Origin of the sequence: Rhizobium sp. CG5 (assembly GCF_023701945.1) — a bacterium.
Lineage (GTDB): Bacteria > Pseudomonadota > Alphaproteobacteria > Rhizobiales > Rhizobiaceae > Allorhizobium.
Genome location: NZ_JABAEF010000020.1, coordinates 1 through 57,671, shown reverse-complemented (window position 1 = coordinate 57,671; position 57,671 = coordinate 1). Strand labels below are relative to the sequence as shown.

Annotated in this window: 40 protein-coding genes (1 of these 40 running past the window's edge); 28 read left to right on the top strand and 12 right to left on the bottom strand. The window is 58.5% G+C overall.

The genetic code is table 11. The features are described 5' to 3' along the window. Window positions 1-89, bottom strand: the start of a protein-coding gene (traI, locus tag HGO38_RS25275; protein ID WP_250958588.1) for an acyl-homoserine-lactone synthase. It extends 547 nt beyond the left edge of the window; the window shows 89 of its 636 coding nt (coding positions 1-89); the start codon lies at window positions 87-89; the stop codon falls past the left edge of the window. Window positions 90-455: 366 nt separating this feature from the next. On the opposite strand from traI, the gene repA reads away from it, so the two are divergent. The 5 genes from repA to HGO38_RS25250 all read left to right on the top strand — a co-directional run bounded on the left by repA (window position 456) and on the right by HGO38_RS25250 (window position 6,156). Next, a complete protein-coding gene (gene repA, locus HGO38_RS25270) occupies window positions 456-1,643 on the top strand; it encodes a plasmid partitioning protein RepA (protein ID WP_156538534.1) in 1,188 nt (395 codons plus the stop codon). A gap of 74 nt (window positions 1,644-1,717) precedes the next feature. Next, complete coding sequence (repB, locus tag HGO38_RS25265; RefSeq protein ID WP_250958587.1) at window positions 1,718-2,704, top strand: plasmid partitioning protein RepB; 987 nt, start codon at window positions 1,718-1,720, stop codon at window positions 2,702-2,704. 153 nt (window positions 2,705-2,857) lie between these two features. Beyond that, window positions 2,858-4,072, top strand: coding sequence for a plasmid replication protein RepC (gene repC / locus HGO38_RS25260; RefSeq protein ID WP_250958586.1), 1,215 nt, complete (start codon window positions 2,858-2,860; stop codon window positions 4,070-4,072). A gap of 325 nt (window positions 4,073-4,397) precedes the next feature. Beyond that, the gene (locus HGO38_RS25255; RefSeq protein ID WP_250958585.1) at window positions 4,398-5,363 is read left to right on the top strand and encodes a DUF4238 domain-containing protein; all 966 of its coding nucleotides are present in this window, start codon (window positions 4,398-4,400) and stop codon (window positions 5,361-5,363) included. A 121-nt stretch (window positions 5,364-5,484) separates the two neighbouring features. Next, a complete protein-coding gene (locus tag HGO38_RS25250) occupies window positions 5,485-6,156 on the top strand; it encodes a hypothetical protein (protein ID WP_250958584.1) in 672 nt (223 codons plus the stop codon). A gap of 92 nt (window positions 6,157-6,248) precedes the next feature. On the opposite strand, the gene HGO38_RS25245 is transcribed toward HGO38_RS25250, so the two are convergent. Continuing rightward, complete coding sequence (locus HGO38_RS25245) at window positions 6,249-6,878, bottom strand: hypothetical protein (RefSeq protein WP_250958583.1); 630 nt, start codon at window positions 6,876-6,878, stop codon at window positions 6,249-6,251. A gap of 81 nt (window positions 6,879-6,959) precedes the next feature. Here HGO38_RS25245 and HGO38_RS25240 point away from each other — a divergent pair, with 81 nt between their 5' ends. Beyond that, a complete protein-coding gene (locus HGO38_RS25240; RefSeq protein ID WP_250958582.1) occupies window positions 6,960-7,835 on the top strand; it encodes a hypothetical protein in 876 nt (291 codons plus the stop codon). Between the two features lie 93 nt (window positions 7,836-7,928). Here the strand turns inward: HGO38_RS25240 and HGO38_RS25235 are convergent, their stop codons facing one another. Further along, window positions 7,929-9,077 (bottom strand): site-specific integrase, encoded by a 1,149-nt coding sequence (locus HGO38_RS25235; RefSeq protein ID WP_250958581.1) that lies wholly within the window; start codon window positions 9,075-9,077, stop codon window positions 7,929-7,931. Window positions 9,078-9,266: 189 nt separating this feature from the next. Between HGO38_RS25235 and HGO38_RS25230 the strand changes: the two genes are divergently transcribed. The 6 genes from HGO38_RS25230 to HGO38_RS25205 all read left to right on the top strand — a co-directional run bounded on the left by HGO38_RS25230 (window position 9,267) and on the right by HGO38_RS25205 (window position 25,728). Next, window positions 9,267-10,406 (top strand): RHE_PE00001 family protein, encoded by a 1,140-nt coding sequence (locus HGO38_RS25230; protein WP_250958580.1) that lies wholly within the window; start codon window positions 9,267-9,269, stop codon window positions 10,404-10,406. A 176-nt stretch (window positions 10,407-10,582) separates the two neighbouring features. Then, complete coding sequence (locus HGO38_RS25225) at window positions 10,583-15,763, top strand: DEAD/DEAH box helicase family protein (protein ID WP_250958579.1); 5,181 nt, start codon at window positions 10,583-10,585, stop codon at window positions 15,761-15,763. Next, window positions 15,760-18,525, top strand: a complete 2,766-nt coding sequence (locus HGO38_RS25220) for a DUF8741 domain-containing protein (RefSeq protein ID WP_250958578.1) — start codon at window positions 15,760-15,762, stop codon at window positions 18,523-18,525. Before HGO38_RS25225 ends, HGO38_RS25220 begins: the two co-directional genes overlap by 4 nt. 3 nt (window positions 18,526-18,528) lie before the next feature. Then, window positions 18,529-22,977, top strand: coding sequence for an Eco57I restriction-modification methylase domain-containing protein (locus tag HGO38_RS25215; RefSeq protein ID WP_250958577.1), 4,449 nt, complete (start codon window positions 18,529-18,531; stop codon window positions 22,975-22,977). Next, a complete protein-coding gene (locus HGO38_RS25210) occupies window positions 22,961-24,943 on the top strand; it encodes a chromosome segregation protein SMC (RefSeq protein ID WP_250958576.1) in 1,983 nt (660 codons plus the stop codon). The genes HGO38_RS25215 and HGO38_RS25210 overlap by 17 nt, the downstream gene beginning before the upstream one ends. Before the next feature lie 17 nt (window positions 24,944-24,960). Further along, window positions 24,961-25,728 carry an HNH endonuclease gene (locus HGO38_RS25205; protein WP_250958575.1) on the top strand — a complete coding sequence of 256 codons (768 nt, stop codon included), beginning with the start codon at window positions 24,961-24,963 and terminating at the stop codon, window positions 25,726-25,728. A 101-nt stretch (window positions 25,729-25,829) separates the two neighbouring features. Here the strand turns inward: HGO38_RS25205 and HGO38_RS25200 are convergent, their stop codons facing one another. The 4 genes from HGO38_RS25200 to HGO38_RS25185 form a co-directional block, all read right to left on the bottom strand. Then, window positions 25,830-26,444, bottom strand: coding sequence for a hypothetical protein (locus tag HGO38_RS25200; RefSeq protein ID WP_250958574.1), 615 nt, complete (start codon window positions 26,442-26,444; stop codon window positions 25,830-25,832). 11 nt (window positions 26,445-26,455) lie between these two features. Further along, window positions 26,456-27,271, bottom strand: a complete 816-nt coding sequence (locus HGO38_RS25195) for an AbiJ-NTD4 domain-containing protein (protein WP_250958573.1) — start codon at window positions 27,269-27,271, stop codon at window positions 26,456-26,458. Window positions 27,272-27,359: 88 nt separating this feature from the next. Then, window positions 27,360-28,418 (bottom strand): nucleotidyl transferase AbiEii/AbiGii toxin family protein, encoded by a 1,059-nt coding sequence (locus HGO38_RS25190; protein WP_250958572.1) that lies wholly within the window; start codon window positions 28,416-28,418, stop codon window positions 27,360-27,362. Further along, window positions 28,415-29,233 carry a DUF6088 family protein gene (locus HGO38_RS25185; protein WP_250958571.1) on the bottom strand — a complete coding sequence of 273 codons (819 nt, stop codon included), beginning with the start codon at window positions 29,231-29,233 and terminating at the stop codon, window positions 28,415-28,417. The genes HGO38_RS25190 and HGO38_RS25185 overlap by 4 nt, the downstream gene beginning before the upstream one ends. A 306-nt stretch (window positions 29,234-29,539) precedes the next feature. Here HGO38_RS25185 and HGO38_RS25180 point away from each other — a divergent pair, with 306 nt between their 5' ends. Together HGO38_RS25180 and HGO38_RS25175 are read left to right on the top strand one after the other, a co-directional pair. Continuing rightward, window positions 29,540-33,133, top strand: a complete 3,594-nt coding sequence (locus tag HGO38_RS25180; protein ID WP_250958570.1) for an SIR2 family NAD-dependent protein deacylase — start codon at window positions 29,540-29,542, stop codon at window positions 33,131-33,133. A gap of 254 nt (window positions 33,134-33,387) precedes the next feature. Further along, the gene (locus tag HGO38_RS25175; RefSeq protein ID WP_250958569.1) at window positions 33,388-34,317 is read left to right on the top strand and encodes a DUF6615 family protein; all 930 of its coding nucleotides are present in this window, start codon (window positions 33,388-33,390) and stop codon (window positions 34,315-34,317) included. 144 nt (window positions 34,318-34,461) lie between these two features. Here the strand turns inward: HGO38_RS25175 and HGO38_RS25170 are convergent, their stop codons facing one another. Together HGO38_RS25170 and HGO38_RS25165 are read right to left on the bottom strand one after the other, a co-directional pair. Further along, window positions 34,462-35,817: an anti-phage END nuclease gene (locus HGO38_RS25170; protein WP_250958568.1), complete on the bottom strand. Its 1,356-nt coding sequence runs from the start codon at window positions 35,815-35,817 to the stop codon at window positions 34,462-34,464. A gap of 204 nt (window positions 35,818-36,021) precedes the next feature. Then, window positions 36,022-36,843, bottom strand: a complete 822-nt coding sequence (locus tag HGO38_RS25165; protein ID WP_250958567.1) for a hypothetical protein — start codon at window positions 36,841-36,843, stop codon at window positions 36,022-36,024. 774 nt (window positions 36,844-37,617) lie between these two features. On the opposite strand from HGO38_RS25165, the gene HGO38_RS25160 reads away from it, so the two are divergent. Genes HGO38_RS25160 through HGO38_RS25140 form a run of 5 tightly spaced genes read left to right on the top strand, consistent with a single transcriptional unit; the run spans window position 37,618 to window position 44,412 of the window. Continuing rightward, window positions 37,618-38,376 carry an ImuA family protein gene (locus tag HGO38_RS25160; protein WP_250958566.1) on the top strand — a complete coding sequence of 253 codons (759 nt, stop codon included), beginning with the start codon at window positions 37,618-37,620 and terminating at the stop codon, window positions 38,374-38,376. Continuing rightward, window positions 38,294-39,808 (top strand): Y-family DNA polymerase, encoded by a 1,515-nt coding sequence (locus tag HGO38_RS25155; protein WP_250958565.1) that lies wholly within the window; start codon window positions 38,294-38,296, stop codon window positions 39,806-39,808. The genes HGO38_RS25160 and HGO38_RS25155 overlap by 83 nt, the downstream gene beginning before the upstream one ends. Next, on the top strand, window positions 39,805-43,062 hold the full coding sequence (locus tag HGO38_RS25150) for an error-prone DNA polymerase (protein WP_110807957.1): 3,258 nt from the start codon (window positions 39,805-39,807) through the stop codon (window positions 43,060-43,062). Before HGO38_RS25155 ends, HGO38_RS25150 begins: the two co-directional genes overlap by 4 nt. Before the next feature lie 10 nt (window positions 43,063-43,072). Then, window positions 43,073-43,738, top strand: coding sequence for an SOS response-associated peptidase family protein (locus HGO38_RS25145; protein ID WP_250958564.1), 666 nt, complete (start codon window positions 43,073-43,075; stop codon window positions 43,736-43,738). Window positions 43,739-43,767: 29 nt separating this feature from the next. Further along, the gene (locus tag HGO38_RS25140; RefSeq protein ID WP_110807959.1) at window positions 43,768-44,412 is read left to right on the top strand and encodes an SOS response-associated peptidase; all 645 of its coding nucleotides are present in this window, start codon (window positions 43,768-43,770) and stop codon (window positions 44,410-44,412) included. 13 nt (window positions 44,413-44,425) lie between these two features. Here the strand turns inward: HGO38_RS25140 and HGO38_RS31180 are convergent, their stop codons facing one another. Then, window positions 44,426-44,617 (bottom strand): hypothetical protein, encoded by a 192-nt coding sequence (locus HGO38_RS31180; RefSeq protein ID WP_352230510.1) that lies wholly within the window; start codon window positions 44,615-44,617, stop codon window positions 44,426-44,428. A 124-nt stretch (window positions 44,618-44,741) separates the two neighbouring features. After that, on the bottom strand, window positions 44,742-44,978 hold the full coding sequence (locus tag HGO38_RS25130) for a hypothetical protein (protein ID WP_110807961.1): 237 nt from the start codon (window positions 44,976-44,978) through the stop codon (window positions 44,742-44,744). A 107-nt stretch (window positions 44,979-45,085) separates the two neighbouring features. Here HGO38_RS25130 and HGO38_RS25125 point away from each other — a divergent pair, with 107 nt between their 5' ends. The 8 genes from HGO38_RS25125 to HGO38_RS25090 all read left to right on the top strand — a co-directional run bounded on the left by HGO38_RS25125 (window position 45,086) and on the right by HGO38_RS25090 (window position 54,663). Then, window positions 45,086-45,265 carry a hypothetical protein gene (locus HGO38_RS25125; RefSeq protein WP_006310245.1) on the top strand — a complete coding sequence of 60 codons (180 nt, stop codon included), beginning with the start codon at window positions 45,086-45,088 and terminating at the stop codon, window positions 45,263-45,265. Continuing rightward, window positions 45,262-46,068 (top strand): exodeoxyribonuclease III, encoded by an 807-nt coding sequence (xth, locus tag HGO38_RS25120; protein WP_250958563.1) that lies wholly within the window; start codon window positions 45,262-45,264, stop codon window positions 46,066-46,068. Before HGO38_RS25125 ends, xth begins: the two co-directional genes overlap by 4 nt. Continuing rightward, complete coding sequence (locus HGO38_RS25115) at window positions 46,058-46,276, top strand: hypothetical protein (protein WP_110807963.1); 219 nt, start codon at window positions 46,058-46,060, stop codon at window positions 46,274-46,276. The genes xth and HGO38_RS25115 overlap by 11 nt, the downstream gene beginning before the upstream one ends. A 238-nt stretch (window positions 46,277-46,514) precedes the next feature. Next, window positions 46,515-47,111 (top strand): YiiX/YebB-like N1pC/P60 family cysteine hydrolase, encoded by a 597-nt coding sequence (locus HGO38_RS25110; protein WP_110807964.1) that lies wholly within the window; start codon window positions 46,515-46,517, stop codon window positions 47,109-47,111. Between the two features lie 345 nt (window positions 47,112-47,456). Further along, window positions 47,457-47,636 carry a hypothetical protein gene (locus HGO38_RS25105; protein ID WP_020046815.1) on the top strand — a complete coding sequence of 60 codons (180 nt, stop codon included), beginning with the start codon at window positions 47,457-47,459 and terminating at the stop codon, window positions 47,634-47,636. 174 nt (window positions 47,637-47,810) lie between these two features. Continuing rightward, the gene (locus tag HGO38_RS25100) at window positions 47,811-48,776 is read left to right on the top strand and encodes a DUF3991 and toprim domain-containing protein (protein WP_250958562.1); all 966 of its coding nucleotides are present in this window, start codon (window positions 47,811-47,813) and stop codon (window positions 48,774-48,776) included. Between the two features lie 100 nt (window positions 48,777-48,876). Continuing rightward, a complete protein-coding gene (locus tag HGO38_RS25095) occupies window positions 48,877-49,482 on the top strand; it encodes a DUF1419 domain-containing protein (protein WP_250958561.1) in 606 nt (201 codons plus the stop codon). Window positions 49,483-49,581: 99 nt separating this feature from the next. Further along, complete coding sequence (locus HGO38_RS25090) at window positions 49,582-54,663, top strand: helicase-like domain-containing protein (RefSeq protein ID WP_250958560.1); 5,082 nt, start codon at window positions 49,582-49,584, stop codon at window positions 54,661-54,663. A gap of 174 nt (window positions 54,664-54,837) precedes the next feature. On the opposite strand, the gene ligD is transcribed toward HGO38_RS25090, so the two are convergent. After that, complete coding sequence (gene ligD, locus HGO38_RS25085; RefSeq protein ID WP_250958559.1) at window positions 54,838-55,884, bottom strand: non-homologous end-joining DNA ligase; 1,047 nt, start codon at window positions 55,882-55,884, stop codon at window positions 54,838-54,840. Window positions 55,885-56,206: 322 nt separating this feature from the next. On the opposite strand from ligD, the gene HGO38_RS25080 reads away from it, so the two are divergent. Next, the coding region (locus HGO38_RS25080; RefSeq protein ID WP_250958558.1) for a ParB/RepB/Spo0J family partition protein at window positions 56,207-57,671 on the top strand (1,465 nt) is incomplete at its 3' end.

Sequence of the window (57,671 nt, the reverse complement as noted above, 5' to 3'; positions counted from 1 at the left end):
CCGAATACCGCCGCGCGAAGACGGTGCATCTGTCTCAGGTCGTTGCGATGGCGCTCGTATTGGTCGGGTGCGACGGTCAATATTCGCATGATGATCTCCGCTTGAACAAGGTCATGCGGACAGAAATCATCTCATTCAGCGTGTGCCTATGTGCAGATCTGCACCTCAGGTGATTCTAGCGAGTCGCTGGTCCGGCTCTTGGAAAGTGAGCGTGTGGTGAGATAGGCGGAGGAGATTCATGTGCAAATCTGCATTTTGCGACGACTAGCCGAAAGAGAGAAAATCTGACTAACTCACAGTAATTGATCGCAGATTCGCCTTGGGCAATAGAATCTGGAAACATCCGTTAACTCCTTGTTAACCTTAAATCCCTTGCCCAGAGATGGGAATCGGGCGATTGTCACGATAATTGGATCAGTTCCTTAAAATTATCGTGACTAAAGGCGAATAGCTGAATGAACGTGAAAATGGCCGCTTCGGAGAAAGTGTCGAGTTTCGCAGATATTATCCTCGCGCAGGGCGGAGATATATCCTCGAAACTCGACATGCTGCGGCGCGAAAAATTTCCCCCAAACGCACAGAAGTCGCTTCGCCAATTCTCATTAGCGGAAGTCGCGGACTTTGTCGGCGTCTCGCAGAGCTATCTTAAGAAGCTGCACCTCCAAGGAAAGGGCGTAGAGCCAAGTACGACCTCGACCGGCCGACGCTATTATACCGCAGATCAGGTAAACGAACTTCGTCAACTTCTTGATCGGGTTCCACACCGGCAGGCTAACGAGAAACTGCAGGTTATTGCAGTCGTCAATTTCAAAGGCGGTTCGGGTAAGACCACGACCTCGGCTCACCTAGCGCAATTCCTGGCGCTGAAGGGCTACCGGGTTCTAGCTGTAGATCTCGATCCTCAGGCATCGTTGACTGCGCTTTATGGCATTCAGCCAGAGCTAGACGAAAAGAAATCCTTCTACGAAGCGTTGCGCTACGACGACGGACGCAAGTCGATCAAGGACGTCATCCAGCCTACCAATTTTCCAAACCTCGATGTAGTGCCAGCCAATCTTGAACTGCAAGAGTATGAGTACGACACACCAATTGCTATGCAGCGAAAAGATTCGACTGCTGGCAAGATGTTCTACACCCGTATCGGCGACGCGTTGGCGGAAGTCGATGATCGCTACGATGTTGTTGTTGTCGACTGCCCTCCCCAGCTTGGTTATCTGACGCTCACAGCGCTGACGGCAGCGACATCGGTCCTCATCACGGTGCACCCCCAGATGCTCGACATCATGTCGATGTCCCAGTTCCTGCTCATGCTGGGCGAGATCCTAAAAAGTGTCGAAGGCGTCGGCGTTGACGTATCTCTTGACTGGTTCCGCTATCTGGTCACGCGGTACGAGCCAACCGATATACCGCAGCAACAAATGGTCGGTTTCATGCAGTCGATGTTCGCTGAGCACATGATGAAAAATCATATGGTCAAGTCCACTGCCGTGTCCGACGCAGGTCTGACCAAGCAGAGCCTGTATGAGGTCGAGCGCGCTCAGTTCACGGCCGCGACATATGACCGAGCGCGTGAGTCGATGGACGCCGTCAACAATGAAGTCATCGAGCAACTTCAGAAGGCTTGGGGGCGTCGCAATGCATAACCCGTTGTCAGCCGTACAAACTGCGACTTTCCGCAGAGAAATCAGGAAGATGACCAAACCCGGAGTGTGGGTCTATGGCTCGTAAGGACATTTTCGCGAACATAACATCTCCTGGCAACGCGGGTATAGAGCGCAAGGCAACGCCTGGATACGCCACCCATGGTGCTTCGAGGTCGATGATCAGCTCCTTGAGCGAGCTTCGAGACAAGGTTGAACAGGCTGCGCAACAGGTTCCAGGCGATACTATCATCGAGCTCGATCCCGAGGTGTTGGATTCCTCTTTCGTCTCAGACCGGATGGGCATCGATGATGTCGCTTACGCCGAGCTCGTCGAAGCGATACGAGAGCGGGGGCAAGACACGCCGATACAGGTCCGCCCTCACCCGACGGCAGAAGGTCGCTACCAGATCGTCTTCGGGCATCGTCGCGCGCGCGCGGCCAAGGATCTCGGACGCCCTGTCCGCGCTGTCGTAAAAGCAATCTCAGACGCAGACCACGTCATCGCCCAGGGTCAGGAAAATTCGGCAAGAGAGAACCTGTCTTTCATAGAACGTGCAATGTTCGCGCAGCGATTGGTTGAATTGGCCTACGAACGGGCGACGATCCAGGCCGCCCTCTCCATTGATGCGCCGATGTTGACCCGGATGCTGTCGGTATCAGGTCGCGTACCAGCTGAAATCGCGAATGCGATTGGCGCGGCGAAGTCCATCGGCCGTGATCGGTGGACTGAGTTGGCGCAGCAGATAGAAAGACCGACAACGCTTGAACTGGCGCGGATCCTAGTCGCCGATCAAGCATTCCTTTCTCTCGAATCAGACGCTCGTTTCGAGTTTCTAGCTAGAGGCATCAAGAAGGCAACGAAGCCTTCGAAGCGGCCAAGCAATGCGAGCGAATGGCGCGCAGATGATTCAAGTGTACGGGCAGAGTTCAAGGGAAGCGGGAAAAGCTACTCTATCGCACTGAAGGCGAACGACGCAGCAAGGTTTGGTCGGTTCATTGCCGAAAACCTAGGTCGTTTTCATCAGGAGTTTCTGAAATCAACTGAAACAGAAGGAAAATAGCGGCAAAAGAAAAAGGCCCCCAAACGTCGCCGTCGTGGAAGCCTTCCTCATGTCTAAGCAGCCTGAGAATCGCATTTCCATGAATCACAGTCAAGAGTCTTTGGCGCCAGTTTGGTGAGCAGATTTTCTTTGCCTTTAGAAAGGTGAGAAAAAATGCAAATAGGAAATGTGACGACGCCATTCGGGCGGCGGCCGATGACGCTTGCCTTGGTGAAGGCTCAGCTTTCGACGGCAAACATCAAGGCGGGTAAGTCTGTCGACAAGTGGAAAGTTTATCGCAGCGCATGCGAGGCAAGAATCATACTCGGTCTGCGTGACCGTGCTCTTGCTGTCTTGAATGCCTTGCTCACATTCTACCCAGAACAGGAGCTGAGCGAAGAGAGCAATCTCGTCGTCTTTCCATCGAACGCGCAGCTGGCGATCCGAGCGAACGGGATCGCAGGAACGACGCTACGCGAAAACCTTGCTATTCTTGTCGAGGCTGGGCTGATCCAGCGGAATGACAGTCCGAACGGCAAACGTTACGCTCGGAAAGGGAACGACGGTGCGATCGAAACCGCCTACGGTTTCAGCCTCGCGCCGCTCCTTGCCCGCGCAGAAGAACTCGCAATCATGGCTCACCAGGTCGCCGAGGAGAGCAGACGGCTGCGCGTCATGAAAGAGCGCATCACGATTGCCCGCCGAGATATTCGTAAGCTCATTAGCGCTGCGGTGGAGGAAGGCGCGGCAGGAAACTGGCAAGCTGTCGAAGACGCTCTCGTGTCCGCGATTGCTCGTCTCAAGACGGCAAAAACAGCAGCTTCCCTCGAAGCCTGCCTCGACGAACTGACGTTGTTAAGCGAGGAAGCTATCAACATGTTGGAAATCCAGCTTGTTTCTACAGAATCCGACACCAATGATAGCGGAAACCGTCATCACATACAGAATTCAAATACCGAATCCTTAAATGAACTTGAACCTAGCTCTCGAAATGATCAGGGCGAGAGAACAGCGCCAAAACGGAGATCGGCTGCCGAACCGATGAAGGCTTTCCCGTTGGGTATGGTGCTGCGGGCTTGCCCGCAGATATCGGATTACGCAACAGGTGGTGCAATCTCGCATTGGCGGGAGCTGATGACCGCCGCAGTGGTGGTGCGAACCACACTCGGGGTCAGCCCGTCGGCCTACCAGGAGGCCTGTGAAGCGATGGGACCCGAGAATGCGGCGGTTGCGATGGCTTGCGTTCTGGAGCGGGCAGGGCACATCAGTTCACCCGGCGGATATCTTCGCGACCTGACGAGGCGCACGGAACGAGGTGAGTTCTCGCTTGGCCCGATGCTGATGGCGTTGCTTCGAACGCAAGAGCCAGAGGGGCGTAAGTCGGCATGAGGCATTCGCAGTAAGATCGACGTCAAAGGAGTTATGCGAGAGGTTTTACCCTGACATCCAGTTGTCAGCCGTACAGACAGCGTTTTTCACCAATAAATACAGGAGGATGACCTCGCGGAGGTAGAGCATGAGGCGAGGAGCGAGGTGCTGGATAGGGCTTTCGAAGAATCAAATTTGGAAGAGATTTTACAGGAAGATGTGAGCGGGCAAGGGTCTCTAGATCTGTTCGGATATATGTGATTTTCATAACGGAACAGGCTGAACGCGATATCGGTAAATATAGACCACGTCAGGCCACAAAGATCTGCAAGCACTGTGAGAAATAATGTCTGACACTGTAAACCATCACTTCATTCCGCAGTTCTACCTCAGAGGTTTTTGCGACACTGCCGATAAACGGAAGGCGCAGGTGTTCGTGTTCGACCAGTCGACAAAGAAGTCATTCCGCACGCTGGTCCGAAACATCGGGGCTCGCCGAAATTTCTTCCGCATCGAAGCAGAGGGGCTTGATCCGAACCACGTGGAAGACGGAATGGCAGAGATCGAGGGCGAGATCGCCCCGCGCCTGGCTGAAGCGATCGAAACAAAAAGCTTCCCATCCGACGATCACTTCTCGATGGTCATGCTCCTGATGGGAAATGTGGCCGTGAGAAATCCTCGTTTCCGGTCGATGATCGAAGATCTCCACCTGAAGATTGCCGGGGGAATGATGAGCGCTGCGCTCCAGGACAAGGACAGATACCAGGAATCGATTCGGCAGGCTCGAGAGGGCGGCGCCCCAATCCGGGACGACGTCGGCTACGACGAAATGAAGACGCTCATCGAACGCGGGGAATACAAGATCGCAATTGATCAGACTTACCTTGTCGGTTTGGAGCTCGACGCGGTTCCGACGGTCGTCGAGCAGCTGGCTCGAAGAAGCTGGGCGTTTGCCTCGGCTCCCGCGGGCTCGACTTTTACTACCTGCGATGATCCCGTCGTCCTATCATGGGCCGATGGAAAGGATCGCGGACCATATTCACCTGGATTCGGCGTGGCTGGCACGATCGTCATGTTCCCCATCTCTCCGGAGATGGCATTGATCGGGCTGTTCGTAAAGCAGCCGCCGAACCGTGCTTTCAGACGCGATCAGGTTGCCGACATGAATACAAGCATGGCGAAGAACGCCACAAAGCAGCTCTACGCCAGAGACGGAGAGTTTGAGCTTCATACCCGGAGTGAGCCCTACACACGCGGTAAGGATCTTCCTGCCGCTTTGGGGCAACAGAGGGCTAAGACAAGGGTCACGTAAGATGGAAATCAAGCGAGAGCTGAAATTTGGAGACGACATCGTCGGCGCCCTCGATAACTAGGGAGAGGAAGCGTTAGTTCCGGTCTCAATCATCGCCGGCAAACACCTCGAGGTTAGTCATTTGAACAGGAAGAAGTTCAAAGATAACGACATTCGGCTCACCGAGGCACACGCATTTGCCTGGAGCGCATTGGGAAACCTCATATCGAGAAGCGCTGGTGCGAAGATCAAGGAAAATCCGAACAACAGTCAGAAGCTCAATCTGATCTCTCACTTTCTGCAGAGCATCAATCTCTGCGAGGTGGCTGTAGTTGAAGGCCTCTACGTCCAGGCTGCTACCCTGCTGCGCCAGGAACATGAAATCATTTCTGCCGTCCAGGAGTTAGGAGTAGGCAGCCGGAAAGATGGTAAGACGCCTCATGCCACGATCGGTGTTCTCAAAAACATGGGCAAGGCGTATGGTGAGCTGAGCGGCGCGGCTCACGTTTCGCAGTCAGCCCTTCTGCACACCATCATCGAGATGGAGGTAGGCGAGCTAAAAGGACCATCTGCTTTTCCTATCTATCATCGCGAACTGGCTAGGAATCTCTATGCTCTGCACGTCTGTTACATCGTTCTAATGGCAAGGCTTGCCGGGGAGGTTAACGACGAGATTGGTCTCGGAGGACTTTCGGCAGACGAAGAAAAGATGGTGGTGCTGGCGATGGCTACGCTATACGAAGAAGGCCTCATTGAGATCGAAGAGGCACCCTTGAATAAACCTATTGCGGAGCCAGCCATGCCGGCTAACTAGGCTACGTCGGATCGATCTGTTCCTCTGCCACCGGTGTAATTTCCGCAAAACTTTCTGCATCTGCCATTCGCCACTGGGGCGCCGGTTTCCGTTTAGTAGCCCGCAGCGTTGTAAGCAGCCTCGAGTGTCCTCCGTCCTACTTCGCAAAATTCCTCGCGAGACGCATCGACTAGTCCCATTCTGTGAGCGACTTGAAGCTTTGTTTCAAATTCTGGATCATCCGGCCACCATTGCCGAAGCCGCCAAGCCTGGGCAATGCCATAAAACGTCTTCATCTCAGGTGAGAGATTTCCGAAAAGTGTCTTATAGCTGTGGATCGCGGTGTAGAGCCCCATCACCACGTAGTCGACCGAGAAGTCGTTCTCGACACTGAAGTCCGCCGATGAGTGCTTCAGGAAATTGTAGGGGTGCTGCAGGCTGGCAAATAACTCTTCCTGTAGATCGCCCTTCACCCCAGCTTCCTTCATGAAAGCTCGCACGTCATTGAGGCCGACACCGGCCTGTCCTTTCGATAAAGCGCCCATGATCTCGTTCGCGGCGCTGGCGAGCAGGTGCGCTGAGATTGGGTCCTCGTCGAGCAGAAAAAGCCGGACCGCCGAATTGATTTCGGTTTCGCGGACCTCCTGGCGGTTGAGCCGAAGATATTCGAGGCCTGGGTTGTCCTGTGCGACTGGTAAAGCAGCCCGCTCGTCCAAGGACAATTTGCTCTTTCGGCGCGTCATATATCGATTTACTCCAGATGGTGTGATTTTGTGAGTGGCAGCATTGCATCATCTGATTTCTTAAGCAATTTAGGTGGCTAAATGGCTATCAAAGCAGGCACGTTTTCGGAGATCGAGCAGGAGGCCATCGTCCTCAGTGCCGTGATCACTATGGTTGATGACCTCGTCAATCACGCGATCTTCTGCCCTCTCGGCGAAAAGCGCACTGACACGAACCTTCTTCCACAGACTGCCGGAACCCTGCGGCAGTTTGGAACCTTCCTGCGCGACTTCCTGTCGCCTGTGACGGGCAAGGGCGGATCGCCCCTTCCGTTCGGCCTGCCCAAGCCGCCGAGCGGTGATAGCAAGGTCGACCACACAACGCTCTATTATCTGAGGCGGATCTGTGAGAAGCCGCTGATCGGAACGAAAATCGATCACCTCAGCCGGATCGTTCAGGAGTTCAGCGACTGGCTCGAGGCCTATGCTCTCGTAGAAGAGGTCTGGTTCGGCAGTATCGATGTGAAGGTGGATCTTCGGATCAAACGGATCGACTTCATCCGTATGAGCGGTGACATCGGAAAGCACAACTTTCTCCGTTTGGGTGGGCAAGCAAATTCCCTTCGCAGGATATTGGCCGATAACCAGGTCGAGATTGATGAGAGCGACGCTTACCTGGCTTTGCCTGACTGTTGGGATTGGTTTCACACCCACTTGCTCGCCTACCACGCAAGCACGATCGCGGAGTTTTTGAACAACATCCGTTATGCGATCCGTCTCTACATCACGCCAGTGGCGGCGGAGCGATACAGAGTGACAGGAAATGTCGACGGATTGGAGATGTTCACATTCGAGCGGCCGGACGAGATCGTCAACAAGTTTGCCTGGAACCAGTTCTTTGAGCTGATGCAGGGATCGCTCAGGCAGCCAAACTTCCCGCCGTTCAGCGTGGCTCAGACAATGAAGATGCGGTTCTGATCGAGGAAAAATTTCAGTGTGGCAAATATCTTCGATCCGTCAGCCGTGATGCAGCAAGCTGCACATCAGGAGACGGTCCTCGCGCAAACTCGGTCAAAGTATGCGAGCAGCACGTCCGCTTCGTCTTGTGGCACTGTTATAATAGCTGGATGCCTGCTGGACCGAGCGATGCCGTGACTGCTCCATCGCCTCGGGGAGGGGGATGCCGCGATTGGCGGCCTCGGTCAAATATCCCGATCGCAGCCCATGCGCCGAAAACTCCCCAGGCTCCAACCCGGCCATTGCCGCCCGCTGCTTGAGGATCGCATTGACCGACTGCGGATCGATCGCCCGCCGCGACACCGTCCCCCAGCGCCCGATCGCTCGGAACACGCTACCGCTTTCGATCTTGGCGGCTGTGATCCAGGCGTTCAGCGCCTCCACCGGCCGACCGGTCAGATAGACAACATCATCCTGCTCACCATTGCTGGTCTTGGTGCGGCCAAGATGGATGGCGAGAGAGGGGAGGGGGGCGCCGTTTTCGACCGGGATCGGCGGCTCGACAGTCAGCTGTTCGCGGCGCAGCCCGGCGATCTCGCTGCGCCGGCGGCCACCGGAGGCAAAGGCGACCATCAGGATCGCGCGGTCACGGAGATCGCGCAGGCTGTCGGCCGCGCACGTCGCCAGCAGTTTTGCTAGGACGTCACCGGTGACCGCCTTGGCGCTCTTACGAAGACGTTGTCTTGGCGCGGCCCGGATCGCCAGCCGAATGGCCGATCTGAGGGCAGGGGATGCGAAGGCGCCATCCAGGCCGCGCCATTTGGTGAGCGTCGACCAATTAGCCAGCCGCCGGCGCACCGTCGCCGGCGCATGCGGTCCAACGGATTTCAGGAAGCCCTGGCTTCGTAGGTTTTCGTCGACAGTAGCCGGCATGCCGTGATCCGGATCGGTCTCGCGGTGCTGCGGGTCCCAGAGGTGATGGGCGACGAATTTTAAGAGAAGTGCCTCGGGAGCCGGCCAGGGCAGCGACTTTCCAGTCGCCGCCAGCCCCCAGGCTTCGAGATAGGCGAGATCCGAGGTCAGTGCGCGAAGTGTGTTGTCGCCCATGCCCTGGTTGACGAGATGGCGCAGCGTCTCGACATCATGGTCGGTGAGCAGTTCGGCCAGTTCGTCGCGGCGCTCCATTGGCAGCACGGCGGCAATGGTGTCGAGTTCTTCGGCGCGTCGCTCCACGGCGGTCAGTGATGTCTTGGGTTTGGCCACGGACGCTCCAAAATGGCGGGGTTCGCCGGCCGGGAGGACCGTGATTTGCTGCGATTCTTTCTGATTTGCGACTCCAGATCAACTACCATCGATAAACGCTCGTTATCGATGGTTAGGCGCACAACCGCCAATCATACTATGTGAGGAACCCTACTATTAAGATAGAGTTCCTTTAGCAAATCATTTACCATGATTTCAATGGCTTATGATCTCGCGAAAATCAGCATCACAGCCCTGATGGAGCCGGCTTTTCGCGCCGGTATCGAATTGGCGCGTCTCGACGAACGTATCGCCCGTTCGCCCGTCGGCGCGGGCTTCCTCGAACGCACCCAATTCACCGATGCATGCGCCTCTCTTTGGATCGACGGCGAACTCGTCCATCTCGAAGACCTTGTCCTCCATGATGCCACGCGGGATATTCGCACACCGACCCATGAGCTAACAATCGCCCGCGACGTTCTGCGCAGCCGCCGGCGCATTGCTGCCTATCTCCCCGCCTGGGCGTTATCGGCAGAGGGTATCCGAACTTTGCGACAGACGTCGGACATCAATCCGGTCGGCGCGGAGGTGGAGGAGCCGGCCGGCGTCGTTCGGCCAGCGGTCGCCATCGATCCGGAAGGGGAGGGGGACGATGGTGATGACGCGGAGAATTTACCCGGCGTCGACTATGCCGCCATTGATGCTGTCCTGGCCCGTTCCGAAGCTGCGATCGAGAACGCAACGCGGCTCGGCCGTGGCGGCGGCCAAGAGAAAGATCCGATGATCTACGATGTCGACTGGGATGAGGACGCGCGGCTTGAGGAATGGCGCGCTGTGTTGCGGCGGGCCGAAAACTTGCCGGCGGTGCTGCAGGCGATCGTGGCCCTTGATGCCTGGAACGAGCTCGCCGTCCTGCAGCATGCGCCTTGGCTCGGCCGGGTATTTGCCGCCTCCATCCTGCGCCAGGCCGGCGTCACTTCCGGCGCCCATCTCGCGGCGATCAATCTCGGACTGAAAACCATTCCCGTTGATCGGCGCCGGCATCGTGATCGGGAAACGCGGCTATTGGCGATCGCCCACGGGCTGATCGCGGCCGCCGAGATCGGGCTGAAGGAGCATGACCGGTTAGCGCTGGCGCGCACCATGATGGCGCGGAAGTTGGAGGGGCGGCGGACTTCTTCAAAGCTGCCGGAACTGGTCGAGCTGATCATGGCGCGGCCGCTGGTGTCGGCCGCGATGGTGGCGAAAGCGCTCGAGGTGACGCCGCAGGCAGCGCGGCGGATTGTTTTGGAACTGGGCCTCAGGGAGATGACGGGCAGGGGGAGGTTTCGCGCGTGGGGACTATTATAAATCGACGTTGAAGCAACCGATTGCCGGTTTGCGCTAATGGCTTGTGGTTGAAACGGCGCCTCTAGCGGCGAAAAAGTTCATAGCGCACATTTCAATCGTCACTTCTTGGAGATAATGCAATTAATTCGTGCAACAAGAAGAAAAGCTTAGTGGCGTATGGGGATGAGAGGCAAATAATGAAGGCATTTGAATTCGACCATCGCCTTATCGATTCCTACGCCCGCTTCTCGCGGTCGTTCAGCACTATTCGATCTGCGGACCTGAAATCGGAACTTGATCGCCAATACGATGCCGGACGCTTCTGGCCGGATGCTCTGCTGTCGCTCAATCCTAGATACCTTCAGGGGCGCACCGTCGACGATCTGGTCGCGTCGGGAGATCTCGACGACGCAACCGGGAAAATATTCCGTTTCGGGCAAACGCCGCTACGGTTACATCGCCACCAAGCGCAGTCCATCGCAAAGGCACAAGCCGGTAAGAGCTATGTGGTTACAACCGGAACCGGCTCGGGCAAATCGCTCTGCTTCTTCGTGCCCGTGGTCGATGCGATCGTCCGCGCGCGAAAAGCTGGCAAGCCACGTAGGACGAGCGCGATCATTATTTATCCGATGAACGCACTGGCCAATAGCCAGCTTAAGGAGATCGAGAAGTTTATCGCCCAGTCAGGTCTTCCAAGCGAACTGAAGCCGGTCGTGCGGCGCTACACCGGCCAGGAAAGTCAGGAACAGCGGCAACAGATTGCAGACAATCCGCCGGACATTCTGCTGACTAACTTTATGATGGCGGAGCTTCTCCTTACGCGGCAGGACGCGCTCGACACCAAGGTAATCGAGAACGCAAACGGGCTGAATTTCATCGTTCTCGACGAGTTGCACACGTATCGCGGCCGCCAAGGCGCCGACGTCGCTATTCTCGTCCGCCGGCTTCGCAACCGCTGCGCACCAGATAACACACCGATCTGTATTGGAACATCGGCCACCATGTCGAGCGAAGGTTCCGATATTAACCGCGCACAAGCCGTGGCGGATGTAGCATCGCGCCTTTTTGGAACCCCCATTGGGCCGGAATCCGTGATTGATGAGTCCCTTCAACGCGCGACGGATGATCTGTTGAAACTCGACCATGTGCGGCCGAAGCTCGCACATGCCCTGACATCTATGCTTCCCGATGTGCTGACAGATAAGGTTCTTCAAAGTCACCCGCTGGCAGTGTGGACCGAACTCGCGATCGGCCTGGAAGACGCGCACGAACTCAAGCGCAAAAAGCCCATCCCGTTCGAAGAGGCCGTTTCACTCTTATCAAGAGATAGTGGTTTAAATTTCGAGGTTTGTCGGAGCGGCCTTGAAACATTTCTGACGCGCATCAGCTTGCCGGAAACGGAGCGGGGTGGCTCATCCACCGGCGCATTCCTCGCGTTCAAGCTGCATCAGTTTTTCGCCGGCGCGGGAGAGATTTTCACCACACTGAACGAGCAACCCAGGAATGTTTTATTTGAAGGTCAGCTCGAAGACCCCAGTGCTCCGGGCCACCGCCTCTATCCCACTCGGTTCTGCCGCGACTGCGGCCATGAGTTCCACGTTGTCGCGAAGACAGAGGGCGTCGACGGCATCCGCTTCCTACCCAGGAATATCGATGATACGCCTCTCGACGAGCAGGAAGGGGATATCGCGGGCTACCTGACACCAACAGGCGATGGCGATCGCGACTATGCCTTCACGGGTGAGGTCGAAACTTATCCCGAGGAATGGCGTGAGGAGCGCAACGGCATCGAACGGCTTCGGGCCAACCGAAAGCGGCGAGCGCCGCAGACGGTCACGGTGGCGTCGGATGGGCGTTACAATTCATCGGGTAAGAGCTTCTGGTTCATACCGGGAAAGTTCGGCTTCTGCCCTTGCTGTCTTGACCAGCCGCATCCCAGCATGCGCGAGCGCAGCAAGCTTGCTGGCCTGTCGGGAGAAGGCCGAAGCTCAGCCACTACACTACTCGTCTCGACAGCGCTGGAATGGATGAACGGGCGTGACAGTGGCGTTCCCAAGGAAAAGCGCAAACTCCTGGGCTTTACGGACAATCGGCAGGACGCAGCGCTCCAGGCGGGCCACTTCAATGACTTCCTGTTCGTCAGCCTCCTGCGCGGCGCGATCCTGCGAGCCGTTTTGGATGCCGGCGAGGATGGCATGACTGAGGACGAATTCGGTCTGCGGGTGGTCAAGGCGCTTGGATTCACCGCCAGCAATAAAGACGCGCGGATTCACTGGATGTTAGATTCCGGGGCCGGCGCTGTTGTCCGCGAGGACGCGCAACGCTCACTCGCCAAGGTCCTGGCCCATCGGTTCTGGACAGACCTGCGACGGGGTTGGCGCTACACCAATCCCAGCCTTTCGGTCCTCAAACTCATCGACGTTGCTTTTATTGGACTTGATGAGATCGCGGAAGACACAGAGCGCCTTGCGGCTATCCTGCCTGATCTAGGGACGCTCGACGTGCCGGCACGCAAAACGATGCTGAAGGTGCTTCTCGGTGCCATGCTTGAAGGCCTGGCCGTCGGAACCGAAGCGCTCGATTTGACCGTGCTCGACACCGTCGCTCAAAAATCCCGAAATCTCCTGCGAACCCCTTGGGCCGTCGACGCAAAGGAGACGCCGAGAAGCCGCACGACCCTGTTTCTGCAGGCTCCAGGCAAGGATCGCGTGGGACTACGGGAAGAACAGACCATTATCCGCGCCGGACACAATTCCCGCATCGGTCGCCTCATCAATCGCAGGAGCGCGATAGGGACTAAGCTTGGAAAAGCGGACTACCTGACGGTGATGACTGGCCTTATGGAGCTTTTGGCTCGTGAAGGGCTGGTGTCACGCGTCGATATAGAGGCGGACCTGCAGGGTTGGCGTCTGTCCCCGTCAGCGGTTCGTGTGATTCCGGGCGAAGCGGTTCGGAAAGGGAAAGCGCAGGGGAACCACTACTTCCATGATCTTTACAATGTGATAGCCACCGACCTGAAAGCGGGCCACAGCAGTTACTGGGGCCTCGAAGGGCGGGAACATACGGCGCAAGTGTCCCAGAGACAGCGTGAGTGGCGGGAGTGGCGCTTCCGCTTCGAAGAGGATGACCAGGAGAACCTCGCGGAGTATGCTGCTGACCTTAGGGCGGCAGGAGAGTCAGAGCAGTTTTTGCCCGCCATGTTCTGCTCGCCCACAATGGAACTAGGCGTCGATATCTCGGCGCTGAATGCTGTATATCTGCGAAATGTTCCACCAACGCCTGCAAACTATGCCCAGCGCGCCGGCCGCGCCGGTCGTTCCGGGCAGGCCGCCGTCATCGTAACCTATTGCGCCGCTCAGTCGCCGCACGATCAGTATTTTTTCGAACGGCGCAATGAGATGGTGGCAGGCGTTGTTCGCCCACCGGCGCTCGACATTACCAACGAAGAGCTTGTGCGCTCACATCTGCACGCCGTCTGGCTTGCTGAAGCGAAGGTCGCCCTCTCGCCAGACATCCCTGAGATACTGGATCTGAAGCGGGCGGACTATCCGCTCAAGAAAGAGATCCACGATGTCATTAACCGGCCGATGTTGTTGAGTATAGCACGCCTCCCTATGAAGCGCGTTCTCGATCAGATTCTTGCTTCAACAGAGGGCCGAAAGCCGGTCTGGATGGGTGAGCCAGAAGACTTTGTTTCCGAGGTCGCCCAGCAAGCGCCTCAAGAGTTTCATCGCGCCTTCGATCGTTGGCGAGAACTCTACAACTCCGCTCGTACACAACTGACGGAGGCCAATGCTCGGTCTGAAATTACCGGCCTTTCAGGTGCCGACCGTCGACGCATCAAGGCTGCCCAGATGCAGGCGAGTGATCAGATCACCATTCTCGAACAGGGCAAGGCCTCGAACGGCTCGGACTTCTATTCCTACCGCTATCTCGCGACCGAGGGCTTCCTGCCAGGATACAATTTCCCACGCCTGCCGCTGTACGCCTTTATCCCCGGAGAGGGAAAAACTGGCTCGTTCCTCCAGCGCGCCCGCTTCCTCGCAATCTCTGAATTCGGGCCACGCAGCCTGATTTATCACGAAGGCCGCGCCTACAGGGTCATGAAGGCGAAGCTGCCGCCGGAAGTTCGTACGGGGGACGGATCGGAACTTGCCACGAGGGACATCTTCATCTGCTCGAACTGCGGCGCCTGCCATGATGGTGAGGTTGAGCGCTGTCACGCCTGCAATACCACCATGGCTGGCGAGGTCCCCGTGCAGAGGACGCTGAGGATCGATAACGTCGAAGCCGCACCCGTTGAACGGATCACAGCAAACGACGAAGAACGCGTTCGGCAGGGTTTTGATATTCAGACCGTCTTTTCTTGGCCGATGCGGGACGGCCGCATCCAGATAACCGAGGGCGACTTCCGCTGCGACGACGTCTCTGTCCTTACTCTGCAATATGCTAATAGCGCCGAGATCAGTCGGATCAACAAAGGATTGAAACGGCGAGCTAATCAGACCGTCTTTGGTTTCTACATCGACCCGCGCAGCGGCTACTGGACCAAATCGGAAGACGAAGATGGGGATGTCGAGATGCCGCCGGATGTTGTTAAGCCGGTTCGGATTGTCCCCATCGTCCGTGATCGGAAGAACGCACTTCTCATCCGTTTTAGTGAGCCCGCGGCTTATGCAGCCGAGACAATCGCAACGGTTCAGCATGCCCTAATGAGGGGCATTGAGGTAGTATTCCAACTGGAAGAAGGCGAGATCCTGGGTGAACCTTTGCCCGCCCGCGATAACCGTCGTGCCATTCTCACCTATGAGGCCACTGAGGGTGGCGCCGGGGTGCTTAGTCGGCTGGTCACGGAACCACAAGCCCTTGCCAAGATCGCCCGAGAAGCGCTGGCCCTCATGCATTTCGAGAAGGTCGATGATGCAATCGCAGCGGGCGATTCCAAGTTGCTTGTCAGTCGCGATGGGGAGGCCTGCGTCCGCGGGTGCTATCGCTGCCTTCTGTCCTATTTCAACCAGCCTGACCACGAACTTATCGACCGGACTAGCGATGAGGCCAAACAGATGCTGGTCGATTTGGCACGCGGGCAGATCGTGCTCGCCGACCACTCGAGCAGGCCAGTTGAAAGCGGAGGATGGGAGAGTGCATTTAAAGAGGCAGGGTTTCCGGCTCCCGATGCCTCTGCCGTCAGCTTTTCCGGCAAAGAGATGAGCTTCGCCTGGAGAAGTCACTTCGTCGCTGCTTGCATCGGTCCTCCGGACACGGCAACACGCGAGGCAGCAGAAGTCAAAGGCTGGACGCTTTTCGAGTTGCAAGGGACCGGCTCTGAGGGCGTCCCGGACGCTATGATCTCAATGCTAGGGGGGACTATCCGATGACATTGAATTTTGCCCCAGGAGATCTGGTCCGCGCCCGCGGGCGTGAGTGGGTAGCGCTGCCGTCGCCGCAAGATGGAATTCTGGCACTCCGCCCTCTCTCGGGGAGTGAGAACGATATGGTGGTACTAGACCCGGCGCTTGAAATTCTGCCGGTTGAACCCGCCCGTTTCGATCTGCCTGCCGATGCATCCGCAACCGTTCAGGCGAAGGCAGCCCTGCTCGCGGATGCGATGCGCCTGACATTGCGCCGTGGGGCGGGGCCGTTCCGGTCCGCAGCGCAGCTCGCCTTTGAACCGCGGACCTACCAGCTTGTCCCCTTGCTGATGGCCCTTCGCATGCAGGTGCCCCGTCTCCTGATCGCAGATGACGTTGGGATCGGGAAAACAATTGAGGCTGGTCTTATTCTGCGTGAACTAATGGACCGCGGCGAGGTCGATGCATTCTCCGTCCTGTGCCCTCCGCATCTCGTCGAGCAGTGGGTGGGCGAGCTGAATGTGCGCTTCGGAATAGAGGCTGTCGCCGTGACTTCGGGCAGTGCTGCCCGCCTTGAACGCGGCCTGCCTCTCGCGCAGACGCTGTTCCATGCTTACCCCTACACTGTCGTGAGCCTCGACTACATCAAGGCAGAAAAGCGTCGTGAGGGATTCGCCCGTGCATGCCCTGACTTTGTGATCGTCGATGAGGCCCATGCCTGCGTGGGCACTCACAAGGGTAAGCAGCAGCGGTTTGAGCTGCTGTCCGGGCTGGCTCGCGATCCGGAACGGCGGATCATACTTCTCACCGCAACGCCTCATTCGGGCGACGAAGAGGCGTTCGGACGCCTTCTAGCGCTCATCGAACCGTCCTTCGGTTCAATGAACTTCGATGATCCGCGGTATCGCGAGCGCCTTGCACGTCACTTCGTGCAACGCCAGCGCATTGATCTTTTGTCGAGGGACTGGGACGAAGACCGCGTCTTTCCGAAACACGAGACAACCGAGTTCCCCTACCGGCTGTCGCAAGCCCATCTCGATTTTCAGGAAGCGGCTCTGGACTACTGCTTCGGTGTCGTTGCTCGTGCAGGGCTTGGGCAACGCGACCGGCGTCTGGCTTTTTGGGGTACACTCGCCTTGATGCGCTGTGTGGGCTCCTCTCCCGCAGCAGCCTTGAGCGCGTTGCGGAATCGTATGTCCAATGAGAGGGACCGTCTTGAACCTCAGATCTACGACGAGGATTCAGATGACGAAGACGCGGTGGATATCGAACCCAGTACCGGCTTTGTGACTGATCCAGCGCTTCTGGCTCTGTTAAGGAAAGCTGAGGAGCTGGTGCGCAAAACCGACCCGAAGCTTATTGCACTCATCGATGCTCTGACGCCGCTGATCAAGCAAGGCGCGAATCCGGTCGTCTTCTGCCGCTACCTGGCTACGGCCGAACATGTCCGCGACGGCCTTCGCAAGGCATTTCCAAAGCTAGTCGTTGAAGCGGTGACTGGTGTTCTTACCCCGGACGAGCGCCGTGATCGTGTGGCTGATATGGCGTCTACCGATGATGCAAAGAACAATCAGCGCATCCTCGTTGCGACTGACTGCCTGTCGGAAGGCATCAACCTTCAGCAGCTTTTCGACACGGTCATTCACTACGATCTGTCGTGGAATCCCACCCGACACCAGCAGCGCGAGGGCCGGGTGGATCGCTTCGGCCAGCCGGCCGAACTCGTCCGGTCAATAATGATGTTCTCGCCTGACAGCGCCATCGACGGCGCCGTGCTTGAGGTCATCCTGAGGAAAGCTGAAGAGATCCGCAAGGCGACAGGTGTGACCGTACCGTTGCCAGACGAACGCGGCCCGGTCACCGATGCACTGATGGCATCAATGATGTTGCGCCGAGGTGGAAGCCGACAATTGGCCCTCGACCTGCGCCTTGATGATGGGACGAAGGCCATGGAAGCGCGTTGGCGGAATTCTTCAGAAAGCGAAAAAAAATCCCGCGCTCGATTTGCCCAGAACGCAATGAAGCCGGAGGAAGTGGCCCCCGAATGGGACAAAGTCCGAACCCTACTCGGATCGCCTGAAGATGCGAGAATGTTCATTGAAAGAGCGATGTCTCGCTTCGGGGTCCCGCTCGAACCCAGAAAGTCTGTCCTGATCGCCCATGTCCATGCGCTGGAAACAGGCCTCAGGGAACGCTTGGACCAACGCAACCTTAGCGGATCAGTTCGTCTCGCGGTAGTCGAGCCGGCGCCATCGGGAACGGCGCTGGTGACGAGGACGCATCCCTTGACGGCGACACTTGCGGAGGCGCTGGTGGAAGCCTCACTTGATCCAGAGGCGCTGTCAGGTCTGGGGATTGGCCGGGTTGGCGCCTGGCCGACGACAGCAGTCGAGCAGCTGACCCGGCTGGCTCTCCTTCGGATTCGTTACAAGCTGACGGTCCATGCTCGAAAGGAACGCCTGCTTCTCGCCGAGGAAGCCGCCATTGTCACGATGCAGGGCGGGAAGATCGTGGAGAGTGGCGACGCAGCCCGTGCGATCTTGAACATGCCCGCTGCTGCTGATCTCGCAACATCAGCCCGGGACAGATTCATTGCCAAGGCAAAGGAAGATCTACCCGGCCTTCTTGCCGGCCCCTTGGCTGAATTCGTCCAATCCCGTGCCGAAGAGCTCATGCAGGATCATGCTCGTTTGAGAGCGGCGGCCGGATTCTCGTCGCGCGTCACTGTTGAGGCCGTCTTGCCGCCCGACGTCATCGGCCTATTTGTTTTGATGCCGAGCGAGGCCTGACCCATGGCCCGTAAACTCGTCACAGACATGTCGACTTGGCCTTCGCTCAGCCTCGAAGGCAATCTTATCGCGCCCGCCATGGTCGCCACCATCGACCGCCGTGAGTCCGCAGAGCAAAAGGAACCCGACTACCGCATCCGCAAGGGCCTGACTATCCGCGAGGAGATCTCGACCGCTTTTCGCGTAGGGCAATCCCATTTCGACGCGTTCGCCAAGATCGCGCATCCGTCGGCTGAAGCGACCCGGCGGTTCGTCCGCGCGTTCCTGCAGGAGACGTTTGGATTTGACGATCTTGCCGCAGCGGATGGCGCAGTTTCCTTCATCGCTGGCCAACGGGTGCCGATCGTAATCGTGCCGCCGTCCGACGAAAAACTCGACCGGCGCAGCCCGACGCTCTCGGTAGATAGATCTCGCTCCCCGGCCTTCGCCCTTCAGGACTACCTGAACGAGCATGAGGAGACGCTTTGGGGTCTCGTGACGAACGGAACGCTTGTTCGCCTGGTGCGAGACAACGCATCGCTGACCCGCCCGGCCTATATCGAGGCCGACCTCGCCCAGATTTTTACCAACGAGGACGCTGCATCCTTCGCCATTCTATGGCTTCTGATCCATCGCAGCCGCTTCGGCGTCACAGGCGCACCGGCCACAGACTGTGCGTTGGAACGCTGGCGGGACGCCGGGTCGCGGGAAGGCGAAGTCGCCCGTGATCGTCTCGCCGTTCAAGTGCAAATAGCGCTCAAGGTGCTCGGCTCGGGCTTCCTCGAGGCCAACCCCGACCTCGCCGCCAAACTGAAATCCGGTGAGGTCAACCTGACCGACTGGTTCAATGAGCTTCTGCGCCTCGTCTACCGCCTGATCTTCCTGATGGTGGCGGAGGATCGGAACCTCCTGCACCCCGAAAACGCTGCGGCACCAGCGCGCAAGCTCTACGCGGATGGCTACGGTCTCACGGCCCTTCGCGCTCAATGCTACCGCGCCGCCTCCTGGGACAAGCATTACGACCGTTACGAAGGCATCAAGATCGTTTTCCGAGCCCTTGCGCATGGGCAAGACGCAATCGCGCTCCCCGCGCTCGGTGGACTCTTTTCGGACGACAAGCTGCCGCATCTCGAAACCGCCCGATTGCGTAACCGCGCCTTCATGGAGGCGCTCTATCGCCTCGCCTGGCTTTCCGACAAAACCGGCATGGTCCCGGTAAACTGGCGCGCGATGGAGACCGAGGAGCTGGGCTCGGTCTATGAGTCGCTCCTCGAACTCCAGCCACAGTTGGGCGATGATGGCATATCCCTAGTCTTCGCTTCCGAGGCCTCCGAGCAGAAGGGCAACCAGCGCAAGACCACCGGCTCCTATTACACGCCCGACAGCTTGGTTCAGGCGTTGCTTAATACTGCACTCGACCCCGTATTGGACAAGACCGAGGCCGAAGCCGACGACCCTGCGGGTGCGCTACTGAAACTCTCCATCATCGACCCCGCCTGCGGCTCAGGCCACTTCCTGCTGGCCGCCGCTCGGCGAATCGCCACTCGTCTCGCCCGCATTCGGGCCGATGGAACGCCCGCGCTGTCCGACTTCCGCCATGCGCTGCGCGATGTCGCGCGGTCCTGCCTGCACGGTGTGGATCGCAACCCAATGGCGGTGGAGCTGACCAAAGTCGCTCTGTGGATCGAGACCGTGGATCCGGGCCTTCCGCTCGGCTTCTTCGACGCGCAGATCCGCTGCGGCGATGCGCTGCTAGGCGTCTTCGACCTCAAAGTGCTGGAGGATGGCATCCCCGACACCGCTTACAAGCCCCTGACCGGCGACGACAAGGACACCGCGAAATACTACGCCCGCGCCAACAAGGATGCGAAAGGCGGTCAGGGCAGGTTGGATTTCACTGGAGGACGATCCCGTTTGCCTGCAATCCGACCTATAGCCACAGAATACACCGGCTTTCGAGCGCTGCGCGAAGATACACTCGAAGATGTCATAACCAAGGATCGTCGCTTTCGTACGATCCGCGAGGGAGACGCATTTCACAAGGCCGAAATGGCTTGTGATCTGTATATCGCAGCCTTTCTTTTGCCGAAGACTGGCGGCGCTCCGACTTCGCGGGGTACTCAGTTGGTCCCTACCACTTCTGATGTCTGGCAGGCACTGGATGACGGGGAGGTGTGGGGCCCGACCGCCGGGCAATCCACCGTTGCACGTCGGGCTCGTGCCTTCCATTGGCCGCTCGAATTCCCGGATGTTATGCAACGAGGCGGTTTCGACGTTGTGCTGGGCAACCCGCCATGGGAGCGCATCAAGCTGCAGGAGCAGGAGTTCTTTGCTGCCCGCTCTCCAGTGATAGCCGGGGCACTAAACAAGGCTGCGCGGGACAGGCTGATTAAGGCGTTGGTCGTGGCACCAGATGGAAGCCCTGAGCGTGCATTGCATGCGGCCTTCACCGCCGCCAAACGTGAGGCTGAAGCCAGCAGCGAATTCGTGCGCGTGGCCGAGAATGAGGGGGGACGCTTCGCCTTGACGGGGCGCGGCGACGTGAACACTTATGCGCTATTTGCCGAATTGTTCGCCAACCTTGCTCGGGGCCGCGCCGGGGTAATTGTGCCGACGGGCGTAGCCACCGATGCCACGACCGCCCCGTTTTTCAACCATCTTGTAAATTCTCGCCGTCTAGTGTCCCTATTCAGTTTCTATGAGATTCGCTTGGTGTTCCCGGCGACAGACGATCGAAATTCGTTTTGTCTGCTGACCTTGGGCTACACCGAGCAGTTGCCCCGGTTTGCTTTCTCGATCCTCCGTCCGGCGGATGCCGAAGACGATAGGCGAGTATTCGAGCTATCGGCTGAGCAAATCAGCGCGATCAACCCCAATACGAAAACTGCTCCAATATTTCGTTCGCGCGCCGACGCAGAGTTGACGGCAAAGATATATCGCAATGTCCCAGTTCTAATCGATGAAAGTAAAGGCCAGCAGGGAAACCCGTGGGATATCACTTTCATGACCATGTTCCATATGTCGAACGACAGCGGCCTCTTTCTTACGACCTCGCAAATGGAGGCTAAAGGATATGCACGAGACGGTAATTGTTGGGTGAAAGATCATGAGCGCTCCCTGCCACTCTATGAAGCGAAGATGATTCATCAGTATGATCATCGCTGGGCTGGTTATGATGAAAGCAGCTCGACATCAGCGGATGCCAGGAGTGAAGACAAAGCTGACCCAGTTTGGGAGCCTCTCCCGCGTTACTGGGTAGCTGAAACAGACGTGACAATGCGTCTGGAATCCAAAGGCTGGAAAAGGCAATGGCTTATGGGATGGCGCGATATTACCAATGCTACTGCCGCAAGTTCAGTGATCGCCACTATATTCCCGAAAAAGGCCGCCAACCACAAACTACCACTATTTTTTTGCAATAGCCGCGAGCTGCTGCAGCATGCCCTTCTTGCCAATATGAACTCACTCACTCTCGACTACGCCGCAAAGCAGAAAATTGCCGGAACCAACCTGACCTATTTTTACCTCAAGCAATTTCCGGTCTTGTCACCAAATTTCTACACGTCGGCGCGACTTGGATTCATCACGCCCAAGGTGCTGGAACTCACATACACCTCTCACTCAATGGCACCATTCGCCCGCGATCTAGGCCATAATGGCGCGCCCTTCCCTTGGGACGAGGTCCGACGGGCTGATCTGCGGGCCGATCTGGACGCATTCTATGCCCGTGCTTACGGTCTGACTCGCGATGATTTGCGCTACATCCTTGACCCCGCCGACGTGAAGGGTTCCGACTACCCCTCCGAAACCTTCCGCGTCTTGAAGGAAAAGGAAATCCGCCAGCACGGCGAATACCGAACTCAGCGGCTCGTCGTCGCCGCTTGGGACCGAATGGAGGCGGACGGGACGTTCAGGGCGTTGGGCCTTACTGCGGGCCAAAGCGTGGATACTGCGGCGCGAACGGTTCAAAGGTCCGCTCTCGTGGACTTAGCGGACGGGGTTTGGGCGCGCGCCTTACAGCAACCGAATGACGCCGGGGCCGCTTTGACGGCTGTCCTGAAGTCCATCAATGGACCAATACCAAGGCGGACTATCCGCCTCGCTACCGCGATTATGTTGGAGCCACACCTTCTGACTTCCTTGATATCCCACGCAAGAGCGCTTGAGTGGCAGCGGTTGGTTGGACAGGAGGCAGAGCCTCGCACAGGCAACGTCGTCGGCTTTGCAGGGCGCACCAACCAGGGCTGGGGCACAGCTGTCTCGAACCATCGCGGGAATGGCCGTCTGATCGAAGACATCTCAGCTGGGACATGGGCATCAGGAATAGGGCTCGATGCGATAGACACCGCTGGCTGGCCGGATGGCCGGGCTCGATTCGTGTTGGAGGCGCTGGCCGAACTCGATCTGGACACAACTGTCACATCGATGCCGGACGAAATCCAAGGGTGGATCGAATATGCCGCAACAGCATGAGATGTTCGAGCTTCCCAAGCTCAGCCTGACTGTTCCCGGAGGCTTGAAAGAGCCACGCCTTTGGGTGAGGCGCCTCGTGATCTGGGAAGCACCCGGCGGCAAGATAGTCCGCGATATCGGGCTTCGGCCGGGGCTCAACATCATCTGGTCGCCAGACGGCGTTGATGAGGAAGGCGCTGTGGCGAGTGCACGCGCAATAGGACACGGAAGTGGCAAGACGCTGTTCTGCCGCTTGTTACGATACTGCCTTGGTGAGCAGCGTTTCGCCGACGAAACCCAGCGGGAAAGCATCGCGATCGCGCTCCCGAACGGCATCGTCGGTGCAGAGGTGATGATCGACGGTGTATGCTGGGCAGTCGTGCGACCATTGGGCATACGGCGTCGGCATGTTGCAATCGCCGACGGTAACCTCGAGGAGATAGCTGCGGGCGATGAGGCGACGACGAGCATCGATCCGTTGATAGAGGCTATTGAGCAAGGCATTGTGACACCGGGCGTTGCGAACCTAGCACGCCTTCCGCCCGGACAGAAGGCTTGGCCGATTGCGCTTGCCTGGTTGACGCGGGATCAGGAATGCCGCTTCGACGATGTTCTCGACTGGCGCTCTCCTGCTTCCGGCTCGGATGCTCCGCTGCCGGCCAGCGGACGCGAAACTGGGCCAAGGCGCGAAGCGCTTCGGGCGTTCCTCATGGCTATCACGGAACAGGAGCAACAAAGCCGGCGCACTGAAGAAGTGCTTCGGACAGATGTTGCCAGCGCTGAGCGAGAAATTTCCAATCTCGAATGGGACATTGGCCGACGCCAGAAACGACTAACAGATAAGCTCGACCTTACCGCGCTGACCCTGCCGGAAATGCCTCTGTTGTTGCAGGTACTTCAGAAATCCGCAGATGAGCGGCTTGCGGCTGCGGCCCAACTCCCGGCTGGTGACATGGCCGAACTAGGCCAGGCTCGTAAGGTCCTTCGCAAGGCGAGTGACGAACTGCGACATACCGAAGATGAGCATAACCGGATCGAGGCTCAAATACCGGGCGAAAAACAGGTTCTAACGCTGATCTCTAGTGAGATACCGGCGTTATCATTCTCGGCGGAGAACGCCACCAGTCAGGTATGCCCGATCTGTGAGGTGCCCATCGACAAAGCTCTCGCTGAGAACTGCAAGCTGTCCCACAAGCTGCACAACGAGACGGAATGCCGAGCACGGCTCGCCTCAAAGCGCCAAGAGATCGAGGAACAGAAGCAGAAGATATCCGGTTTAGAACTTCGGCTGAAAACTCTTCAGCCGTCCATCGCTCTGGGACGGCAGCGTGTCGATCAGGCAGAAAAGCAGGTGCAGGCTATCGAAAATGTCCGGGACGCGCGAGCAGCTGCCTGGCAAGCGGCAACCGGGCTTAAAGAAGGCGTCGAGCGATTTGTAGAGCTGTCGGTCGAAAGAGACGAGTCCCGAAAACGGTTGCGGGGACTTGAAGAGAAGCTTTCCAAAGAACGTGAAATACTTGCAGCTTTCCTCGAGAAGCAGGGACTGACGTTCGGCATAATATCGCGGAAGTTCTCAGCTATCATTCGTCGTTTGGTCAGCGACAATTCGAAAGGGGCGCTGACATTGACAGGTAAGGGGCTGAAACTCATTGTTGATATCGATGGCGACCGTCGTACCGCTGCCATTGATTCCCTGAAAGTGCTGGCTTTCGATCTTGCTTGTCTTTGCCTGAGCGTCGAGGGATCAACGCGCGTTCCCGCATTCGTCGTGCATGACAGTCCACGTGAAGCAGATCTCGGCCTAAGCATCTACGACGAGTTGTTTCAGTTAATGCGCGAGCTCGAAGAGTTCACGGAGACACCAGTTTTTCAATACATCGTGACCACGACGACTCGTCCTCCAAACAATCTCCGTCGCGACCCATGGCTAAGACTTATATTGCGAGGAGCTCCAGGTTCGGAGCGGCTGCTGCAGCGCGATCTCTAGTAAGGATTTGACCAACAGTGCTCGAATTGCCCCAGTCCTTCATAGTCCGTGAGGAATGTGTAAAGGCCGCCTCGCAGAACGGCTTTCGCCGCGTCCTTGGGGAAGAGGCAGGTTGGGCACTCTTCGGCTCGACGACGGCCGAGGGCACGATCCATCTCGGCGCCACAGGAGTGCAAGGGCCTTGGTTTCTCGCGCTTGACCACGTAGGCGTCATTGCGGAATTGGGACTGCCGGCGACCGAGATGCCAGGTCCTGGCCGCGTCCGCCTCACCTTCGACAGCCTTGGTGCTCTCTACGGGATTCTGCGCCGCGTCTATGAACTCACTATTAGCTTGCCAGATGCACCCTTGCGGAAGTTTGAAATACAGATAGCGGACCTGCCTCGGACGACTGAAGTCGAGCGGCTGGCCGTACAGAGGATCGGTCAGGACATCTTTCGCGCAGGTCTGATGGAATACTGGCAAGGAAGTTGTCCTCTTACCGGGATTTCCGACCCAGCCCTTTTGCGCGCCTCACACATCATCCCGTGGGCAGATTGCGAAAGCGATGCTGAGCGACTCGACGTTCACAATGGAGTCCTCCTGTCAGCGCTGTGGGACGCCGCTTTCGACCGCGCGCTCGTAACATTCGATGACGACGGGAGGCCAGTGTTCGCCGCTACCCTGAGCGAACCCGCGCGCGCTGAACTGCGCTGGCGTTCCCCGATCTCCCTGACGGACCAACATCGCTGGCGGCTTGCACAGCACCGTGCCCGAGTGATCACCGACGCAAGTGGATCGGCTTGAGGTCGGCACTGAAAGCGCATGTTTGCACTTGCGTCAAAGACCGAGGGGGTAGTTCTCACCCTGTCACGATTGATGTCGGGGCTTTGAAGCTTAGCGCATTCTTAGAACTGAAAGTTGTCGGACTGCATCTGTGGCCCCCCACGTTCGCCCGACCATACCATGATACCCAGTCGCTTGAAGTCCGAGACGGCAAGCGCTCCACGCTCGTTGCGAGATCTCGAACCAGGTTCGGCCAATCGAGCCACGACAGCTGCAAAGGGTGCCTCCCATATCTCGATCGGGTCAAGAGTGGCACTATGCAGGAGGACCAACATTACGACATCGCAGGGGCCTTCGGATTTGATTTTGCCCATACGTTGACTGCCCGCTATAGCGGGATCAAAGGCGCGGCCTTTGATTTGGACCCGTTCGTATGTTCCGTCAGCAAATCGACGCAACGCATCATAGCCAGGTGTTCGCGGCGGCACTAATTCAAGCTTCAGTATTTCGGAAGCGACATACTCCGCAATTTCCCCTGTGACGCCCAGAGGCTTGCCGGTCAGCTGATAGTACTCGGCCGCTAGAAGCTTTACCTCGGCGAGGATGAACTTCAAGCGGTTTGCCACATGGTCGGTGGACGGGCCAGAAATCTGTTGCACAGTGAGGACATCCCTAGCCATATGTTGATTAATCTCTTGCCGGCATCTTAACGCGACCAATGCCTTGATAAACTGCATGGTCGCAATTCTCACCCCTTAGCGAGCGAGAGTGCGCGATGCCGCAGCAAGTAGACACTCACCGCCGAAGCAACCGTCACGACAAGCTCGGCTTCCTCGAAACGAGGAATACGTCCTTCCTGGATATGCCGCCCCTGTTCAGAGGCGAAACCCCAGAGAGTGTGAAGCGCCCGATCAAGCGGGGCCGGCAAAGTTAGGCGGTTGATGATTTTCCCAAGGGTATCCTTCGTTCCGTCAACCTCGCGGGCGACGCACTCCAGGGCAGCCATCGCATGTTGAATGGCCCCGGTAACATCGGCGGCCGGCCGTCTCGAAATATCTTTGATCGCCTCATGGATTTCATTTGAGGCGGATGGTGTGCCCGCCTCTTTCATCGTGGCCACGGCATCCTCGACAGCAAGGTTGAATGCGTCCGAACCGCGGGCCACAAGTTTTCCGTTCTCGAGCTGCCAGCCGACCCCCAGCTCGCGGAAAACGCCGTTGAGGCGCTCGGAAAATTGCTTCTGGCGCTCCCCGTCATAATCATTTCGCGCTGCTTCGACGTACAACCGTTCGGTAATATCATAAACCTTGTACCAGGGTGCCTCGGCCATGAGATGATGAACCTCATGTTCAACGTTACCCGGAGACCAATTGCCCGGATCTGGGCGTCTAAGCAGCACCTCACAGATAATGTCGCGCATCCCGCTAGGCCCGATTTCGAACGCAAAGCCAAGCATGGTGATCGCCTCCCGGACCACTTCAGGCGCATCCTCGCGTATAGTTATTTCGGCATCCGGCGCTCTATATCCAAAGCGGTCAGAAAATGAACCTTCATTTCCATTCATAGTAGACATCCCTCATCATTGGGTGGCGGATAGGCTGCAGGTCCAGTCTGCCTTATTGATCACTGCAACTCCTTCATGGTCGCACCGCTTAGTTAGCGCTCTTGTTCAGGCTCGCCTCAAGCGAAGAGATGCTGTCGATTACGGCTTCAAATGAGGGCGGGTCGCCGAAGATCATGCCCTGCATAGCCCGATAATCAACGCGAAGTTGTTCGATCATCGCGTTGTGCGGCGCAAGCGCAAAGGAGCCTGGGACAGCGCTGGCGAGATCGAAGTCGGGCCGATTGAAGAACATGCGGGCATGCGCGACGCAATCTTCGCCCAGCGCATTCTCTTTGATGGCGGCGGCCCCAACGGGTGTCGCGACGAGCCGGTGCAGGTCGTAATAATGCCGCGACACCCGCTGGCCGCCACCTTTCAATTCACCACGTGTATCGAACCAGCGCCGCAGCCCATGGAGAATAACGACTTTGTCCCAGAACGTGCGTTCAGGGTCGACCGTCCGGACGGCTGGCACCGTCAGATCGAGTGCGGGAAGATCGTCATCGACATAGGGCTTTATCGACACTTCGCTGTTCGGATCGAGCGCAGATTTCGCTCCCGACTCGATCTTTATGGCTGCCCTCACATAATCCGAATGTGGTGTTGCCGCTGGATACCAGATCAACAAAGTCTGCCCGTCAGGATCGGAGTCGTCGGCTTCGATCCGCGCTTTTGCGGCATCAACACCGGCTGCCTTGAGGCGGTCCGCGAGAACCACGGTTAACTCGTCGCGAAGTTGTCCGTTAATATAGGCTTTGCATGCGTCCTTAATCGCCTCCAGGCGCGCTTTGCGTTTCTTTCCGCTGAGATCCTCAAGTTCCTTGATCGTTGCCGGCTCACCAATGTCGTCTCTAAACACTGTGACATCTATGTCCTCGGAGAAGCGGCTGATTAGACCATAGCCCTTGGATAACGAGGTCCCGCCTTTGAACAGCAGGCGGGGCCCACCGTCTTTCATACCGTTGAACAAGACATCGAGAGTCCAGCAGACCCAAAAGTCTTTTTCTATGTTCTGGGCGGCCGTGCCAAGGCGTTGCGCCGTTGTATCGAAGGCGCTCAACATCGCAGCCTCGCCGGCCGCGAGAACCTCGTCATAAGCTGTATTCATTTCTTCATCGCCTGGGATGGATGACCACGTTTGTTGCTTGGTATTTGTGTCGGGACTAGCTTGCTTTTCGGACGATCATGCTCAGCGCGATGTCCGTCATCATCGTCGTCGCGATGATCGTCGGCATCGTTATCATCATTGCGATTGGTGCTGACATGCCGATCATGATCGCCGGTTTCATCGTCAATGAGCGGCTTGAGAAACATCCACATCCATGTCGGAAGCGCCGTAATCCCTGTTGCTAAATCGGCTTTGATAGCCGCTCCCACAGCGGGATTTTTAAAAAGCTTGGCAAGTTTGCTCTTCACGTGTTCACTCTCTCCTTCGCGGCCTAAAAGATCGCGAAGCCAGTGCAGCGCTTGAACGACGCGCATCGCAGGGCGCCCAGCCCAGAATAACTTGCTGGCGGCAGTCGGACGAAAGGTGATCGTGACATTTCCAAGCTTAATTGGACGCCGACGTGCATCAGTATGAACAACGATTTTTGCTGGGACAGCGTCAGTCAACCCCAGGTCGTTTGCTGCCGTCATGCCATCTACAAGCATCCGAGTCTGGTCGCGACGCCCGACGGCATCAATGACCGAGCGAGGATCAGGTGGGTTGGGTTTCTGGGTCAGCTGGTTGAAGCCAGGCTGGTCGTAGAGGCCACGCTCAATCCGCCTTAGAGTTCCCGCTATTGTTAGGCGCTGCAATGATTTGTCGATGGCGTCACGGTTTGCAAGGTCGATAAAATCGCTCGGAGTCCATACCTTGCGAGGCGCGTCAGAACGCACTCGTTGTAAGATTGCTGCCTTTAGATCGGTCGAGTCTGTCATGTCCGAAATTTGTATATGTATTTCGGACCAATTGCCAGTCCGAAATACATATACAAATTTCGGACAGCGTGTTATCGACGAATGCTGACGGTGAGCTTCGACGGAAATGGCCCCTATCTTGTACGGAGACAAGGCACGCTAGGGAATTTGATCTTATGACCATGATTGGGGCTGGCTCCAGTCCACATAAACCACCAGGCTGAGCAAGCCCGCCCCTTGCTTGTGGGCAAAATGGGGAAAGAGTAACAAACTCTAGCGTTCGAATCCCTGCATCCTATAGTGGCATGCAAAACTTTGGCGGTCGCTATGATTTTTACTCCCCTTGGTCCCGATTTTCCAGAAGATCTGATCAACAGCCTTCTCGAAGGGGACGTGGTTTTCCTGTGCGGTGCAGGCGTCAGCGCCCCTCAACTTCCGAATTTCGAGAACCTTGTCCGTCAGGTCTACGCGAGTGTTGGCGAAGAAAGAACGCCTGCGGAGGAGCACGCCTTCTCGGTCGGCCGATATGAAGAGGCGCTCGGTGCCCTGGCTCGGCGCCTTGTCCGCGCTGATGATGTTATCGATGCGACTGCTGAGATCCTGCGCGTTCCGGCCGAGCCCGATATCACACACCACACGCTGATCCTTCGTCTTTCGCGCGATGGCATCGGTAGACCGGCGGTCGTCACGACTAACTTTGACACGTTTTTCGAACGATCGCTTATGCAGTCATATTCGCCGGAGTTTGCGACCGCCGAGAGTGCCGCGGGACAGGATATTCCTGCGCCTGGAAGCAGCAGGTTCCATGGCATCGTCCATCTCCATGGAAGGCTCTCTGATCCTCAGCTGGGCCTTTCTCAAACCGAGTTGGTGCTGACAAGCGCCCAATATGGCGAAGCCTATCTTCGCGCAGGTTGGGCTGCCCGCTTTCTATTCGACCTGACACGCTGCCGCACACTAATCCTGGTTGGCTATACCGCGAGCGACGCGCCGGTGCGGTATATCCTCAACGTTCTGGAAGGTGATCGTGAACGCTTTTCGGATTTAAAGAAGGTATATGCCCTCAGCTCGACGAATGGGAACGCTGAAGCGGCGGCGGCGCCTTGGCAAGCATTGGCAGTAGAGCCCCTCCTGTTCCAGCCGGCAGAAGGCGACGCCTACGCACCGCTCTGGACAAGTCTCGGCCAACTGGCCGACCTCATTGAAAATCCGGATGGATGGAGACGCGAAACGATTGCCAGGGTCGCGGCGATTACTACCGCGAATGCGGACGAGCACGACAAGCGTTCGCTGAAATGGTCCCTGAGCGGACGCTCCGACCTTTTCGAGCTATTTGTCGAACATTGCGCCGATCCCGAGTGGTTTGAAATCGTCGGACCCGAAATGAAAAAGTTTGGCAATCGCGCAATGGCGTGGATGCTCGCTCGCTGGTTTGCTCGCGAGTGGACGAACCGTCTCCGGTTTGCGACAGCCATGAAATATGCCAATCAACGGCTTGGCAACCTATCAGAGGCTTTGTGGGGTGAACTGGATCGGAACCGCCCCCAAGAAGACCTTTGGGAGAGGGCTTGGCAACTATTGGCGGACAGCGCCGCGGATCGTTCGCACAACAGCTTGGACGATTTCCAATTGCGGCATAGGCTCAATCGCCCCTTCGTAGGAGAAACAGATGTTGGGCGTGTCGTCGAGGCGATCGGACCGCGGCTTCAAATCGAGCATTCGTTTCACGAAGAAGAGCTCCCCGAAACGCCTGGCAGACTCTCTGATATTGCCCGGTTTTCTATGGACGTCGAGCGTCGTGACGTTTTGAGAGACGTACTGGCGTCGCCTGCGGGACAAGCCCCAGACGTCGTGCGACTGCTGCAACGTGCGAGTGAGCGATTGGTCAGCGTCCTTCGGATCGCGCGAAACGCCGACTTGATTGGCGACTCCTATGACACCACGGACTGGGGTGTTCCCTCCGTCACGCGCCATCAACAGAATGCTCACCGTGGCGGATTTGTGCCGCTGACCGAGCTCATCACGGGCGCTCTTCCCACAGCAATACATGTCGACATCGAGACCGTCCGACGCCTTGTTTCAGGCTGGGCGGCAGAAGGCTTCAATCTCCTAACTCGTCTTTGGATGCATGGGCTGACGCATACGACTCTTTATTCTCCCGATGGAGCGATCGATAGCCTGACGACGAGCTCCGACAGGGCATTTTGGTCTTATTCACAAGAGTTCGTCGCAATCACAAGGACGCAACTTGCCGGCGCGAGCGCCGAAGCTATCGCACGGCTGGTTGGGCGGGTTACGGCCGAAGGGCCGCTCAGGTATGAGACTCAACAGGGTGACCAAGGTGACGTTGATTGGCCAGCCCGTGCCCGCGACCGCGAGATATGGCTGCGACTTACCGCGATCGGTGAACGGGCACCTCTGCCCGAGGCAGCTGCGGCGCTCCTTGAGGATATTCGGGTGCGACGCGAATATCTCGCTCGCCAGATCGATGATCGAGATCAATTCCGGGGGTGGAGCTCGGGGGTCAGAGCGGTCCAAGGCAGGACGGCGCGACTGCTTTCTGCACAGCCCAGCGAGCGGCTGTCGATCGCTGATGAGCTCGAAGTCAGCCGTGACATTGAGGACCGCGAGGGATGGCCTGAATACTGCCGCGAGGATCCCACAGGAGCGCTTGCAGCCCTTCGCGCTAGGCCGCTCGATCTTGTGCTTGCGCCCCGTTGGAACACGTGGCTGCAGATCCTTCCTTATCGCCGAGAGGCAGCGAGTGAGGAAACGCTTACGGCGTTACAGCAGGCGATCGATTTGCTAGATGAGGCAATGCCGGAGTTTTTTGCGGCGTTGAGCGGCCCGTTGGCAAATATCGCCGAGCGCGCAAATGCGCTGGGATTGAACGTGCCCGATACTTGGTGGGATCGCCTCTGGCCTGCCGCCGAAACGGAGGTGGCACCAGATTGGGGCGAAGAATGGGAGCTCTACGACAGGGTCATCAACTCGAACGGAGGAGCGCTCGCCGAAGCTTTGCTCCACGCCTTGAGCAATCAAAGGGAAGGTGGGCAGGATTTCCGCATTGAAGACCTCGCGCGCCTCGAACGGATGATCAGGTCGCAGTCATATGCTGGGGACATGGCGCGGGGCGCCTGCGTCCGCTATCTCGGCTTCGTATTCAGCGTTTCCCCACAGATCGTTGAAGATTATTTATGGCCATATATGTCGGCCGAAGACGATGGCGGCGTGAGGCTGCGCGCTGTTCTTGTGGAATATAACAGCTTCACCATCGAAGCGGAGACCGCGTTCTCTGACGTGATCCTTCATGGCATCCGTGAAAGCACGCAAAAGAATGTATCGGCCGCGAACGCAGCCTCCCATCTTGTACGCGCAATTGTCGCCTCGTTCGAAAATCCAGAAGTGCCCCGGGGTATCACGCGGCAACAGGCGCGTCAGACACTTCGTAGCGCATCAAATGATATCCGCACTGGTGCTCTAACCATTATGGGGAGCTGGCTCGAAGAATTTGATGAGCCTGCCCGTGGCGCAGCATGGATGGACCTCTACGGCCCGGCCTTTGCGGCAATATGGCCTCGGGATCGTGCGTATCTTTCGAATGAGGTGAGCAAGGAGGTCGTCGCGCTCGCGGCGGCGACGGGCGACGCGTTTGAGACTGCGGTCACAGCATTGCTTCCCTACATCAGCGTCCTTACGGACGATTGGATCGATCTCCATGATCTCGCAAGAGATAACCATCGACTTGCGAATGCGCATCCTAGCTCAGCACTCGACCTTATTTGGGCAGCATGTAAGCCGCCATGTAACGGCCGGTCTTCAGATATCAATCCGCTCCTGAGTGCCATTGTGACATCGAACCCTGGCCTCGCTGCCGACAGGCGGGTACATAAGCTCAGGTTGAGAGCGGTGGACTACTAAGGCAAAGGAAAAGTCTTGGTCTCATCCAACGCCACCTGCGGCCTTCCGAGATGCCGATCTATTCCTGGCAAGGTGAAGGCGATCACCGAACAAGCCGAAGCCGATAGTGTCCTTCGTGACATGTTCGCGCCTGATCTCAACATCGAAAGGTGGAGATCAAGGCGCGGAATTCTCATTGAGTTTGTGTGCCGGCGACCTTTTGGTGTGCTATCCCTTTAGGGACATTCGACGAATTTATTGCCTGGATTTTCTGTATGCTTTGCGATCTCGCCCACTCCTTTCCGCCGAAAGTTGCCGAACTGCTCGAAAGGGATCGCGGCCTGAAGCGAAACTTTCGCGAAGAGAGTGTGACCGATCTCCTGATGGCCAGCCTGATCGGCCTTGAGCCGTTTGGGATACGTGTGGATTTTCCTGACGAGCCGAGCACCGGTGGTGATATGGACTGGATCTTCGCCGCTCCACACGACATCGGGGGCGGACGGTATCTACGAATCATTCTGCAGGCGAAGCGTGCTCAGTTCGCGAAGGCGAAAGGTGGATACTGGTATTACCACCATCTTGACCACGACAAAGGCAAGCAAGCCCAGACGCTGATGGCTTTCTCCGGCAGCGCGCCAGGGGGCATTTCAACGCTTCCGCTTTACATTTTCTATCATCCGACTTCAGCTCTATTGGCGAAGTCGGCTACCAAGCCAGCGATCGAGGGCATCAACCTTGTGTTTGCCCATCAGATCGCACCCGTAGTTGCCGGAGGCTGCAAACGGGACCGGAAGATGGTTGATATCTGGCGCGGCTCATTCATGCCGCTCTCCGACATTCTATGTTGGCCGTTCGTGCACCTTCCAAGGGCGATCAGCCCGTCTCCGCCGGGGACTATTGGGTTTCAGATCAACGGCGGACCACGGCGCGTTCTTCCCATCGCACCTGCCTTTCATCCAGATGTTGTCGCCGCACGTCTTGAGCGGCGTTTCGAAAACCTCAGGGAAAAGGGTCCGATCATCGACATTTCTGCGCTTTCCATAACCGCGACCGACAACATCCCGAACGACATAAGGCGGGCTATCGACGGTGAAGTGACAAGTGCGGACCGCAAGGAGATTTCCCGACCGCGGGTGATTTTCTCGACGACAATGACCCGCGACCACCCATCAGTCATCCGTGCCGTTAGCAGAAGCGGCAACTAGGTTTTGGAGCGGCAAAGTGAAACATTCCCGTGAGATCGGTGGGCGGACGCTATTCCGACCGCTCATACTTTATGATTCAAGCAGTTGGTTCTTTAGGAAGGTGGTGACGCTAGATGAGGTCGTCGTTGATTCGGCGGTTACGCGCTAACCCACATGGACAGTGACGTCATAGCCAAGAGAACGAAGCGCCTTGCTGGTACGCCCGTTGCGAGGCGGGTATTTGTCCGGCAGAGCCCAGCCTACAATTTCGCCGAGAGCGCTAACCCCAATCAGTTCAATTTTCCTCTTCGGGTCAACGATCGCATTCCAAAGTCGGATAGGTACATCCTCAATGCGGCCGTCGTGAAGAATGTAGGATAAAGTTTCCAACGCGGAGACACCCCCGCGATTTGGCGCCCGGTAGATATGCCTTGCCAAAGCGTCGACCTTCTCCGGAATGTCATAGGGGCGATCGCCTTTAAGCCCGACGAGGCGGTTTGGAGCTCTGCGTGCAAACTCTCGCGTCGCATGAATTTTGCCCAGCACCTCAACGAACTCGTCCTCTGTTAGACGCGCAAGACGGTCTACAGCAAAAGCTTGTCGCAGCGCTGGAGCCGTCTTGTTGAGCATTCGATTTTCATCCGAACTGTCAGGCCGTTTTTGCCACCATCGTATCGCGGTCTCTACCGCGGTATCTGGATCAGATTTATGTCTGCCAAAATGCGTTTCGAAATCCGCCCTCCGACCGTCAAATGTGTTCTGATAATAGTGAGCATGGAGAAACTGGTCGGCATGCGCCCCTAAGGGCGCGGTCGGGCTCACCCAGGATGGTCTGTTGCCATCGACGGAAATTTTTACCGAAATGTCTCGTATGATCTGGAGAGTGCTGTGCCATTCGTCCAAAAACGCTTGTTTTCGCTTTTCTCCAGCAGACTTTGTGCTTGATCGCGCTAACCCCGGGAAATGAGGAACAAGGGTAGTCGCGGTGAATGCGTCATCGGCGGTTCTTTGAGCGATCTTGCGCCGGGTCAACTCTTTGTTTCGGGCAGACAACAGATCAAACAACTCTTGTGTCAGGGGCGCGGCATGCGCTTCGATTTCGGTGAAAAACTGTTCGAGCTGGAGATCATGGCCGCCGTCGACCAGCTCGTCCTCTGTCAGAAAAACGCCCGCCTCTACGTTATTCCACCAGGCGCTTTGGGTTAGGTTCGCAGATCCTATGTATGCCCCGAAGCCGCGCCACCATATCACCTTCGGGTGAAATTGGCGCACAAGCTTGCAGGTGTATCGCCCCGATCTGCGGGTAAGAAATCGCTCTAGGATTGGAATGCTCACGGGAACCTGCTCATCGAAGCGTCCCCAAAACCGCAGAGGTAGTTTGTTTTCCCAACACCAATCGAAGAGAAGATCATTTTCAGTGGCGTAAGCGACCGCCGCGTCAACTCGTTCGGTATCTTTGTCGGCATTTAACAGGATGTTGCGCAGATAGTTGCCGTTGATGCCGTTCAAAAGCAATTCCAAGCGATTTCTCCCTCAAGGCTCCTTTTATGGTCTACTCGATTCGAGATAGTCGGGTCAAAGCAAGCCAAACCCGTTCTTTTTCGCAGGCTCGTCTATGACGGTCGCGCGCCGGTTGCAGTTGCCCAGTCCAAGATATTGATGGGATACCGGCTGGATCAGACTATACTGCCACCTCCGCCTTTCGCTGCCTTTGTCTCAACCGCTTTACGTAGGCGCTGTCGACCGTATCGTCGACGCCAAGGTCGAGAGCGCAATTTGCGAGTGACGCCAGTGCTCCGTCGCTGATCTTAAATCTGTCGGGATGAAGCCCTGTTGGGCAGCACCGTTATCGTCCATCGCAGCAAAGAGCGCCCTGAAGTAGTCTGCGAGAGACGGCCTGCTCGCGATTGTGCCTACAGCTGTCAGCCTATCCGAAGCTTGGGACACGGCGGTGCTGGCGTCATGTGAAAGAACTCGTGCAAACTCGCCAAGCGTGGGCCAGTATTTTAAGTCAAACTGACCGCTCAAAACTGAAAATTCCGATTTAACGAATGAGTTGAAGCGGTAATTCGAGGCCGCGGCCTCGATGATAACATCGCAAACATCATAGTGCGTGTCGCTGTGAAACTGTGATTTGTTGTGAAGCTCCGAGCGTTGGTCAAGCAGCGTCGCGAGCTCACTTGCCTTAGCAGAGATCGCGGCATTTACGGCGTTCAACCTTTCCCTTCCACGGCGAGCGTCTTCGAGTTTCTCAGGGCTCCAAAAAGCGCTCGTGTACAAAATTGCTTTGAGGAAACTCTCCAACGCATTGGTGTGTGGGCCGAGCTTTTTGACAACTTCAGCATAGGCGTTCACGAGTTCCAGGCGCCTGGCCAGCATTCGGTGGGCGATGAGGCATTCGCTCGGTAAGATCTGGTGCTCCGTGTTGTACCTGATTTCCGCATGCAGGATTGCTTCGCATGTATCGGTCGGGTTCGCGTGTCGCATTTGTTTGCCTTCGGTGTTGCTGCGTTCCGACTCACAATACCGCACCTCGGAAATCCACACGGTACCCGATCTCTAAAAAGTCTTGGAGGGTTCCGGTACCCGATCGATTGTCTGCCCTGACATGCTAGCCAATCGCATGACAGCGAGTGCTTCGGCCTGTTCCGAAAGGATCTGTCGGTGAGTCCATGGCTATCGGCGGAACTGGCGGGTCGCTATGAGCGACGCCGCATGGACAGAAGACATATACGGAGCGTTTTCGCCGGGGGTAGTCGGTCCCGCCTTCCGCGTTGCGGCGCGATGCTAAGGCTCCTGCGGCTACCCGTATTCCGGCGAGACCGCGTCGAGAATTCCCGCTTTCCCGCCCGTTCCGCTCGGCGCTATGCTGAAGCTCCGATGCTCTTCTTTTTTGTCGAGCTCTGTTCCAACTTTGCGCGAGGCAGCAGAACTAATCGTCCCGTCTGCTTGGTGGCAATGCCGATGGATCTAAATCGACAAGCCGCCTATTGCCACTCGCACCATTTGTCGGACAACAAATTTCCAGGCAGCTGTATTTGTATCATTGCCACGTTGCAGCGCTGGTGGTTTCGCAACCCTCCGTTTTGGATCGCATGAAGCCGGGGAAATTGTGATTAAATGAGTCGGCGGAATCACTTAACCGAAACCTGCCTAGACTTCTGATTCGCTTCATGATTTGGCCGACAGCGCTTTAGCGGAGCCTAAAAAACCTTCCGAAGATCAGCTTGACTCTTTCAAGAGAGCGGAACAAAAGAGGAACGTCAACAATTTTCAGGGACATGAAGTCTGTGCAACGCGAGCCCGGGAGGTCCGTGAACGATGTCGCGCGCCTACAATCCTCGGGTCATCGAGGAACTCAGAGACCGTATCGCCCACCTTGAGGGGAGTGCGGCAAAAAAGGCCATTGTGCTACCCTTCGGGGTTCGCGAGATGGATGAGCGCCTGCCAGGTGGCGGCCTGCCTTATGGTGCTCTGCATGAGATTGCGGGTGGCGGCGCTGGTACGGTGGACGGAGCGGCGGCTGCATTGTTTGCCGCCGGCATTGCCGCGCGCTCGAAAGGCAAGGTCCTTTGGTGCCTGACGAGGCCTGATCTCTTCTTCCCCGCTATCGCCCAGGCAGGACTACATCCCGACCGTGTGATCTTTTGCGAAGGCGATAAGGAGGAGGATGTGCTGGCGTCCATGGAAGAGGGGCTTTCCTTCGGTGGATTGGCGGCGGTGGTCGGGGAACTTGTTCGATTGCCGATGGTGGCATCCCGGCGGCTGCAACTGGCTGCCGAGAAAACCGGAACCATGGGGCTCGTTGTCCGCAGATGGCGGCGGCAGACGGAGGCATCGGATTTCGGCAATCCGACCGCCTCGACGACACGATGGAGGGTGAGCGTGCTTGCCTCGGAGGCGTTGCCAGTCGCGGGCGTTGGCCGCCCGAGGTGGCTGGCTGAATTGATGCGCGTGAAAGCAGGCGAGTGTGCCGAGTTCGAATTAGGAGCCTGTGATGCCAAGGGTCGTCTGTGTCTACTTCCCCACTCTGCCAACAGACCGGATACGTCGGCATGGAGAGGGAACCGTGCCAGATGATCAGCCTCTTGTCGTCATTTCGAAATCTGGTTCGAAGCGTTGGGTCTCGGCTGCCGACACTGCCGCGCGCAAACTTGGCCTCAAACTCGGCATGCCCGCGAGCAAAGCCCAGGCCGTCATTGCCAATCTGACGATGATCGATGCAGATCCTGCCGCTGACGCGGCTGCGCTCGAACGGCTGGCGCTGTGGGCGCTGCGGCAACACAGCCCCGTCGTTGCGGTCGACGGCACGGACGGTATCGTCATGGACACCGAAGGCGCCGATCATCTTCAGGGCGGCGAAGGCCTGCTGATTTCCGGGCTGGTCAACGGCTTGAGAGGGCGGGGCCTCACCGCGCGGGCTGCCGTTGCCGATACCTGGGGCGCTGCGCATGCGATTACTCGAATGACCTCGGCGGAGACGACCGTCGTGCCGGCTGGCGGCGTTGCGAAAGCGGTCACTGACCTACCCATCCACTGTCTACGGCTTGCCCCAGACACGATCCACGGTTTGCGGGTGATGGGCGTCGAGACGGTCGGTGAACTCTCTGCAATGCCGCGCGCACCGTTGACGCTGAGATACGGCCCGGAGGTCGGTCGGCGGCTGGACCAACTGTTCGGGCGGATGGCAGAACCCATCGAGCCTCTGCGGACCCCGGAACTGGTCGAGGCGGCCAAGAACTTTCAGGAGCCGATCGGCGCCGCGGAGACCATCGCCAAATATGTGCGCCGACTGGTTGGCGAGCTGACCTCCAAGCTCGAGACACGCGGTCTCGGCGTCAGACGTACCGATCTCGTCATCCACCGCGTCGACAACACGCAGCAGTGCATTCGAGCCGGTCTGGCCAAACCGGTCAGGGATCCCGCTCGGCTGTCAAAGCTGCTTTGCGACCGCATCGAAAAGATCGACCCAGGCTTCGGGATCGAACGGCTCGTCCTTGTTGCCTTGATCGTCGAGCCATTGGAAGAGCGACAGGTTGTATCCTCCCTCATCGAGGAGCGGGTGGTCGATGTCACGCCACTCGTCGATATTCTCGGCAACCGCGGTCAGCGTCTATACCGGGTCACGCCGGTCGCCTCCGACGTGCCCGAACGGTCAGTGATGCGCATCGGTCCGACGGCCGACGAAACCGGGGCGACATGGGCCGCGAAATGGCCACGGCCATCGCGGCTGCTGGCGAACCCGGAACGGATCGATGTGACCGCTTTGCTCCCCGACCAGCCGCCTGCGGTCTTCACCTGGCGCGGCAAGCGCCGGCGTGTGAAGCGCGCTGACGGGCCCGAGCGTATCTTTGGCGAATGGTGGGTTCGCCCGAGAGAGCACGCCGCCGTAAGGGACTACTTCCTCGTCGAGGATGAGGCCGGTGAACGCTATTGGGTCTACCGTGCCGGCGACGGCGTGGATGCCGACACGGGCTCGCACTTGTGGTTTCTGCACGGGGTGTTCGGATGAGATATGCCGAACTGCAGGTCACCACACATTTCTCGTTCCTCCGCGGCGCCAGTTCGGCCGCGGAACTGTTTGCCACCGCGGCGGCTCAAGGCATCGACGCCTTGGGCGTTGTCGATCGCAACTCGCTGGCCGGCATCGTCCGCGCCTGGGAGGCGGCCAAGACCACCGGCGTGAGACTGGTGGTCGGCTGTCGTCTCGATCTTTCCGACGGCATGTCGATCCTGGTCTACCCGACCGACCGATCTGCCTATTCGAGATTGACTCGCTTGCTTTCGCTCGGCAAGAGCCGGGGAGGCAAGGGCAAGTGCATCCTCGATCTCTCCGATGTAGAAGCCTATAGCGGCGGACTGATTGCGATCCTTATCCCTGATGAGGCTGACGAGACCACTGCCGGCCAGCTCCGGAAGCTCTCTGCGATCTTCGGAGACAGGGCCTACGTTTCGCTCTGCCTGCGCCGTCGCCCCAACGATCGCCTGCGGCTCCATAACCTGTCGAACATGGCCTCCCGCCACAAGGTCAAAACGGTCGTCACCAATGACGTCCTGTTTCACGATCCCGGTCGCCGGCAGCTGCAGGACATCGTCACCTGCATCCGCAACCGCACCACCATCGACAGCGTCGGCTTCGATCGCGAGCGGCATGCCGATCGATTCTTAAAAGCACCGGAGGAGATGCATCGGCTGTTTTCGGAATATCCGGAGGCGCTGGCGCGAACGCGAGAAATTGTCGACCGTTGTCGGTTCGACATGAGCGAGCTCCAATATCAGTATCCAGAAGAGGCTCTTGTGCCTGGGCTTGACGCGCAGCAGTCGCTGACGAAGTTCGCCTGGGAAGGGGCTGCCACTCGATACCCAGAGGGGATCCCGGACAAGGTCCGCAAGGCGATCCTGCACGAACTCGAACTTATCCGGGTGATGAAATACGCACCGTATTTTCTCACCGTCTACAGCATCGTCCGGTTTGCCCGGTCGCAGGGAATTCTCTGCCAGGGGCGGGGGTCGGCGGCGAACTCTGCCGTCTGCTACTGCCTCGGTATCACCAGCATCAATCCCGAAACGGGTGACCTGCTTTTCGAGCGTTTCGTGTCGATGGAACGCGATGAGCCGCCGGATATCGACGTCGATTTCGAGCACGCCCGGCGCGAGGAGGTCATCCAGTGGATATACGAGACCTACGGCCGCTCACGTTCGGCGCTTTGCTCCACCGTGACACGCTACCGCGCCAAGGGCGCGCTGCGTGATGTCGGCAAGGCCCTCGGACTGCCTGAAGATCTGATCACCCAGCTTTCCTCCGGTGTCTGGGGCTGGTCGGAAGGGGTCGGTGAAAAACAGCTCAAAGAAAACAACATGAACACCGCCGACTACCGCCTGAAGCTGGCACTGGACCTTAGCGCCCAGCTGATGGGCGCGCCCCGCCATCTTGGCCAGCATCCGGGCGGTTTCGTTCTGACGCAGGACAGGTTGGATGATCTGGTGCCAATCGAACCGGCATCGATGAAAGATCGTCAGGTGGTGGAATGGGACAAGGACGATATCGAGGCCCTCAAATTCATGAAGGTCGACGTGCTGGCACTTGGGATGCTGACCTGCATGGCGAAATCCTTCGAGCTGCTGCGCGACCACAAGGACATTCCCATGGGCCTTTCCGATGTCGAGCAGGAGGACCCGGCCACCTACGCCATGATCCGCAAGGCCGATACGCTCGGCACGTTCCAGATCGAAAGCCGCGCCCAGATGGCAATGCTGCCGCGCCTGAAACCTCGAACCTTTTATGATCTCGTCGTGCAGGTGGCCATCGTCCGGCCCGGACCCATCCAGGGCGACATGGTGCATCCGTATCTAAGGCGGCGCGAGGGCAAGGAGAAGGTCGAGTATCCGACGCCCGAGCTTGAAGCGGTGCTCGGTAAGACGCTCGGCGTCCCGCTGTTTCAGGAAAGTGCGATGAAGGTCGCGATGACCTGCGCGGGATTTACCGCGGGAGAAGCCGATCAGTTGCGGCGTGCGATGGCGACGTTCAAGTTCACGGGCGGGGTGTCGAAGTTCAAGGACAAGCTCGTCGAAGGCATGGTCAAGAACGGCTACACCCGCGAATTTGCCGAGAAGACCTTTACCCAGCTCGAAGGGTTCGGCTCCTATGGCTTTCCGGAAAGCCATGCCGCCAGCTTTGCGCTGATCGCCTATGCCTCCAGCTGGATGAAATGCCACCATCCCGACGTCTTCTGCGCGTCCCTACTCAATAGCCAACCGATGGGTTTCTACAGCGTCGCCCAGATCGTCCAGGATGCACGGAACCACGGCGTGGAAGTCCGGCCGGTTTGCGTCAACCGCTCCCGCTGGGACTGCACCATGGAACGGATCGGCAATTCAGACCGCTTTGCTGTTCGTCTCGGCATGCGTGTTGTCAAGGGATTGTCCACCAACGACGCCGCACGCATCATCCTGGCGCGAGCCGAACAGCCATTCGTATCGGCCGATGACATGTGGCGGCGTTCCGGCGTATCGCCATCGTCGCTGGTTAAGCTTGCGGAGGCAGACGCTTTCCTGCCGTCGCTGCAACTGGAGCGGCGCCAGGCACTCTGGGATATCAAGGCGCTCAGGGATGAACCCCTGGGGCTTTGGGCGGCCGCCGCTGAGCGCGAAGCCAAGGTGATCGCCGAGATGCAGGAGCCAGAAGTGGCGCTGAAATCGATGACGGAGGGCAGGGAAGTCGTCGAGGACTACTCACACACGGGCCTCACCTTGCGGGCGCACCCGTTGTCGTTTCTCCGAAAAGACCTCGACCGAAAAGGTATCGTCACCTGCGCCGAGGCGATGGGACAACGGGACGGGAAGTGGCTTTGGACTGCCGGTCTTGTTCTCGTGCGACAGCGGCCGGGATCGGCAAAGGGTGTGATGTTCCTCACGCTGGAAGACGAGTCTGGCATCGTCAACGCCGTCGTCTGGCCATCGCTGTTCGAGCGCCAGCGGCGGATCCTGATGACAGCGAGCATGATGGCCATCAATGGCCGTATCCAGCGGGAAGGCGAGGTCGTTCACCTCGTTGCCCAGCGCCTGTTCGATTTCTCCGCCGACCTGTCGAGCGTTGGTAATCGGGACGGCGACTTCCCGCTTCCGCACGGTCGCGGCGACCAGGTCAAGCACGGAGGGGGCCCCGATCCACGGGACAATCCCAAACCCGTCGTGCAGGCGCGCGAGATCTATATTCCCGACCTTCATATCGATAATCTGAAGATCAAATCCAGAAACTTCCACTGAGGAGACCGGTGTGTCGCGTCTGTATGCAGTCACCAAAAGCCAGGAGGAGATTGTCGCCCATTTCGCGGTCGACATCGCGCCGGCGCTTGAGGTGCCGAGCGAAACCATCGAAGGCACCCCAGGACTGATCGTCCTTGAGAAGGACGGATTGCGGCTGTTGAAGTCGGTCCCATGGGGATTTCCGCGACAGACACGCGACATGAGGCGTGAAGGCGAGCCACCGAGCCGCATCGGCCTCGTTGCCGATCTCACCAATCCGCTCTGGGACCGCATCGTCGTCGACCCCAAATACCGCTGTCTGATCCCACTCACCCATTTCGCCAACCCCGACGGTGTCAAAGGGGAGAAAACCAGATCATGGTTCTCGAAGAACCGGCAGCCTTTGATGGCCTGGGCGGGGTTCTGCAAGAACACTCCAGACTTCGGCCCGGTGTTCGCCGGCATGACCATGACCGCAAACGAGAAGATCAGGCCCTTCAACGACCGAATGCCCGTTTTGCTAAAGTCGGAAGAATTAGAGCGCTGGCTTCACGGTTCGATCGAAGATGTCATCGCCTTCCAGTTTCGCGATCCGCCGTCTTCCGATGATTTCGAAATCCTGCATAGCCGCGACCGCTGGCAAAGCGGCGTTGCACCCTCCAAGGCTTCACCCCGTCGGGACAACATGCTTATGTAGCCAAGGTTTCGTGTTGAAAGGTCTGCCATATGTGCAACTTGTACACCGTCCGTCTTTCCGCCGCGGAAGTGGCCGCACACTTCCGCGTGCCAAACCCGATGCAATCGAACGCTCCCGAGGAAGTCTATCCGGGCACGCCCGGGATGGTGGTAACGGAGAATGAAGGCGTTCGCGAGCTTCGCTCAATGGTATGGGGTTTTCCCTTGCGCCTGAAAGGCATGAAGCCGGAAGCCAAGCCAAAGCCGGTCAATAACATCGCTGACCTGTCAAAAGGCATGTGGATCAGCTTGGCGCGCAAACCGCAGTGGCGTTGCCTGATCCCTGTGACGGGTTTTGCTGAAGCCGAGGGGGAGAAGGGCAGGATGACCCGCACCTGGTTTGCCCTGAAGGACCAGCCGGTCTTCGCCTGGGCAGGGCTGTGGCGGATCAGCGACGAGTGGGGTCCGGTCTATTCCGGCGTCATGACGGATGCCAATGAGGCGATCCAACCCGTGCACAACCGGATGCCTGTTCTGTTACAGCCCGATGAGTACGAACAATGGCTGCACGGTACTTTCGATGATGCGCTGGCATTCCAAAAACGGACATTTCCGCCTGAGTTGGTGACGATGGAGCGGACCAGCGAGCTGTGGGCGAAAAAGAAGGCTGCACCCGAAGCACCGCTGCTGCTTTGACGCCAGCCTATTTTCAGAGGTTAGCGAACCACTCGGCATAGGGCGTGTTCTTCGCCATATGCTGGTTATAATCCGGTGCGCCATCTTCCCACCAGGGCGCACCGCGCTCGCCGAGAGCAACCTTGGCATCATCGACCAGATGTCGGGCCTTTGCCATCGCATCGGGGTCGCCCTTGGCGTCGCGAACAGCCCTTCTTGCGGACATCAAATCCTTGACCAGTCTATTCCGTGTGGCTTCGTCAAGCGCGGGATCGCTCTTGCGCCACAAACGCCCGCGGACGACGAAATATCGCCCATCAGACGTCTGAGGATATCGGTCCGACATTCTCCTAGCGCCCGCCTTTGATCGCCCGGTCTAACATTCGCTCTGTTTCCAGATTGGATGCCAGCGAAAGCATGTGGCAGTCGGCAATATCCACCAGTGCGCCAGCGACTTCGGTCTCTCCCCAACCGGCCATCACCGCTTGCTCGGTCAACTGTCTGAATGCGTCGGCAATTGCTTCCTGACAGTTCAGAAAGTGATCGGGATGCTCGGAAAGGGTTCTCGGACCGGGAATGTACTCCATTCCTAATGTAATAGAGTCGGCTGAGACCGGTTCAAGGCCCGTTCGCACCAATCTGAAACTTTTCGACGTCTTGTGGGTTTCCGCTGCGCAAACTTTGGGAGATCATCATGTCGAAGCGCGAACTCATCGATACGGGAACCGATAAACGCTACGTCCGTCGTGACGAAGACGGTAAGTTCAAGGAATCCGTCGACGTCGGCCGATCGCTCTCGGCTGACAAGCGCCACCAGGCGAAGAGCGATGCCAAGCCCGGGGAGGGCGACAAGGGCGACCACAAGTCCAAGTGAAAATCGCCACCTACAACGTCAATGGCGTAAACGGTCGACTCGAGGTCCTGCTTCGTTGGCTGGACGAGGCGAAGCCGGACGTTGTCGTTCTGCAGGAGCTGAAGGCGCCGGATGCGAAGTTTCCCGCGAAAGCTATCGAAGCCGCTGGTTATGGTGCGGTCTGGCATGGCCAGAAATCCTGGAATGGCGTCGCCATCCTGGCGCGAGGAAAGGAGCCGCACCTGACGCGCAAAGGTCTTCCGGGGGATCCGGAGGACGAGCAGAGCCGCTTTATCGAAGCCATCGTGGACGGCGTTGTGATCGGCGGGCTCTATCTCCCAAACGGCAATCCCTATCCTGGCCCGAAGTTCGACTACAAGCTCCGTTGGTTTCAGCGTCTACACGACTATGCCGCCGAGCTGCTGGAGCTTGAAGTGCCCGTGGTCCTGGTCGGTGATTATAACGTCATGCCGACGGAGTTGGATGTCTACAAACCGGAGCGTTGGACGGACGATGCGCTGTTCCGCAGGGAGGTGCGCGACGCCTTCCGAAACCTTGTTGCCCAGGGCTGGACTGATGCGCTGCGCGAAATGCATCCCGGAAAACGCATCTACACGTTCTGGGACTATTTCCGGAATGCCTACGGACGCGACGCGGGTTTGAGGCTCGACCATTTCCTGCTCAGTCCCGACCTTGCCGAGCGACTGAAAGAAGCTGAGGTCGACAAGCATGTTCGCGGCTGGGAGCACACTAGCGATCACGCGCCGGTGTGGATTGAGCTATCCGACAAACAGATCAAACGGAGGAAACGAAATGAGCAATGACTGGCGCGACGAATTTAGAAGCGGTTTGGCGAACCTGGTCGATCAAGCGGTCGTTTCCGGAGCCAAGCAAGCCGATGTCTTTAAAGCCATGATCGAGGAAATCGAGCGTTTGCGGATTGCGAATGAACGTGATCCCGATCCTGCGGACGATGTGTCGGAAGGTGCGATTGAGGAGCCGGCAAACGACTGGCCAGCAGCAGCTAATTAAGTCGGCACCCGTCGCCTTGCTAGCTTGTCGTTCAGTCTTGACACGCAACAAGGTTTTATCCATCGCCGCCCTAGGATCCCAATATTTGAAAATCCCTGACCAGAGGTTCTACCAACACAACTACTATCCTTCAGCCATTTGGGTCTAATTAAATACAGGCTCTCGACTACGTCAGGACCCCTATCTATGCTTGTAATCTGTTGCCGCGCCACCTGATCCAAGAAGGGGACATTACGCCATGACGCCGACGACAGGGGATCTCGTGTTTGCATGTATCGGCCCGATGACAGACGCCATCTCTGCAGTGACGCGCGGTTACCGCGGAGCGTTGTTGAACCATGTCGGCATTGCCGTGGAGAATGAGAAAGGCCTTTTTGTGCTGGAAGCCTTTCCACCCGAAGTGCGGGTAACGAATTGGGAAGTCTACGCGCGCCGGACGCAGGTAACCGCCGGCATTTCCGACCGCCGTTATATGGTTGGACGGCTTCGGGCGCCGTACCGAGGGCTGATCCCCGGTGCCATCCAATACGGCTTGAAACAGAGGGACGTCCCCTATGATCGGCTCTATTCGACAGATCAACAGGCCTTGTATTGCAGCGAATTGATCGTCGATATGTTTGCCAAAGCTAACGGTGATGCTCCATTTTTCATGGAACGGCCGATGAGTTTTCGTGATCCTGCGACGGGAGAAATCCTGCGTGCTTGGACGGAATACTATCAATATTTTGGAATGGATGTACCCGATGGCGAGACGGGTTCAAATCCCGCCGATTTAAGCTCCGACACGCGTCTCGAAATCATCTCGGTCGTGGGCTCAATCCCTGGTCTGAGCTGAATCCGGCCGATAAGGCACAGTACGATTTGGTCGGCACGACGCGCCCAAGGCCGTGCTCTTGAGCAGTTTCCCATCTCCCCTTCGTACCAGAAATCACGGCCTGGCTAAGCCGGCGAATGTCGTCCGGTGAGATCCTATACCAATCCGTTCCGACCAATGGTGTTGCCAAACCCAGCTCTTTTGTCTGGCATCCCTAATCCAGTCCCGTCCTTGGACGGTCAACCCACAGGGGGTTCGCAGCTCCTGCGACCTCTATGGCTGCGCCGCCGAGGTGACCGCGGCCGGGCCCGGATCAACCGGGCGCCATCGAGCGGGGATTGGCCCCGCCACCGGATGGAGCCTCACATGTCGGATCTCAGCCTTGCACAAAACCACGCACTCGATCTTGCCCGGACCCTGATGGTCCCGGTCACCCTCTTCGAAATCGATGGCGAGATCGGCGTCATGCCTTCCGCCGAGTATGACGGCGATGAAGACGCCATCATCAATGAATATGATCCCTTTGCATACGGATCGGCTCATTGAGCCGATCACCCCTTCGGGGGAAGGCGTGCCGCTTGCGCTGTTGCGCGCGCAAGGGAGGCTTCGCCGCGATCTTTCCCGGCAGATCTGCACATTGCGAACCGCGCCCTTGCGCGCTTCCATCTTCGCGGCCTGGGCGCTGCCAGTCCGAAAAGTCAGGAAAGCAGAGGAAGCGAAATGAATAAGAATGACATTGAGGAATTGCGAGCCCGGGTGGGCTGCGCAGCCGTCCTTGAGCATGACGGCTTCGCGATAGACAGGAAAGAGAGCACGCGCCGGGCGGTCAAATTCCGGCGCGACGACGACATCGTCATTGTAATCCACGGCGACAGGGGCTGGTTCGACGCTCGTTCGGATGCCAAGGGCGATGTTTTCGCGCTCGCAAGCTATCTCCATGGGATCGGCTTTGCCGAGGCCCTGGCGGTGGTCGGCGATCTGGTCGCGTTTCAGCCAACCGCAGCGACCTGGAAGAAACCCTTCAGTCAGAAGCAGACGGTGGCTTCGGTCGCCGACCGCTGGAACCATAGAAAGCGGCCGTGGCGAGCATCGGCGACATGGAGGTATCTTCGACAGAACCGGGCGCTGCCATGGCGGGTCATCTCTGCGGCGATCGACGCGGACGTTCTTCGGGAAGGCCCATATGGCTCGATGTGGGCAAAACATGTCGATGAGGCTGGCGCCGTCATCGGCTGGGAAGAGCGCGGTCCGGACTGGCGCGGGTTTTCCACCGGTGGCGCCAAGGCGCTCTTCCGGTTTGGAAAGGTGGATGCCCGTCGGATCTGTGTGACGGAGGCGGCGATCGATGCGCTCAGCCTGGCCGCGATCGAGCAGACGCGATCTGACACGCTCTATGTCAGCACCGGTGGCGGCTGGTCGCCGCTGACCGCTCAGGCGTTGGAGATCTTGGCTTCCGGGGAAGGGGGGTGGCTTGTGGCCGCAACCGACAACAATGTTCAGGGTGAGGTCTTTGCCGATCGTCTGCGCCAGATGGCAGATCGCACCGGTTGCGATTTCTCGCGGGTGAGGCCGGAATCGGAGGATTGGAATGAGGAATTGAAGGAGAGGAGGGAGAGAGGAGAGCTGCCGCATACGCGGCCAGCGCATCAAGGGTTAAGCTGCCGCCCGCCTGACGGCGGCCCTTGACCCGCTGCCCGCGAGGCGCCGGCTGAGGAGGGGTGATCAAAGGACTGAAAGAAGAGGTCGATCAGGCTTCGCTTCAGCCGCAACCCCGAAGGAGCAGCCGATGTTCGTTTCCCCCGCTATCCGCAAGGTATTTGAAGGTGTGGCCAGCCGCCACGAAATGTACGCCCTGTTCAATCGCCATAGCCAGTCGCCGTTCAACGATGACAGGATGAACGGCACGCGATATGTCGGCGAGTGGTTTGAGATATCCGAAGCCGACCACGACCACATGTTCGAGATCCTCCCTCCGCTGTTTTACCGTGGCGACATGTTCGCCATGCGCGAGTTTCTGGCCGCCAGCGTGACCAGCGTGTTCTTTGCGCTGACGATCGATGATCGGTCCCGATGGTTTCACGGCTATTGCGACCTCGGCGATCGCCAGTCGCCCGACCGGATGCGGTCCGAGATCATCGCCCGCGAATCCCGTCCGGTGCGTGCCATGAACCGACAGGAAAAGCTCGATCATATCTGGAGCGCGACCGGTCCCGATTTTCGTGGTTATGCCGACGCACGCTTTCCGGCCGACTTGCGCAATCGCCAGATCGTGCTCGTCTATCCCTCCGCTCAGGGCAAAATCTGGAAGCTGCTCGACGATCTGACCGAAGAGGAGATCGCCGCAAAACTGCCGGTGCAGTTCCGTCTACTTCCAGAAACCATCGCTGCCTGACGGCAGTCTTTACGTCCAAACCTCCACCATCCGCATCCTGGCAACACCCGCACTTGACGGCGAGTGTGTCTCGGCGCGCCCACTTACAGGAGTTTTCCAATGGCGCATGACGATCCTTTCACCATCGACCTGTTCGGAAATACAGCTCTCGCATCCGGTTTCGATCTCGGTGTGCCGGGTTTCGCAGCAGACTTCGCGACCGATATCGACCCCCGGCCCTTGACGCCGGCACCAGCCGCTCCGGTCCGCAAAGAACCGAAGCCCACAACGCAGATACGGGAGAAGGTCGATTTTCGGCTGGTGGGTTCTCGCGGTCTCGCAAAATCTTGGCGCGACCGTGCGCGTGACAATATCGCCGCCATCCTGCTGGCGAACGAGATCGAGCGCCAGGGCCTGCCGGCTCGTCCTGACCAGCAGGCCAGATTGATCAAGTTCACCGGCTTCGGCGCCTCTGATCTGGCCAACGGCATATTCCGGCGTCCGGGCGACGAGGCATTTTGCAAAGGTTGGGAGGAGCTCGGCGGCAATCTCGAAAGTGCCGTTGCGCCGGGTGATTACGCATCGCTTGCGCGCTGCACCCAATATGCCCACTTCACGCCGGAGTTTATCGTTCGTGCCATCTGGTCGGGCCTGGTCCGCATGGGGTTCGATGGTGGACGGATCCTGGAGCCGGGTATCGGCACGGGGATGTTTCCGGCGCTGATGCCGGATGCTCTCTCCAAGGTGAGCCATGTCACCGGTATCGAGCTTGATCCCGTCACCGCCCGTATCGTCCGGCTGCTCCAGCCACGCGCGAAAATCATCACAGGTGATTTCTCGCGCTCGGACCTGCCCGATCATTTCGATCTCGCGATCGGCAATCCCCCGTTCTCGGATCGATCGGTGAAGAGCGATCCGGCTTTCCGCAATCTCGGCTTCCGGCTGCATGACTATTTCATCGCCAAGTCCATCCACCGGCTGAAGCCTGGCGGGCTTGCCGCCTATGTGACCTCGTCCGGCACAATGGACAAGGCCGATGCCCGCGCCCGTGAACACATTGCCGGCATGGCCAATCTCGTTGGCGCAATCCGCCTGCCCGAAGGTAGCTTTCGGCCTGACGCCGGCACGGATGTCGTTGTCGATATACTCTTCTTTCGGAAGCGCCGGGCAGACGAGCCGGCTGGAGACGACAGCTGGCTCGATCTCGCGGATGTTCAGGCCGATATCAAGGGCGGTTGCGTCCGTGTTAACAGGTGGTTCGTCGATCATCCCGACATGGTGCTGGGCCGCCATGCGATCACCTCAGGTCCATTCGGCGAGACCTATACCTGCCTCCCTCCGGATGAAGATCTTGAAACGATCCTGAACGCGGCCATCGGACGCCTTCCTGCAAGCATCTACGACGGCGAGGCCACGCCGATAGATTTTGAACTTGAGGACGAAGTCGCGGAAGCCATGGCAGAGCGCCCGTATGATCCAAAAGTTCGCGAAGGCAGCCATTTCATCGGCAAGGCCACGGCGCTGATGCAGGTGGTGGACGGGGTTGCTCTCCCGGTCGAGCTCAGGAAGGGCCGCAGCAGCGACGGCATCTTCGCCAAGCACGCCCTGATCATCCGCAAGCTGATCCCGATCCGCGACGCGGTCCGGCTCATCCTCAAGCTTCAGGAGCGCGACCAGCCCTGGCAAAAGGCGCAGGTCGCGCTGCGCATCGCCTGGTCCAGTTTCGTGCGCGAGTTCGGTCCGATCAACTTCACCTCCGTCTCGACATCGGAGGATCCGGAAACCGGTGAAGTCAGGGAAAGCCATCGCCGGCCGAACCTCGCGCCGTTCCTCGACGATCCCGATTGCTGGCTGGTCGCCTCGATCGAAGACTATGATCTGGAGAGCAACACCGCCAAACCCGGTCCGATCTTTACTGAACGGGTGATCGCCCCGCCGCCCGCGCCCTTGATCACCTCGGCATCAGATGCGCTCGCGGTTGTTCTGAACGAACGCGGCCATGTCGATCCCGATCATATCGCCGAGCTGCTGCATCGTGACGTGGAAGGTGTGATCGATGAGTTGGGTGAATCCATCTTCCGCGATCCGTCCAATGGCTCCTGGCAGATGGCCGATGCCTATCTGTCCGGCGCAGTCCGCTCGAAGCTCACTGTTGCTCGCGCCGCCGCCGAACTCGATCCCGCCTTCGCCGGTAATGTCGCAGCGCTTGAGCGGGTGCAGCCTGCCGACCTCCGGCCCTCGGACATCACCGCACGCCTTGGGGCGCCGTGGATCCCGGCCGATGATGTCGTCGCCTTCGTCAAAAAGATGATGGAGACCGACATCTCCATTCATCATCTGCCGGAACTGGCGACCTGGACGGTCAATGCGCGGCAACTGGAATGGTCGGCCGCTGGCACCACGGAATGGGGCACGCATCGCCGCCACGCCGGACAGCTTCTGTCGGACGCCCTCAACTCGTCCGTGCCGCAGATCTTCGACACCGTCCGCGACGGCGAGACCGAGCGACGGGTGCTCAACACCGTTGAGACCGAAGCCGCCAAGGAAAAGCTCGCCAAGATCAAGACGGCCTTCCAGTCGTGGATCTGGTCCGATCCGGATCGCACCGACCGGCTGGCGCGCGTCTATAACGACACTTTCAACAACATCGCGCCGCGAACCTTCAACGGCGATCATCTCCAACTACCGGGCGCCTCAGGCGCCTTTTCTCTTTATGGGCATCAGAAACGCGGCATCTGGCGGGTTATTTCGGCTGGTAGCACCTATCTTGCCCACGCGGTCGGCGCCGGCAAGACGCTGACCATGGCGGCCGCCATCATGGAGCAGCGGCGGCTGGGTCTGATCAACAAGGCGATGCTGGTCGTGCCCGGCCATTGCCTGGCACAGGCCGCCCGCGAGTTTCTCGCTCTCTATCCAAATGCCCGCATCCTGGTTGCCGACGAGACCAACTTCATCAGGGAGAAGCGCCACCGCTTCCTGTCGCGGGCAGCGACCGCCAACTGGGATGCCATCATCATCACCCATTCGGCATTCCGCTTCATCTCCGTGCCATCGGCGTTCGAGGCACAGATGATCCAGGATGAACTGGAGCTTTACGAGGAGCTCCTGGTCAAGGTCGAGCGCGACGACCGTCTGTCGCGCAAGCGCATCGAGCGCATGAAGGAGGGCCACAAGGAACGGCTCGAATCCCTCGCCACCCGCAAGGACGATTTGCTCACCATCTCCGAGCTTGGCATCGACCAGATCATCGTCGACGAGGCGCAGGAGTTCCGCAAGCTATCCTTCGCCACCAATATGTCGACGCTGCGCGGTGTCGATCCGAATGGCTCGCAGCGCGCCTGGGACCTGCTCGTCAAATCCCGCTTCATCGAGACGAGGAACCCGGGCAGGGCGCTGGTGCTGGCGTCGGGCACGCCGATCACCAACACACTCGGCGAGATGTTCTCCGTTCAGCGGATGATGGGCCCAGTGGCATTGTCGGAACGTGGTCTGCACGAGTTTGACGCCTGGGCCTCGACCTTCGGCGATACCTCGACCGAACTCGAATTGCAGCCGTCGGGCAAATACAAGCCGGTCACGCGCTTCAGCCAGTTCGTCAACGTGCCGGAACTGATTGCCATGTTCCGATCTTTCGCCGATGTCGTGCTGCCGGTCGATCTGAAAACATATGTGAAAGTGCCGGAGGTCTCCGGCGGCAAGCGCCAGATCGTCACCGCCGAGCCGACGGCCGCTTTCAAGTCCTACCAGAAACAGCTGGACGCGCGGATCAAGGCCATCGAGATGCGCGATGGCCCGGCCAAGCCCGGCGATGACATCCTGCTGTCGGTCATCACCGACGGACGTCACGCCGCGATCGATCTGCGCCTCGTCGATCAGGCGATGGGCAACGAGGCTGCCAACAAGCTGAACGCGCTTGTCACCAATGCTCACCGGATCTGGCAGGAAACGGGAGAGGCGGAGTATCGTCGCAAGGACGGCAAGCCGTTCGACCGGCCGGGCGCCGGCCAGCTCATCTTCTCCGATCTCGGCACGATCAATGTCGAGGCGACGCGCGGTTTTTCCGCATACCGATGGATCCGCGATGAGCTCGTCCGCCTTGGCGTGCCAGCTTCCGAAATCGCCTTTATGCAGGATTACAAGAAGTCGGATGCCAAGCAGCGGCTGTTCAACGATTTCAATGGTGGCAAGGTTCGCGTGCTGATCGGCTCGTCCGAGACGATGGGCACCGGGGTCAATGTCCAGGCGCGGCTCAAAGCTCTGCATCATCTCGACGTGCCGTGGCTCCCGTCGCAAATCGAGCAACGCGAGGGCCGTATTATCCGCCAGGGTAACCAGCACGACGAGGTTGACGTCTTTGCCTACGCAACGCTCGGCAGCCTCGATGCCACAATGTGGCAGAACAATGAGCGCAAGGCCCGCTTCATCGCGGCGGCACTGTCCGGCGACACCAGCGTCCGCCGGCTGGAGGACATGGGCGAGGGACAGGCCAACCAGTTCGCCATGGCCAAGGCCATCGCATCCGGCGACGAACGCCTCATGCAGAAGGCGGGACTGGAGGCCGAGATCGCCCGCCTCGATCGCCTGCGCGCCGCCCATATCGACGACCAGCATGCTATCCGGCGCCAGATCCGCGACGCCGAACGGGATATCGAGTTTTCCAACCGCCGGATCGCGGATGTGGGCAACGACATCGACCGTTTGGTTCCGACCGCGGGCGACGCATTCTCGATACAGGTCGGAAGCGAAGATTTCGATGAACGCAAACTGGCTGGACGCGCGCTGATGAAGGAAATCCTGACCCTGGTTCAGCTACAGCAGGAGAAAGAGGTGATCATCGCCACCATCGGCGGTTTCGATCTCGCCTATCATGGCGAGCGTTTCGGCAAGGACGGTTATCGCTACGACACGCTGCTTCAACGAACAGGTGGCGACCACGAGATCGACCTGGCTGTAACAACGACGCCGATCGGGGCCATCTCCCGGCTCGAGCATGCTCTCGGCGGGTTTGAACATGAGCGTGAGAGCCATCGCAATCGGCTCATCGATGCGAAACGGCGTCTTGCCTCCTATACGCCGCGTCTGGGTGACAGCTTCTCATTCGAAGCCGAACTCGAACTCAAGCTGGGCCAGTTGGACGAGATCGAAAGGGATCTGGCGGCAACCGCCGATGAACCAGAGGATGATCGCCAGGAAGCCGCGTAAACAGCGGCATAACCACCGTCACTTGAAACAGGGTCGGACGGTATACATCTATCGGTCATCACCCGTTTCGATGGTTTCCTGCAGTGGCGATTGCCGCGCGTTCGAAACTGTCCGGGTTGGAAGGGCGCTCCCCGAAAGGGTCGAGCGCCCTTCCGTTTTTGGCACGTTCGGGCGCTACTCGCTGAGTTTGTAGATCGCCGCGTTGTCTTGCAGTTCCCGCAGGCCCTTGTACGAGGCATGCCGCAATTTGCCATCGTCGGTCCAGGCGCGGTATTCGATCTCGGCAATCACTGTCGGTTGAACGAAGACGACGCCCTTCTTATCAACCGCAACCGGAGCACGCCTGGTCTTCAGCGTGTCCAGCATCCGGCGCAGTTCCATTGCCTCTTTCTCTTTGAAGCCAGTCCCGACCGACCCGACATAGACGAACGCGTCGCCCTGATATGCCGCGAGCAGCAGGCTGCCGATCCCGCCGCGTGCTAGAGCGGACGGCTCGTATCCGACAATCATAAAGCTTTCGCTCTGGATGCATTTGATCTTCAGCCAATCGCCAAGCCGGCCCGAGCGGTAGGCACTGTCGCGGTGCTTGGCGATGATGCCCTCTAAGCCGTGCTCGCGCGCGGCCGCGAGAAGTGTCACGCCATCCGCTTCGACCTCCTGCGAGACGCGGATCGCGCCTTCGCTTTCGCCAATCAGGTCTTCCAGCAGGTGACGACGTCCGGACAACTCCATCTTCGTCAGGTGATGCCCGTCGAAATACAACAGGTCGAAAGCGTAGAGGATGGCATCGTCTGACGCTTGTCTGCCTCCGCGTCCGCCCAGTGACCGTTGCAGCGCCCCAAAATCCGAGCGCCCCTCTGCATCGAGCACGACGGCTTCCCCATCGAGAATGGCAGTTCCCACGCCAAGCTTGCGCGCCGCGGCGGCGATTGCCGGAAACCTGTCGGTCCAATCATGACCGCCACGTGTGATGATCCGCACCGAATTCGGTTCGATGTGGACCGCCACGCGATAGCCGTCCCATTTGATTTCATAGATCCAGTCCGGTCCAGACGGCGGCTTTGCCTTCAACAGCGCCAGGCACGGTTCGATGCGATCTGGCATCGGGTCGAAGGGAAGCTGCGGCTGCGCCGGATCGCGTCGTTTGCGCGGTCGTGAGCGGATCGGGAGATCCGTCTCCCGCAAAAGCGGCTGGGATTTTTTGCGCGGCGGCTTTGTCATGACCGGAGTTCAGCAGCAATTGCTTAAAATCGTGTGACATCGCTCGGAAATGGAAAGGAGGACGACGAGAGAGGGGGGGAACGAGGTGAAGGAAACCGGTTCGCAAGGACGGTCCGACGGCTGCCGGTTCCCTCAATCGCGCCGGTCGCCGAGACCGGGCCAGCTTGCTTCGCAAGGCAGGTGTGCCTCGCTCCTCCGCAAGCCAGGTCTGCTCCGGCGCAATTGCAGCCGCCGGCCCGTCCTGCGGCTCGGGAGATGTCTTCGAAAAGAAGATGAGGAGGCAAGGACAGTCCGTCCGCCCGAAGCTCAAGAGGTAATTCCCATGCAGTTGATTACAGCCGATCCGCGCAGCCTGAAGGACAATCCCGACCGCTCCCGCCAATCTAAATCCTCGCCCCAGTCCGACGCGTTGCTCTGCGCATCGATCAGGGCCATCGGCGTCGTTCAGCCACCCATCGTCAAACTCGATCCAGAGGGCGGAAACAGCTATATCATCGTCTTCGGTCACCGCCGCGCGGCCCAGGCAATTGCCGCGGATCTCTTGGAAATCCCGCTGCTGCTGGCTGATCCCTCAGACGATCTCGGCGCCATGCAGTCCTTTGCCGAGAACATCGCCCGCGAACCGTTGAACCCTGTCGACCAGTGGCGCGCCATCGAACGGCTGGTGGCTCTTGGATGGACCGAGGAGTCGATCGCCATGGCGCTGGCACTCCCCAGCCGGCAGATCAGAAAGCTGCGGCTGCTGGCCAATATCCTGCCCGCCATGCTCGACCAGATGGCGCGGGGCGACATGCCGAACGAGCAGCAGTTGCGCACGATCGCCGCCGCCGGCCAGGACGAGCAGGCCGAGGTCTGGAAGAAGTACAAGCCGAAGAAGCAGGACCCGCAGGTCTCGTGGTGGGAGGTTGCCCGGGCGCTGACCACGACCCGGATGCTCGCCAAACATGCAAGCTTCGGTGATGATCTGGCGCAGGCTTACGGCATCACCTGGGTTGAGGACCTATTTGCACCGGCCGACGAGGACAGCCGCTATACGACAGATGTCGAGGCATTCCTCGGCGCCCAGCAGGAGTGGCTCTCCAACAACCTGCCGAAGCGCGGCTCGATCGTCGAGGCCAATGAATACGGTCAGGCAAAACTGCCGGCCAAGGCACAACAGGTCTACGGCAAGGCCGGAAAGGGCGACCTGACCGGCTGGTACATCAATGCGCGCGACGGGTCGGTCCAGTCCGTTGCCTACCGCATGCCCGAGGTGAAGAAGCCCCAGCTGGTCAAGGACGCCGATGGCGTCGAGACTGACGTCGAGGAAGTCGAGGCACCGAAGGCGCGGCCCGACGTGACCCAGAAGGGCCTCGACATGATCGGCGATCTTCGCACCGATTCTCTGCACGAGGCGCTCGCCCGTGCGCCGATCGGGGACGATACGCTGATGGCTTTGCTCATTCTCGCCTTCACCGGCACCAATGTCAGCATCGCCAGCGGTGCATCGGACAATCCCTATGGTCATGCGAAATGCGGCCCGCATGCTGCCCGGTTGATCGGCGAGGACGGCAAGCTGTCCTTCGATCGCGAGACGCTGGTGCAGGCTGCGCGCTCGGTGCTCATCGAAGTCCTGTCTCTGCGGCGCAATCGCTCCGATAGCGGACTGATCGCCCGTATTGCCGGCGACGCTGTCGGTGCTGACGAGTTCCTGCCCAATATGGGCACAGAGGAATTCCTCTCATGCCTGTCGCGCACTGCGCTGGAAGCTGCGGCGGAAACGGCGGGCGTGCCCGGTCGGATCAAGG

Excerpts from the sequence above, each read along its gene's own strand:
- ligD (WP_250958559.1), bottom strand. The coding sequence starts at position 55,884 with ATGACAAAGCCGCCGCGCAAAAAATCCCAGCCGCTTTTGCGGGAGACG.
- HGO38_RS31180 (WP_352230510.1), bottom strand. The coding sequence starts at position 44,617 with ATGTCCGCAAGAAGGGCTGTTCGCGACGCCAAGGGCGACCCCGATGCG.
- repC (WP_250958586.1), top strand. The coding sequence starts at position 2,858 with ATGCAAATAGGAAATGTGACGACGCCATTCGGGCGGCGGCCGATGACG.
- HGO38_RS25185 (WP_250958571.1), bottom strand. The coding sequence starts at position 29,233 with ATGACAGACTCGACCGATCTAAAGGCAGCAATCTTACAACGAGTGCGT.
- HGO38_RS25115 (WP_110807963.1), top strand. The coding sequence starts at position 46,058 with ATGAGCAATGACTGGCGCGACGAATTTAGAAGCGGTTTGGCGAACCTG.
- HGO38_RS25225 (WP_250958579.1), top strand. The coding sequence starts at position 10,583 with ATGAAGGCATTTGAATTCGACCATCGCCTTATCGATTCCTACGCCCGC.
- HGO38_RS25125 (WP_006310245.1), top strand. The coding sequence starts at position 45,086 with ATGTCGAAGCGCGAACTCATCGATACGGGAACCGATAAACGCTACGTC.
- HGO38_RS25100 (WP_250958562.1), top strand. The coding sequence starts at position 47,811 with ATGAATAAGAATGACATTGAGGAATTGCGAGCCCGGGTGGGCTGCGCA.
- HGO38_RS25175 (WP_250958569.1), top strand. The coding sequence starts at position 33,388 with ATGCTTTGCGATCTCGCCCACTCCTTTCCGCCGAAAGTTGCCGAACTG.
- HGO38_RS25180 (WP_250958570.1), top strand. The coding sequence starts at position 29,540 with ATGATTTTTACTCCCCTTGGTCCCGATTTTCCAGAAGATCTGATCAAC.
- HGO38_RS25150 (WP_110807957.1), top strand. The coding sequence starts at position 39,805 with ATGAGATATGCCGAACTGCAGGTCACCACACATTTCTCGTTCCTCCGC.
- HGO38_RS25200 (WP_250958574.1), bottom strand. The coding sequence starts at position 26,444 with ATGCAGTTTATCAAGGCATTGGTCGCGTTAAGATGCCGGCAAGAGATT.
- HGO38_RS25240 (WP_250958582.1), top strand. The coding sequence starts at position 6,960 with ATGGCTATCAAAGCAGGCACGTTTTCGGAGATCGAGCAGGAGGCCATC.
- HGO38_RS25090 (WP_250958560.1), top strand. The coding sequence starts at position 49,582 with ATGGCGCATGACGATCCTTTCACCATCGACCTGTTCGGAAATACAGCT.
- HGO38_RS25220 (WP_250958578.1), top strand. The coding sequence starts at position 15,760 with ATGACATTGAATTTTGCCCCAGGAGATCTGGTCCGCGCCCGCGGGCGT.
- HGO38_RS25210 (WP_250958576.1), top strand. The coding sequence starts at position 22,961 with ATGCCGCAACAGCATGAGATGTTCGAGCTTCCCAAGCTCAGCCTGACT.
- HGO38_RS25105 (WP_020046815.1), top strand. The coding sequence starts at position 47,457 with ATGTCGGATCTCAGCCTTGCACAAAACCACGCACTCGATCTTGCCCGG.
- HGO38_RS25130 (WP_110807961.1), bottom strand. The coding sequence starts at position 44,978 with ATGGAGTACATTCCCGGTCCGAGAACCCTTTCCGAGCATCCCGATCAC.
- repB (WP_250958587.1), top strand. The coding sequence starts at position 1,718 with ATGGCTCGTAAGGACATTTTCGCGAACATAACATCTCCTGGCAACGCG.
- HGO38_RS25160 (WP_250958566.1), top strand. The coding sequence starts at position 37,618 with ATGTCGCGCGCCTACAATCCTCGGGTCATCGAGGAACTCAGAGACCGT.
- HGO38_RS25245 (WP_250958583.1), bottom strand. The coding sequence starts at position 6,878 with ATGACGCGCCGAAAGAGCAAATTGTCCTTGGACGAGCGGGCTGCTTTA.
- HGO38_RS25140 (WP_110807959.1), top strand. The coding sequence starts at position 43,768 with ATGTGCAACTTGTACACCGTCCGTCTTTCCGCCGCGGAAGTGGCCGCA.
- HGO38_RS25230 (WP_250958580.1), top strand. The coding sequence starts at position 9,267 with ATGATTTCAATGGCTTATGATCTCGCGAAAATCAGCATCACAGCCCTG.
- HGO38_RS25215 (WP_250958577.1), top strand. The coding sequence starts at position 18,529 with ATGGCCCGTAAACTCGTCACAGACATGTCGACTTGGCCTTCGCTCAGC.
- HGO38_RS25110 (WP_110807964.1), top strand. The coding sequence starts at position 46,515 with ATGACGCCGACGACAGGGGATCTCGTGTTTGCATGTATCGGCCCGATG.
- repA (WP_156538534.1), top strand. The coding sequence starts at position 456 with ATGAACGTGAAAATGGCCGCTTCGGAGAAAGTGTCGAGTTTCGCAGAT.
- HGO38_RS25190 (WP_250958572.1), bottom strand. The coding sequence starts at position 28,418 with ATGAATACAGCTTATGACGAGGTTCTCGCGGCCGGCGAGGCTGCGATG.
- HGO38_RS25255 (WP_250958585.1), top strand. The coding sequence starts at position 4,398 with ATGTCTGACACTGTAAACCATCACTTCATTCCGCAGTTCTACCTCAGA.
- HGO38_RS25195 (WP_250958573.1), bottom strand. The coding sequence starts at position 27,271 with ATGAATGGAAATGAAGGTTCATTTTCTGACCGCTTTGGATATAGAGCG.
- HGO38_RS25155 (WP_250958565.1), top strand. The coding sequence starts at position 38,294 with ATGCCAAGGGTCGTCTGTGTCTACTTCCCCACTCTGCCAACAGACCGG.
- HGO38_RS25095 (WP_250958561.1), top strand. The coding sequence starts at position 48,877 with ATGTTCGTTTCCCCCGCTATCCGCAAGGTATTTGAAGGTGTGGCCAGC.